Genomic DNA, 57,671 nt, shown 5'->3' on the forward strand with positions numbered 1-57,671 from the left:
TTAATTAACGTGTTTATTTTCAACGGATTAGTTACAAATTTAACGAAGTATTAATCTATCACAAAATCACAACATTAAAAGCAAAAGCATTTCACATCTTTTGCGAATAAAGGGTTTCGGAAGCAAAATTCCCGAAAAGATTAATGGTTCCTAATTAAAAAAAATCTATTTTTGTGTCTGCCAACACAACGAGTCACCAACCTAAACCAAGATGAAAAAACTTATTTCAAGTCTTCTAATGGTGTGTTTCACCCTCGTGAGCCAAGCCCGGGAAGAGCAGGTCATCGTAGGAGCGGAACAAACTTCCGAATACTTTCACATCCTGAAAAACAAGCGAATAGCCATCTTCTCGAACCACACGGGGATGGTCGGAGAGCGCCATCTGCTCGACGTCCTGCTCGACCACCAGATGGACGTCCGCGCCATCTTCTCCCCCGAACACGGCTTCCGCGGCACGGCCGATGCGGGCGAACACGTGGCCAGTTCGGCAGATCCCAGGACCGGGATCCCCATTCTGTCGCTTTACGACGGAAAGGACAAACGCCCGAGCGAAGAGTCGATGCGCAAATTCGACATTCTGGTCGTCGATATTCAGGATGTCGGCTTGCGCTTCTACACATATTACATCACCATGTGCCGCCTCATGGACGCCTGCGCCGAGTACAACCGCAAGGTGCTCATCCTCGACCGCCCCAATCCCAACGGACACTATGTCGACGGTCCGATTCTCGACATGAAATACAAGTCGGGGGTGGGTTGGCTGCCCATTCCCGTGGTCCACGGCATGACGCTGGGCGAGCTGGCGCTCATGGTCAACGGCGAACACTGGCTGCCCCAATCGCGCGTCTGCGATGTGACGGTCATTCCCTGCAGGAACTACACCCACCAGACCCACTACCGTCTGCCCGTCGCCCCGTCGCCCAACCTGCCCGACATGAAGTCGATCTATCTCTATCCGTCGACCTGCCTGTTCGAGGCCACCCCCGTGAGCCTGGGTCGCGGCACCGACAAACCGTTTCAGGTCTACGGCCACCCCAACATGAAGGGCTACGACTTCGAATTCACACCGCGCAGCGTGCCGGGCGCCAAGAATCCGCCCCAGCTCAACAAGACCTGCTACGGCCGCGACCTGAGCAGCCTGAGCGACGAGGAGATCTGGAGCAAGGGCCTCGACCTGAGCTATATCATCGACGCCTACCGCAATCTGAACATCGACGACCACTTTTTCCGCGGATTCTTCGAGCTGCTCATCGGCACCGACTACGTGCGCAAGATGATCCGGGAAGGGAAATCGGCCGATGAAATCAAGGCCCGCTGGGCCGACGATGTCGCACGATTCAAGGAGCAGCGCCGCCCCTATTTACTCTATGCGGAGTAGCAGACCGGAAGTTCGAGGCATGTTCCTCTCCGCACCGGCGTGCCGCCGTCCCGTGCACGAGCGTTTCGTTCCCGCGGTGGTGCCGTCTCCGGCCATCCGCTGCGGGCTCCAGACCCACAGCACAGCGGGGTTCGGGGCTACCCGATCCGTTTCGAGCGGCGGCTCGATGCCATCACCACGACACGGAGTCCGTGTCTGCCGATCCGCAAGCGACAACAACCGGAAAACGTCAGTCCTCATACCCCAAAGACCATGAACCGAACACTACATACAGCCGCCCTTGCAGCCCTGCTCTCGCTGGCAGCACCCGCATCGGCTCAAACCCTTCCCGACGAAGTCGTCCGCGACATCGAATCGCTGCTTTCGCGCGAGGCGCGCAAGGAGACGATCTTCGACGGGGTCAGGATCGACTCCGTAGCCGTTGGCGCACGGCAGATTTCGCTCTTCGCCAGTCAGGACTGCTCCTACATTCCCTTCCGGGAGGAGAATGTAGCCTCTCTATACCGCGAAATCCGCTCGCTGCTGCCGTCCCGCTACGACAAATACCGTCTGGAGGTCATCGCCGAGGGACAGCCCATCGAGGAGCTCGTCCCCCTGGCGCTGCGCTCCAGAGTCAATCGCCGCATCAGGACGTTCGAGACCTCGTGCCGCACTCCGCTGGTCACCCCCCTCGACAGAATCAACCGCCCCACACGCGGACTTCAGAACCGCCACATCGCCATGTGGCAGAGCCACGGCTGGTATTTCGAACAGAGCCTCAACCGCTGGGAATGGCAGCGTGCACGCATTCTCCAGACCGTGGAGGATCTCTACACACAGAGCTATGTACTGCCCTATCTGGTGCCGATGCTCGAAAATGCCGGAGCCAATATCCTCCTGCCGCGCGAGCGCGATTTCAACAGACATGAGGTCATCGTCGACAACGACGGCTGTCTCGACAATTCGCGCTACACCGAGCAAAACGGCGCGCAGAGCTGGAGCGAGGGGGCTTCGGAGGGCTTTGCCCACCTGCGCCGCACCTACCGGGAGTTTGAAAACCCCTTCCGCGAAGGTACCTTCCGCCAGGTGGAGACCCGGCGCGACAAGGAGGGCGCAACGGCAACCTGGACCCCCGCCATCCCGGCGGCAGGCGAATATGCCGTCTATGTATCCTACCACTCCCTGCCCCGAAGCACCGAGGACGCCCTCTACACCGTACATCACAAGGGAGGCGTCTCCCGCTTCAAGGTCAACCAGACGATGGGCGGCGGCACCTGGATCTATCTGGGAACGTTTCCCTTTGACGAGGGGCTCGACGCCGGGCAGTGCATCGTGCTGAGCAACCGCTCGTCGAAAAACGGACGCATCGTCACGGCCGACGGGGTGAAGATCGGCGGCGGCATGGGCAACATAGCCCGCAGCATCACGGCCGAATACCTCGCCCGGAACAGCAAGGATTCCCTCGCGGACTTCGCGGCCGAGGCCGCACGCCATGTGCCCCAAATCAGCCGCTACCCCCGTTTCTGCGAAGCGGCCCGCTACTGGATGCAGTGGGCCGGCGTTCCCGACTCGGTCTACTCGCCCCATTCGGGCGGCAACGACTACGCCGACGACTACAAGTCCCGCGGCCTATGGGTCAATTATCTGGCCGGAGGCTCGGAGGTGCTCCCCGACCGTCAGGGGCTTCATATCCCCGTCGATGCGGCCTTCGCCTTCCACTCCGACGCCGGCACTTCGCGCAACGACTCCATCGTCGGCACCCTGGGGATCTACATGAGCAGGTCGGAGGGACGCGACACCTATGCCAATGGCTCGTCGCGCTACATGGCGCGCCAGCTCACCGACCTCATTCTGTCGCATGTGGTCAACGACGTGCGACGCCTCTACGAACCCGAGTGGAACCGCCGCGGCATGTGGAACAAACCCTACTTCGAGGCGCGCACCCCACAAGTGCCCACCATGCTCCTGGAACTGCTCTCCCACCAGAACTTCGCCGACATGCGCTACGGTCTCGACCCGCGCTTCCGCTTCACGGTGAGCCGCGCCATCTACAAAGGCATGCTGCAGTTCATCGCCTCGCAGAACAGGGTGCCTTATGTGGTACAGCCCCTGCCCGTCGACCACATGAGCGCAACGCTCTCGGCCGAAGGTCGTGCCCTGGTCAGCTGGCGGCCCGTCGACGACCCCCTCGAACCCTCCGCCACACCCGACCGCTACATCGTATACACCCGGATCGGCGACGGAACCTTCGACAACGGACGTCTGGTGACCTCCCCCCGTTTCGAAACCGATATTCCCGCGGGCGAAGTGTGCAGTTTCCGGGTCACGGCCCTCAACGACGGGGGCGAGAGCTTCCCCTCCGAGATTCTGTCGGTGGGCATAGCCGCCAACGGCGTGAAAAAGCCCGTTCTGATTATCAACGGCTTCGACCGCATCGGTGCGCCGGCCGACTTTGTGGCCCCGGCTCCGGCCGACACCCTTCTGGCGGGATTTCTCGACGACAGGGACCACGGCGTGCCCTATGTGAAGGACGTAAGCTATGTAGGTAAGATGAAGGAGTTCCGCCGCAACATCGACTGGATGGACGACGATGCGGCCGGCTTCGGAGACAGCTATGGCGACTACGAAACGATGGTCATCGCCGGCAATACGTTCGACTATCCGGCGCTTCACGGCCGCGCAATGCTCCAAGCCGGATATTCGTTCGTATCTTGCAGCGACGAAGCCGTAGAAAGCGGTGCGGTCTGCATGAACGACTATCCCTCGGTGGACCTCATCCTCGGCAAGGAGTGTCAGACCAAGATGGGACGCGGCGGCATTCACCCCCTGCAGTTCAAGACCTTCAGTCCCGAGATGCAGGCCGCCATCGGCGACTACTGCCGCAAGGGCGGCAACGTGATGGTCTCGGGGGCCTATGTGGGCACCGACCTGTGGGACAATCCGCTCACACCCCGGATCAAGGAGGACTGCGCATTCGCCACCGACGTACTCAAATACTTCCGGCGCGTGGGTCAGGCCGCACGCCGCGGCGGCGTGCGGGCCGTGGTGTCGCGACTCCTGCCCGCGGACGGCTCGTTCGACTACTACGCGACCCTCAACGAGGAGAGCTACGTCGTCGAATCGCCCGACGCCATAGAGCCCGCCACCCCGGGAGCCGAAACCGTCATGCGCTACACCGAGAACAACCTCAGCGCCGCCGTGGCCTACAGGGGCGACTACAAGACCTTTGTGATGGGCTACCCCTTCGAGTCGATCCGTTCGGAGGAGCAACGCTCGCTGCTCATGAAACGGATCCTGGACTTCTTCAACGACAAAAACAACCGGACAACCACCCATTAACATTTAACGACGATGAATAAGATTGATTGCTTCATTCCCTTTTCGGACAAAGAACAGGCCGCGCAGACCGTCAAGGGTCTTTTCGACTCCCAACTGGTCAACCGCATCTTCCTGCTGACCGACACCGAAGGACAGCAACCCCTGGAGGGATGCCAACTGCTCCCCATCGGCGGCGCGCAGTCGTCACAGACCATAAGAGCCATTGCCGAGGCCTCCGAAGCCGAATTCATACTTCTCTACACCAAATACAGCACCCTCTCGCTGGGGCTCTTCGCCCTCGACCGCATGACGATGCTGGCCGAAGATTCCCGCGCAGGGATGGTCTATGCCGACCACTATCAGGTCCGAGAAGGTCTCCAGAGCAACGCTCCGGTCATCGACTATCAGTTCGGGTCGCTGCGCGACGACTTCGACTTCGGCTCGCTGCTGCTCTTCCGCCGCGACGCCTTCTGCGAGGCCGTCAGCCGCATGAAGGCCGACTATGAGTTTGCAGGACTCTACGACCTGCGTCTGAAGCTGAGCCAGAAGGAGAGCCTCATGCACATCAACGAATACCTCTATTCCGAGGTCGAGAACGACACCCGCAAGAGCGGCGAAAAGATTTTCGACTACGTAGATCCCCGCAACCGCGGCCGCCAGATAGAGATGGAGCAGGCCTGCACCGAGCATCTGAAGGAAATCGGCGGTTATCTCGAACCCCGTTTCGAGAAGATCGCCTTCGAGGAGGGGAACTTCGAGTATGAGGCCTCGGTCATCATCCCCGTGCGCAACCGGATCCGCACCATCCGCGATGCCATCGGTTCGGTGCTCTCGCAGAAGACAGACTTCAGGTTCAACCTCATCGTCATCGACAACCACTCGACCGACGGCACCACCGAGGCCATCGACGAATTCAAGGACGACGAGCGTCTGATCCACATCATCCCCCCGCGTCACGATCTGGGCATCGGCGGATGCTGGAACATGGGTGTCCACCACCCCAAGTGCGGCAAGTTCGCCGTGCAGCTCGACAGCGACGATGTCTACAGGGACGAGCACACCCTCGCCACGATGGTGCGCGCCTTCTACGAGCAGAACTGCGCCATGGTGGTCGGCACCTACATGATGACCGACTTCAACATGAACATGATTGCTCCGGGCATCATCGACCACAGGGAGTGGACGCCCGACAACGGACGCAACAACGCCCTGCGCATCAACGGACTGGGCGCTCCCCGGGCCTTCTACACCCCCATGCTGCGCAAGATCAAGGTCCCCAACACCAGCTACGGCGAGGACTATGCCCTGGGGCTCAACATCAGCCGCCGCTATCAGATCGGCCGCGTCTACGAGGTTGTCTACCTCTGCCGCCGCTGGGAGGACAACTCCGACGCCTCGCTCGACATCGTGAAGATGAACGCCCACAACCTCTACAAGGACCGCATCCGGACCTGGGAGCTGCAGGCCCGAATAGCCATGAATCACAAATAAACCGGCAGCATGAAGCAGCGCATTCAGGAACTCTTTGAGCAGCAGACGGGCGTTTGGGAAACGCTCCGGGACAACTATGCCGCCTTGGACCGCGTCCGGGTGAAGACCCTGCACATTGGCGAGGCGACCTACAAGGTGCAGTTCAATCCGGCACGCATCGTCTCGTCGGGCGCCAAGGTCGACAAACAGACCATCGCCGCCCGCCAATGCTTTCTCTGTGCAGCGAATCGCCCTGCGGAGCAGAGGGGAATACCCTTCAAGGAGCGCTACACGATTCTGATCAATCCGTTCCCCATTTTCCCCCGGCATCTGACCATTCCCGACAACAGCCACACCGCCCAGAGCATCGTCGGACGCATCGACGACATGCTCGACCTGGCGGCGGCACTTCCCGACTTCACGGTCTTCTACAACGGACCGCGCTGCGGCGCCTCGGCTCCCGACCACGCCCACTTCCAGGCCGGCAGCCGCAGGTTCATGCCCATCGAATCGCAGTGGCGCACGTTGACTGCCGCCGAGCCGGACAAGCTGCGCAAGGCGCGTCTCCACACATTGAAGGACCTGCCGCGCACGACCCTCGTCATCGAATCGGAGGAGAAGGCCGACGCCGCGGAACTCTTCGCCCTGGTCTACGACCAAATGGCCCTCCGCCACGGCGGGGAGGAGCCGATGATGAACCTCCTGGCCCTCCACGAAGAGAACAGGTGGGTGCTCTTCATCTTCCCCCGCGCGAAGCACCGCCCGTCGTGCTACACGGCCGAGGGCGAGGCGCGTCTGTTGAGCAGCCCGGCCTCGGTCGACATGGGCGGTGTGTTCATCACGCCGCTGGAGCACGACTTCGAGAAGATGGATTCGGAGGCTCTCCGCCAAATTTTAGGCGAGGTGTGCCTCCCGCACAGCGAGTTCGGGGAGCTGACAGAACGCATACGGAAAAAACTCTGCACCAGGTAACCAAAAAACATCCGAAAATGGAAGAACCCAAAGTACAGGTCGGCATCATGTTCGAACCGGAAATCGAATTCACGCTGCAGACCCCATACCGCATCGGCGGACAGACGATCACAGGCGACGGGAAAGTCTCCTGCCAAAACGGCAAAGTCATTTGGCAGGGTGCCGCCTACGATGAAATCACCTTTGAACCCCTCGACGAGTCGCACTCGGAGTTCGAACTCAAGGGGGTGACCATCGGCATCAACTTCCACTGGGAGCGCAAGGAGAACCAGCGTTTCGAAGGCGCACTGAAATTCATCGTCGAGAACGACCGACTCACGGCCGTGAATGTCATCCGCGTGGAGGACTACCTCACCAGCGTCATTTCGAGCGAGATGAGCGCCACCGCCTCGCCCGAGCTGCTGAAGGCCCATGCCGTCATCTCGCGCAGCTGGCTGCTGGCCCAGATCCGCAAGAACAAGCAGATCAAGGCACAGCAGACCGACTACTCGGCCTACACCATCACCGACACGGAACTGATCCGCTGGTACGACCGCGAGGACCACACCCGTTTCGATGTGTGCGCCGACGACCACTGCCAGCGCTATCAGGGCATCACCCGCGCCTCGACAGCCGCCGTGCGCGAGGCCATCGCCGCCACACGCGGCCAACTGCTCATGTACGACGGAGAAATCTGCGACGCGCGCTTCTCGAAGTGCTGCGGCGGGGCCTTCGAGGAATTCCGCTACTGCTGGGAGGAAAAGGAGATGCCCTATCTGGTGAAGCAGGCCGACAGCGCGAGCGAAGCTCCGCTGCCCGACCTCACCGTCGAGGAAGAGGCCCGGAAATGGATTCTCTCCTCGCCCGAAGCCTTCTGCAACACCTCCGACAGGCAGATTCTCTCGCAGGTGCTCAACAACTACGATCAGGAGACCTCCGACTTCTACCGCTGGAAGGTGTCCTACACGCAGGAGGAGCTTTCCGCGCTCATTCTCCGCCGTTCGGGCGTGGACTACGGACACATCAAAGACCTCGTTCCCGTGGCCCGCGGCACAAGCGGCCGCCTGTGGAAACTCAGGATTGCGGGCACAAAGAAAACCCTCACCATCGGCAAGGAGCTGGAGATCCGCCGCACCCTCTCGCCGTCGCACCTCTACAGCTCGGCGTTCGTGGTCGAGAAGGGCGAAAACAACGCCGACGGCGTCCCTTCGACATTCACCCTCATCGGTGCAGGCTGGGGCCACGGCGTGGGTCTCTGCCAGATCGGCGCTGCCGTGATGGGCGAAAAGGGGTACAGGTACGACGAAATCCTGAAGCACTATTTTGTGGGCGCCGTCCTCGAAAAAATATACCAATAGACCGCAACACCTACCGCAACAACCCATGAACAAAAACAAACAGACCAACCCCTGGGCATGGATCCCCACCCTCTACTTTGCCCAGGGTATTCCCTATTTTGCCGTCAACACCATCTCGGTGCTGATGTTTAAGAAGCTGGGGATGTCGAACACCGACATCGCCCTCTACACCGGCTGGCTGTACCTGCCGTGGGTCATCAAACCCTTCTGGAGCCCCTTCATCGACATCATCCGCACCAAACGCTGGTGGACGGTCCTCATGCAGACGATCATGGCCGTGGGACTCGCCATGGTGGCCTTCACCCTCCCCGCGCCCGGCGATGCGGAGATCGCCTCCGGAGCAGTCCAGGTGTCGGTCTTCACGGCCTGTCTGGCCGTCTTCTGGATCATCGGCTTCGCCTCGGCCACCCACGACATCGCCTCCGACGGCTACTACATGGTAGCCCTCAACAGCAACCAGCAGAGCCTTTTCGTGGGCATTCGCAGCACGGCCTACCGCCTGGCCTCCATCTTCGGACAGGGCGCCCTGGTGGTGCTGGCCGGCTGGCTGGAGAGCTCCACGGGCAACATACCCATGGCCTGGCGCTATACCTTCTACGCCATCTCGGCCCTGTTCGGAGCGCTGACCCTCTACCACATCTACATCCTGCCGCGCCCCGCCACCGACCACTCGGTGACCGAGGGCAAGAGCCATGTCAACATCCTGCAGGAGTTTTTCGGCACGTTCGGGTCCTTCTTCCGCAAGCCGCAAGTCCTGGTGGCCGTACTCTTCATCCTGCTGTTCCGCCTGCCCGAGGCCCAGCTCGTGAAGATGATTCAGCCCTTTCTGGTTGACCCCAAAGAGTTGGGTGGACTGGGACTCTCGACAGCCGAACTGGGTCTGGTCTACGGCACCATCGGGGTGGCGGGATTGACCATCGGCGGTATTCTGGGCGGAATCTGCGCCTCGCGCGGCGGTCTGAAAAAATGGCTGTGGCCCATGTCCCTGAGCATCTCGCTCACCTGTTTCACGTTCTGTTACCTGGCCATCTTCCAGCCCGAGAGCATCTACACTATCAGCACCTGCGTCTTCATCGAGCAGTTCGGCTACGGATTCGGCTTCACGGCCTTCATGCTCTACATGATGTACTTCGCCGAGGGCGAGCACAAGACCTCGCATTATGCCATCTGCACCGCCTTCATGGCTCTGGGCATGATGGTCCCGGGCATGGCGGCAGGTTGGATCCAGGAGCAGTTGGGCTATGTCAACTTCTTCTGGTGGGTCTTCGCCTGCAACATTGCCACATGGATTGTCACCGCAATGGTGAAGATCGACCCCTCCTACGGAAAAAAAGCCGCCTGAACCCAAAAAACAACACGACCATGAAGATGAAAAAGCTGTTTCTGCCCCTTCTGGCAACCACGATCGCCCTCTCCACCCAGGCCCAAATCACCGTCAAGACCGGTATTGAGGTGCTCAAGGAGCAGGGGTTCAAATGCCTTGAGGGCAAACGCGTGGGGCTGATCACCAACCCCACGGGAGTAGACAATTCGCTCAAATCGACCATCGACATCCTCCACGAAGCCAAAAATGTGAACCTCGTGGCACTCTTCGGCCCCGAACACGGCGTGCGTGGAGACGTCCACGCCGGCGACCATGTCACCGACATCCGCGACGCCTCGACACAACTCCCCGTGCGATCGCTCTACGGCAAGACCCGCAAAGCCACCCCCGAGATGCTGGAGGACATCGACGTGCTGGTCTACGACATTCAGGACATCGGCTGCCGTTCGTTCACCTACATCAGTACCATGGGTCTGGCCATGGAGGCCGCCGCCGAGAATGACAAGGAATTCATCGTCCTCGACCGTCCCAACCCCGTCGACGGGCTCAAAATCGAGGGCAACCTCACCGAAGAGGACTGCACCTCGTTCATCAGCCAGTTCAAAATCCCCTACCTCTACGGACTCACGTGCGGCGAACTGGCCCGGCTGCTCAACGAGGAGGGCATGTTGAAGAACAAGGTCAAATGCCGGCTCCATGTGGTGAAGATGGAGGGCTGGAGACGCGAAATGAACTACTCCGACACGGGTTTGCAGTGGATCCCCTCGTCGCCCCACATCCCCCATGCCCATTCGGTCTATTTCTACCCCATGAGTGGCATCGTGGGCGAACTGATGTACATGAACATCGGCGTGGGCTACACCATTCCCTTCCAGATGTTCGCCGCACCGTGGATCAAGGCTGCCGAATTTGCCGGGGCGATGAATGCGCTGGACCTCGAGGGGGTGGTCTTCCGCCCCATCTACGCCAAGCCGTTCTACAGCATCGGCAAGGGCGAACTGCTGCAGGGCGTGCAGGTCCACCTGCTTGACTACCGCAAGGCCTCCATCACCGAGATCCAGTTTCTCGTCATGCAGGAGATCGCGCGCCTCTACCCCGAGCATACCGTGCTGGCGCACGCCGACAAGGAGCGTTTCCGCTCGTTCGACCTCGCCTGCGGTTCGAAGCAGATCCGCGAACGCTTCTCGCGCCGCAACCGCTGGGAGGATGTGAAGGATTACTGGAACAAAGATGTCGCAGATTTCCGCCATCTATCCGAAAAGTATTACCTTTACCACTGATCCTCAAAAGAGAGCAACCACTCGACACCTGTTTCGATACGTTTAATCAGGGAAAAATGGCACCATCCAGCTACCGGGATTTCCTCCACGAAATAAGACAATTCATTCCTTCGGAAAGAATCTACACCGACGAATTACGCCGCCTGGCGTGGGGCACCGATGCCGGATTCTACCGGCTCATACCCCAAATCATCGTCCGCTCGGACAACGAGCAGGAGGTCGCCCGCCTGCTGCAGCTCGCCTCGGCACTCCGCCTGCCCGTCACCTTCCGTGCCGCCGGGACCAGCCTCTCGGGGCAGTCCATCAGCGACTCGATACTCATCGTCGCCGGCAAACACTGGGAGCGTTACTCCGTCAGCGAAGACCACAGCCGAATCACCCTCCAGCCGGGACTTGTCGGCCAGCGCGTGAACGAGATCCTCGCCCCCTACGGACGCAAGTTCGCCCCCGATCCGGCCTCCATACGCAGCGCCATGGTCGGCGGCATCGTGATGAACAACGCCTCGGGCATGAACTGCGGCACCCACGCCAACAGCGACCGCATGCTGCTCTCGGCACGCATCGTCCTTGCGGACGGCACCCTCGTCGACACGGGAGACGAAGCCTCGCGCGAGGCCTTCCGCCGGTCGCACCCCCGATTTTTGGAGCAGCTCATCTCCCTGCGCGACTCCCTGCGCGCCAATGACACACTCATGGCGCGCATCGCCAGGAAATACGCCATCAAGAATGTCACGGGACTCAACATCCTGCCCTTCGTGCGGTTCGACGACCCGTTCGACATCATGGCCCACCTGATGGTGGGCAGCGAGGGGACACTGGCCTTCCTTTCGGAGGTGACCATGAAGACCGAATACGACTACCCCTTCAAGGCCAGCGCCATGCTCTACTTCCGCACCATCGGCGAGGCCTGCGAGGCGGTGGTAAGGATGAAGCCCCTCGATGTGAAGAGCGCCGAGCTGCTCGACTACAAGTCGCTGAGTTCGGTCGGCGACCCCAACTACCTCACCTTCCTCTCGGAGGCGGGCGAGGAGCAGGCCCGCGGACTGACCGCCGTGCTGACCGAGGTCAAGGCCCGCACCCACGAGGAGCTGTCGGCCGACATCGAACGCGTGAGCCGTGCCCTCGAAGCGTTCGACACCTACCGCCCGGTACGCTTCACCGACCGCCCCGAGGAGTACTCCGAATTCTGGACGATCCGTTCGGGCATCTTCCCCTCGGTGGGCGGCACACGCAAGGCGGGCACGACGTGTCTGATCGAGGACGTGGCCTTTCAGATCGACGACCTGCCCCAGGCCACCGCCGACCTGCAGGAGCTCATTCGCCGTCACGGCTATGACGATGCCTGCATCTACGGCCATGCCCTCGAGGGCAACTACCATTTCATCATCAACCAGGCGTTCGACTCCCAGGCCGAGGTTTCGCGCTACGAACGGCTCATGGAGGATGTCAAACGCCTCGTCGTGGACAAATACGACGGCTCGCTGAAGGCCGAACACGGCACGGGGCGCAACATGGCTCCCTACGTGCGCTACGAATGGGGCGAAGAGGCCTACTCGGTGATGAAGGCCGTCAAGGAGCTGTTCGACCCCCACGGTCTGCTCAATCCGGGGGTTATCTTCAACGACGACCCCAAGTGTCACCTCCGGAACTTCAAGCCCCTGCCCCGGCTCTCGATCGGCGGCAAAGAGGGGGCGGAGGTGTGCGAAAAGACCGACCGCTGTATCGAATGCGGATTCTGCGAGGTGAACTGCCTGACCTGCGGATTCAGCATCTCGTCGCGCCAGCGCATCGTCATCAACCGCGAGTTGTCGCGTCTGCAGCAGACGGGCGAAGACCCCCAGCGCCTCGCCCTCCTGCGCCGGCAATACAAATATTGGGGCAATGAGACCTGCGCAGGCGACGGTCTGTGCTCCATGTCGTGCCCCATGGGCATCAACGTGGGCGACCTCACCCACATCATCCGCCGGGAGCAGCACCCACAGGGCAGTTTCGGCCACCGCATCGGCGACTTTGCCGCCCGGCACTTCGCAGGCATGAAGAGCGGTCTGCGCCCCGTACTGCATCTGGCAGCCGCCGGGCATGCGCTGCTCGGCACCACGGCCATGAGCAGGGTGTGCGGCGCCCTCCACTCCGTCCTCGGCCTCCCGCTCTGGACTCCGGCCATGCCCCACGCCTTCAAGATCACGGACAAGGCGCGCCGTCAGGTCAACGCAGGCCTGCAATACCATGACAAGGTGGTCTACTTTCCCAGCTGCATCAATCAGACGATGGGTCCGGCACACAAGGCCCCCTCGTCCCGGCCGCTGGTCGACAGCATGACTTCCCTGCTCCACAAGGCCGGCTACAACGTCATCTATCCGCCCCACATGGATCGGCTCTGCTGCGGCACGATATGGGAGAGCAAAGGCATGATCGACATTGCCGACCGCAAGACCGCGGAACTCGAAGAGGCGCTGTGGGAGGCGAGCGAACACGGCCGCTACCCCGTCCTCTGCGACCAAAGCCCCTGTCTGCACCGCATGCGCGGGAAAATCACGCGCATGAAGCTCTACGAACCGGCCGAATTCATCTGGCTGTTCCTGCGCAAGCGGCTCGACTTCCACCCCGTCGACCGTCCCGTGGCCGTACACATCACCTGCTCGATGCGCAAGATGGGCCTGGAAAAGGTCATCACCGACCTCGCCTCGCTGTGTTCGACCCGTGTGGTCGTCCCCGAGGGGGTGGGCTGCTGCGGATTTGCCGGCGACCGGGGATTCACCCACCCCGAGGTGAACGCCTACGCCCTGCGCAAACTCAGGCCCCAACTTCGGGAGGCCCACGTCACCTCCGGTTACAGCAACAGCCGCACCTGCGAAATAGGCCTCACCGCCAACTCCGGCGTACCCTACCAGTCGATCGTCTATCTGGCAGACGAGTGCACCACCGCCAAACGTCACTGAACAACAACCTTTTCAGACCGCTATGTCCAACCATCGAATTCTGGCTCTCGATATCCTGCGCGGCATCACCATTGCCGGCATGATTTTGGTCAACAACCCCGGCTCATGGGCGCACATCTACGCCCCGCTGAGCCACGCCCCCTGGAACGGGCTCACACCCACCGATCTGGTCTTCCCGTTCTTCATGTTCATCATGGGGATCTCGACCTACATCTCGCTGCGCAAGCTACACTTTGCCCTCACCCGCGACTCGGTCGTCAAGGTGCTCAAACGCTCCCTCTTCATCTTCCTCACGGGCATGGCCATCGGCTGGTTCTCGCGCTTCTGCTTCTACTGGCACGCGGCTCCCGAGGGGCTGTCGTTCTTCGAGAAGCTGCGGGAAGCGTCGTGGACCTTCGACCGCATCCGCATCCTGGGGGTCATGCAGCGCCTCGCCATCTGCTACTGTGTGGCCTCGTTCGTGGCCATGACCCTCAAGTTCCGTCAGATTGTGGGCCTCATCGTCCTGCTGCTGGTCGGTTACAGCGTCTTGCTGCTCACGGGCAACGGCTATGCCTACAGCGAGGAGAACATCCTCTCGATCGTCGACCGCGCCATCCTCACCCCGACCCACATGTACCGGGACAACGGCATCGATCCCGAAGGCCTGCTCAGCACACTGCCCTCCATCGCCCACGTACTGATCGGATTCTGTGTGGGCGGCGTGATGCTCGGCGACACGTCGCCGGCGAAGGGGACTGACCGCGCACGCGTACTCGACTCCCACATCATCAAACTCTTCCTCATCGGCACCGTCCTCACCTTCGCGGGCTTCCTGCTCGCCTACGGACTGCCCATCAACAAGAAGATTTGGTCGCCCACCTTCGTCCTGACCTCCTGCGGACTGGCTTCGAGCCTTCTGGCACTCCTGATATGGATCATCGACGTGAAGGGGTACAGACGCTGGAGCCGCTTCTTCGAGGCCTTCGGCGTCAACCCGCTCTACCTCTATGTCCAGGGCGGCGTATTGGCCATCCTCTTCGGCGCCATCCGCATTCCGTGGGACGGGGCTTCGGTGAACATCATCACCCTCATCTACGGCAAGACCCTGCTCCGGATACTGCCCCCCACGGCGGCATCGTGCGCCTATGCCCTGCTGTTCGTGGGCCTCAACTGGTGCGTCGCCTACCAGCTCTACAAACGCAGGATTTACATCAAATTCTAACCGGACAACTCACAAAAAAAACGACAGACATGATACTTATAGCCGACAGCGGCTCCACCAAGACAGACTGGTGCGTGGCCGAAAAGGGAGAAATTCTCCACCGCATAATCACCAGGGGCATGAATCCCTTTTTCCAGACCGAAGAGGAGATGAAGCAGGAGATTTGCCACACCCTGCTGCCCCAGCTCCCCGACGGAGGTTTCGACACGGTCTATTTCTACGGCGCGGGCTGCACCCCCGAAAAGGGGGAGCAGGTCCACAAGGCCGTCTCCACGATCCCCGGCATCCGCGGCGAGATTCTCGTGGCTTCGGATATGCTGGGGGCCGCACGCGGACTCTGCGGGCACCATGCCGGCATCGCCTGCATCCTGGGCACGGGGTCCAACTCGTGCCACTTCGACGGCGAGCGGATCACCGCCAACGTTTCCCCGCTGGGCTTCATCCTCGGCGACGAAGGCAGCGGCGCCGTGCTGGGCAAACTGCTCGTGGGCAGCCTGCTCAAGAATCAGATGACCGAGGGCCTCAAGGAGGAGTTCCTCCGCGAGTACGACCTCACGCCGGCCGAAATTATCGCCCGCGTCTACCGCCAGCCCTTCCCCAACCGCTTTCTGGCGTCGCTGTCGCCCTTCCTGGCCAGACACCTCGACGACAAGACGGTATATGCCCTGGTGCTCGAAAGTTTTGAGGCCTTCTTCCGCCGCAACATCATGCAGTACGACTACCGGAATTGCGAGGTGCACTTCATCGGTTCGGTGGCACACTACTATCGTGCACCCCTTGAGGAGGCCGCCCGGCGTATGGGCATACGCCTCGGACGCATCGTGCAGAGCCCCATGGAGGGACTGGTAGCCTACCACAACGCATAAAACCCAAACAGGAAAAAACCAAACAACAGCAAAGATATGGCATTCGTAAAAATCTCAGAACAGCCCTCATTGTACAACGACCTTGAAAAGAAATCGGTGCTGGAGATTCTCCAGGACATCAACAACGAGGACAAGAAAGTAGCGCTGGCCGTCGAGAAGGCCATTCCCCAGATTGAGAAACTCGTCACTCAAATTGTTCCGCGCATGAAGCAGGGCGGACGCATCTTCTACATGGGTGCCGGCACCAGCGGACGGCTGGGCGTGCTCGACGCATCGGAGATTCCGCCCACGTTCGGCATGCCCAACACACTGATTATAGGGCTTATTGCCGGCGGAGACGTGGCACTCCGCAACCCGGTGGAGAATGCCGAGGACGACACCCTGAAGGGCTGGCAGGAGCTCCTCGAGCGCAACATCAACGACAAGGACACCGTCATCGGGATCGCCGCTTCGGGCACCACTCCCTATGTCATCGGTGCACTGCATGAGGCACGCGCCCACGGCATCCTCACGGGATGCATCACCAGCAACCCCTCGTCGCCCATGGCCGCGGAGACCGATGTCCCCATCGAGATGATCGTCGGTCCGGAATATGTCACCGGCAGCTCGCGCATGAAGTCGGGCACGGGCCAGAAGATGATTCTCAACATGATCACCACCTCGGTGATGATCCAGCTGGGCCGCGTCAAGGGTAACAAAATGATCAACATGCAGTTGAGCAACAAGAAACTGGTAGACCGCGGCACACGGATGCTGGTCGAGGAGCTGGGTCTGGACTACGACGCAGCCAGGGCGCTGCTGCTCATGCACGGCAGTGTGAAGAAGGCCTCCGATGCCTACCGCGCAGGTCGCGAAGCATAGCAAAGGGTCGAAGCGATGAAAAGACGAATACTTCTGTTGTGTGCCCTCCTGGCCTGGGAGGGCATCCTGGCGCAGCAGCTCCCGCGCGTCGCCCCCGAGCAGGCGGGCCTCGATTCGCGCCAGTTGGTCCATGCCGACCGGGCCATCGAGCAGGCCATCGCCGAGCATGAGATTCCGGGGGCCGTGCTGGCTGTGGTCAAGGACGGCAAGATGGCCTACCTGAAGGCTTACGGCAACCGCCGCACGGAGCCTTATGCCGAGCCCATGACCACCTCCACGATCTTCGACATGGCCTCGTGCAGCAAGGCCATGAGCACCTCCGTCTGTGCCATGATTCTGGTAGAGAGGGGCCTGGTCCGGCTACAGGACCCTGTGAGCCGCTACATCGAGGGCTTCCGCGACTGGGAGAGCGAGGACGGCAAGTCGAAACGCACCATCCGGGTGCAGGATTTGATGACCCACTCGTCGGGACTTCCGGCCTACGCCTCCGTGCCGATGCTCGTGGAGAAATACGGAGCGCTCAACGCCGGGGGACTGATGGAATACATCGCCACCTGTCCGCGCGAGTTCGAACCCCGCACGGACTTCTGTTACAGCTGCCTGAACTACATCGCCCTGCAACACGTCATCGAACAGGCCTCGGGCGAATCGTTACGCACCTTCGCCCGCAAAAACCTCTTCGATGTGCTGGGCATGGACCATACCGACTACCTGCCCTGCCGTCAGGACCGCGACGGCAACTGGGTCAACACGTCCGATGCCCATTGGGCTCCCCTTGTCGAGGGCGACTGGCACTCGCTGATAGCCCCCACCGAGGAGCAGCCCAACGGACAGATTCTCTGCGGCCAGGTCCACGACCCTCTGGCACGCGTGATGAACGGCGGCGTGAGCGGCAACGCGTCGCTCTTCTCCTCGGCCGAGGACATCGCCCTGCTGTGTGCCGCCCTCCAGAATGGCGGTTCGTGGAACGGACGCCGCATCCTCAGCCCCATGGGAGTGAGGGCCATGCGCTCAATCCCCCGCGAGGTGAGCGGCCTGGGTCGCACCCTCGGCTGGGACTGCTGCACGGCCTACGCCTCCGCCAACGGCAGCCTGTTCGGGCTCCAGACCTACAGCCACACGGGATACACCGGCACCAGCATTGTCATCGACCCCGAGAGCAACCTCAGTGTCATTCTTCTCACCAACCAGGTGCATCCGCACGACGAGCACAGTGTGGTCCGTCTCCGCACGCTGGTGAGCAATGTCGTGGCCGCAAGCCTGACGGGTGATCCTGTGGAGGAGATGGCTCCCTACACCGAGCACTACTACAAGCGCATTGTCGCTTTCATGGACGAGCGGCCCGTCACACGGGACGACATCGTGATGCTGGGCAACAGCCTCACGGAGAACGGCGGCGACTGGTCGGCGCGTCTGGAGCGGGAGCACGTCGTCAACCGCGGCATCATCGGCGACGAAGCGATGGGCGTCTACGACCGCCTGCACCTCATCTTGCCGAGCCAGCCGGCCAAGATCTTCCTGATGATCGGGGTCAATGACCTCTCCCACGATCTGACGAGCGAGGAGATCGCCCGCCGTGTGGAGATGATCGTGGAACGCATCCGTCAGGAAAGCCCCGCAACGAAACTCCATGTGCAGAGCCTGCTGCCCTTCAACGAGAGCTTCCGCCGCTACAAGCGTCTGGACGGCAAGGAAGCGATGGTGGCCGAAATCAACACCCTGTTGAAGGCCGTCGCCAAGCGCCACAATGCCAAGTATATCGACCTCTACCCGCTGTTCTGCACCAAGGGCGGCCATACCCTGCCGGCGGAGTACACCACCGACGGGCTCCACCTCAACGAGGAAGGTTACAGGATCTGGGCGAAGGCCCTGCGAAAATATTTGTAGACCAAGCGACGCCCTCCGACCGAAAAAACGGCTGCCGAATTGCTCGGCGGCCGTTTTTTGGTGACTTGTCCCGCCAAAAATCAAGTCCGGATTCCGCGCTGGAAAAACCGCCTTTTCCCGCATGGCCCGGCAAATACTCCGAAAAAGTTCGCAATAATTGACGAATATATCTTTTTTATTCATAATTTTGGCCCTTGAAAAATCGGCAAATCGAACGAAAGCACGCACAGTCTACGCACTGTCGATATCCTCCAACGCCTTCCAACGCCTACCCGACACGAACATGACACGAACATATACTACTTATATACAGCAGAAAACGACTCGTCACGGCAGTCCGCGGCTTCATCCGCCGGGCCCTGTCCTTCCCGAGGTTTGTGCTGCTCGTCATGAGGGGCGAGGCCCTCAAACGGGATCATGTAGCGGCATTGCAGGTCCAATCTGGACCCTGTGCCCCATCTCCCGGAAATCCAAAAACCAATTTATCAATCATTTACATCTATGAAAAACTTATTCAAGGTTTTATTTCTCTCCTTCGTCGCAGCAATGAGCTTCGCGGCCTGCTCCGACAACGACAACTGCTCCGATTGCAACGGCGGCGACACCGACAAAACCCCGCTGGACGTCTATATCCTCAACGAGGGCAACATGTCCTCCGAAATGGGTTCGCTCCACCACATCGACGCACAGGGCCAGCTGCACGAGAATGTCTACGCCACGGCCAACGATGGCAAGACGCTGGGCAACGTAGCCCAGGACCTCTTTATCCACGACGGCAAGATTTACGTCATCTCGCAGAACGGCGACGCCGATGGCAACCACATCAACGTGATGGACGCAACGAATTTCAAGACCGTGGCCGACTACAAGCTGGGGAGTGACATCGACTGGCCTTCGCACATCGCCGTACTCGACGAGGAGCATATCTACGTGCGCGACAAGACGGGTATCTGGTGCTTCAACGCCAAGACCAACGAGGCCGTATTTGTGGAAGGCTCCGACGGCGCCATGAAACAGCCCATGACGGTCATCGGCAACAAGGTCTTCGCCGCACACAACGGCAACAACGGTCTGATGGTCATCGCCAAGGGTGCAACCAAGGCCGAGTTCCCCACCACGCTGTCGCAGATCAGCGGTCTGAGAAAGGCATGGGACGGCAACCTGTGGGTGTCGACCCAAGAACTCTTCGGCAGCGGCAAGTCGGCCCTCTACAAAGTCAACAACTCCGATTACAGCATCATGGCCGAGCACGAAATCAAGGAGGTGAACCTCGAAGGCGGCGCCCAGGGCGGAGCTTCGTCCACGTTCTACGCCTACAAGGACATGATCTACTTCTGCCTGTCCGGCAGCGGCTTCAAGAACGGACAGAAAATCTGGCGCCACAACTTCGCCACGAACGAGACCATATCGCTCGACTTTTCAAAGTTCATCGAAAAGGGCAACATCGTCTACAACGGATTTGCAGCCCACCCCGTCACGGGTGAATTGCTGCTGGGAAGCCTCAAGAACTACGGCCCCGACTACCTGATCAACTCGCTGCTCCTGCTCGAGGACAAGGGCACCGAACTGGAACTCAAGAAGCAACTGGGCGACAACCCCCTGCGTTTCCAGGCCGGCACCTTCTTCCGCGCACAGTTCGAATAGCCCCAGGCGGCGACAAATCCGCGCGACGGAACGACGCCAGCCCCTTCGCCGCACAACACGGAAATAAAACCACCGTAGAAATACCCGCACCCCGGCCTCCGAAGGCCGGGGTGCTTTTTTCTCTTCAATATAATTTTCGTTAATGGTTTGACAAGAAGCTGCGTTAAGCAGCTAACTTGGCTTGTTAGTCACTATATTTATTTTATAATCCACCCATATTTTTTTGCTATCCAGCTGCAAGCTAAATCAGATTTTGCCTGAACAGAAATACGGATAGAAGGCTTTTGCTCTACACCATTCGTTACAAAGCGCAATGGTTTTGTGTGCTTTTTAATAAAGTCTGTTAATTGCACAAATAAAGGATATCCAGACGGCTCATGTAGTTGTATATCCTCATATGTAAAGTATTTATTATCTTCACTGGTTACGGCAATGCTTTTAGGATATGATATTTGCAAACAAAGATCTATAGTTTTTATTTTTCTATTAAATTCGCTGTTATAGATGTCATAATCAAAAGGCACAAGACTGAAACTTGAAACTGGCTTTATTTTATTCCCTGTTAAGAAAGACATTGTATATGCTGGAACACGAATAGAATCATGGTCTGATATTTCAGTTGCCATAAGCGATTCATAAAACCGACAATATGCGTCATATACTTGTTCTATGGTATGCTTTGTCCGTTCGTAATTAGGTATTTCGAAACAGATATTATGTTCTTTACAAAGTTCTAACCATTCTTTCATACTTTCAGGAGAAAGAAGAAATCTTAATTTCCAAAATCCACATCTTATAGTTCCCATATTTTTTTATTTTATTGTGACTAATTTGTTTATAAATGCACCTTTAGGTGTAGGATATTTCGATAACCGACACCCGGCAGGTGTGTTTCCTAATCTTTAATAGCTGCACCCTATGAATCGTCCAACGAATCAAGCGGGTTTGGAATTTTAGCTTTATGTGCATTCGAGGTATGAAGATATATAGCTGTGGTCTTTATATCGTTGTGACCCAGAAGTTCTTGTATGGTATGTAAGTCTGTCCCTTGTTCCAGCAGGTGGGTCGCAAATGAATGGCGCAGCATATGTACATGTACCCTGTGCTTGATGCCTGCACGATGTGCGGCTTCTTTCAGCACTTTCACCAATGCACTTGCCGAATATTGCTCTCCGGGTGTTTCGCCCTCAAACAACCATTTTTGTGGACGATATTCCCGAAAGTAGTGCCGTAGTTCTTCCAGCAGTTTGGGAGAAAGTAGCGAATAGCGGCATTTCTTACCTTTGCCCATGATACGCACGGACATAGTTTCACTGTTGATGTCCTTGGGTGTGAGGTTCAGCAGTTCACTACGCCGCAATCCGGCTGAATAAACTAAGGAAATCATACAGTGATGCTTGATGTTGGGCAGTTGGTCGAGAATACGCTTTATTTCGTTCTTGCTCAGTACTTCCGGAATTGTCTTATACTCTTTGGCTCGTGTAATGCCACCGTAGTATTGCCGTTTTCCGCCTTTTACCTGCTCGTAATAGAACTTAATGGCGTTGATGCGCATATTCTGTTGTGATACAGAAATTTTCTTTTCGTTCACGAGGTAGAGAATGTACCTGTTGATGTCTGCCACTTTCAGGCGGTCGATGTTACGTCCTTTGTGGTATTCCATGAAATCGCTGAAATAGGCTCTATAAGTTTTCACGGTAGAAGGGCTGTACCGTTTCTGTTCCAGAAGTTCAAGATAACCTTCCGGTAACGTGTATTCCCTTGTGGGTTTGGGATGCCGCACGTACACCCGGCTGTAATCAATGTAAGCATAGGGAGAATAGCGGTCGTAAAAATCCGATAGTTTGAATGTTTCCGCCGCTATGCAGGCAGAATCATTGCCAGACATATTCACACCTACATCCTGTGCAAGCATCATGGGAATTTTCCCGTTGCCTGCATACTCTATCCGTATGTAGTCTGTATCGCCCTTTCGCTCTTTATGCAGTACGATACTTCCTCTCTGTTTATGAACATTGTTCATATTGTTGAAAGTTAAATCAATAAAACAAATATAGCAAAAAATACAAAAACAAACTGATTGATTGGTTTTTGTATATGTTAAATTTTCTAATAAGGGGGATATGTAGGTACGATTGGGGTTGAAACCCAGTTTCAGGCTTTTAGCAGTGAGTATATGAAATGTAGCTTCTTCTCCAGTTGCTTGATATTCAGTCCTTGAAAAAAGGACTGTTCAAAGGAGATGCCGAAAAATACCTGCCAGAACATTGATGCCGCTTCCTCCACATCCACATCCTGTCGTATTTCTCCGTTTTCTTTTGCTTCCCTTACAGCGGATTTCCATAACTGGTAGTTCTGCTCGAATATGGCAGCTATCTTCTTCTCCGCATTCGGATAATATAACCGCACCTGCATCAGTAAGTGATAGTAGTAGAAATTGAAGCTACACCCATAGGGGTTTTTATTATCATCAAGCAGACGTATAAGGTTGTTCATGGTATTTTCCACTCCGGCTATATACTGGTCAATAAATTCTGAAAAAGAATTTCCCGTAAACCGGAATTTGTTTTCAGACTGCTGGGTATGGAACACATATTTATCCACGACTGCCACGAATAAGTCCAGCTTGAACGGGAAATAATAAACAAGTCCGGCTTTTGACAGACCGCAGGCTTTGGCTATTTCCATCTGGCTTGCTTTCTCATAGTTCATTTTTGCGAATACCCGCAAAGCATTTTCCAAAACTTCTTCCCTGTTGGTAAACATACGCATCCATTTTCAATTTCCATCACGAAGATACGGATTTTCTGCTTTCAAACAGTTGTGTGCCAGGATTTTTTTAGCACAAGGTGCAAGTCCGTATTGATATACAGCTTGCGGCCGCCAAACCCACACGTCCAAAAGCCGTCCGGAGCACACACGCCCCTTTTTCGCACGCCCCGCCGACAGGGTGTGCATATTTTTCGTATCTTTGGACCATGAAAATCCAGAAAAAACAAGCCATCGGCGAAAACCTGCTCTACCTGATGGTCTGGGCCGCCATCATACTGGTCCCGGTCCTCAACTCGCAGATGATGTCCGAAATGCACGTCAATCTGGAAAACGTGCTGATCGCATGGCGGCAGATCGCCCCCTATCTGATCATCTTCCTCATCCACAACGCCATCCTCGCCCCACGCTACATGCTCCGGCGCAAATACGGGAAATACCTCGTGAGCAACCTGACGCTGATCATCAGTGTCTTCTGGCTGGTGCAGATCTACGAAGACCAGCTCACGGACCACCTCCTCAAACAAAACGATCCCGCGGCACTGGACGCCTACCGCAGGGCGTCGTTCTCCAACCTGGAGATGTACTGGAGCGTGGTGCTGGGATTCTTCATGACCGGGGCCAACACGGGTATCAAGCTCATATACCAGTCGATGCGCGACGAACAGCAGATGGAGATGCTCAAGCGTCAGAACCTGCAGGCCGAGATGGATTATCTGAAATACCAGATCAACCCGCACTTCTTCATGAACACGCTCAACAACATCCACGCGCTGATCGACATCGACACCGAATCGGCCAAAAACGCCGTGATCGAGCTTTCGAAGATGATGCGTTACGTGCTCTACGAGTCGGGGCGCGAAATCATTTCGCTCAACCGCGACATCCAGTTCCTGAAGAACTACATCGAACTGATGCGCATCCGCTATACCGATGCCGTGAATATCAGCGTGGTGTCGCCCGACAACCTGCCCGAACAACTGTCGATTCCGCCGCTGCTCCTGATCGTCTTCGTCGAAAACGCCTTCAAACACGGCGTAAGCTACAACCACCCGTCGTTCATCCGCCTGGAGATCGGATATGCCAACGGACAGGTGACCAGCACGATCACCAACAGCCGCCACGCGGTCCGGAGCGGCAAGCACCCGGCGGGCATCGGGCTGGAGAACGTCCGCAAACGCCTCGAGCTGATCTACGGCGCGAAAAACTACTCGCTGGAAATCCGCGAGGCAGAGGAAACCTATACCGTCAAACTCGTAATCCCGACGCTCAATGCTTAAATGTATCGCCATCGACGACGAGCCGCTGGCTCTGCGTCAGCTGACAAGCTACATCTCGAAAATCCCCTATCTGGAGCTCGTCGCAACATACAACAATGCTCTGGAGGCGCAGCAGATGCTCGCGGGGAAGCAGGTCGACCTGATTTTCGTCGACATCAACATGCCCGACCTGAACGGCGTGGATTTCGTCCGCGCGCTGATCGACCGCCCGATGGTGATTTTCACCACCGCCTATTCGGAATATGCCGTCGAGGGCTTCAAGCTCGACGCCGTGGACTACCTGCTCAAACCCTTCGGCTTTGCCGACTTCAGCCGTTCGGCCGCCAAGGCCAATTCGCTCTACGAACTCCGCCACAACCAGCGCCCGCCGCAGGAGGAGGAATCCGAAGCCCAGCCCAAAGACAAGGAGTATATCTCGGTGAAGGCCGACTACAAGGTTTCGCTGGTGAAGATCAGCGACATCGTCTATCTCGAAAGCGAAGGCGAATATGTGCGCATGCACCTCGCCGACGGAACGACCATCACCACGCTGTTCCGGCTCAAGAACATGGAGACGGCGCTTCCTTCGGAGTCGTTCATGCGCGTACACCGTTCCTACATCGTCAACCTGCGTTCGATCAAGGCCTACGTCAAAGGGCGCATCTTCCTCAACGACACGGAGTATGTGCCCATCGGCGAGAATTACAAGGAAGCCTTCCAGGGATATATCGACAAGAATTTCCGCAATTTGTAGCGCTCCTCGCCTGCCCCGCAGAGAACCGGGGCCACCCGCCGGAACGGTTCGGGAAGCCGCCGAGCCGGAAAGATCCGGGATCACCCGCCGGAACGGTCCGGGAAGCCCGCCGAGCCGGAAAGATCCGCAATCACTCGCCGGAAAGGTCCGGGAAGCCGCCGAGCTGCGCATAGGCCCCGTCGCGGTATTCGTAGCAGTAGTGCCGCAGGCCGTTGGTCAGCACCACGTAGCGCGCCCTGAGCACCGAATTGTAGCGCACGGCCTGTGCGAGTGTCCGCTCGTTGATCGCAACGCTCGGGGCCTTGCACTCGGCCAGCAGCAGCGGCTCGGCCCGGTCGCCCACGACCACCACGTCGGCCCGCTGTGGCTGCCCGTTGAGCGCCACGGCATACTCCTGGACGATGCGTTTGGGCTGCACGCCGCAGTCGGCCGTCAGGTAGGCGATCAGGTGCTGCCGGACCCACTCCTCGGGGGTCAGCACGAGGTAGATGCCCCGCAGCGAATCCCATACCTCCACGTCGTCGCCGCGGCGGCGCGCACGCAGCCGAATGGCAGGAAAATTGAGTTTGGGCAGCCCGGACATCGCAGTATCGAAAAATTTCCGTATCTTTACGGAGGACAAATATACGAACTTATGCGGACTATTCTTTCGACCATAGCGCTTTTTTCCCTCTGCGGACTCTGCGCACAGGAGTACACACCGACTTACGGCCGCGAACTGCCGCGCGGCGAGATCCTCGCCTATCCTTCGGCCGAAGCGGCCACGGCGGCCGACGGCGGCGACAACCGCTACTTCACGCGTCTGACGGAATGGAATCTCAAGGACAACGTTTTCGCAACTCCGTTCACCGTGCCCTTCGCATGGGCCAACCGTCAGGTGCTGTTCCATCTGGGATGGGCTTCGGGCGACTACGAGGTGCGCGTAAACGGCCATCCCGTGGCCGGCAATGCCGACGGCAACGCCCCGGCGGAGATCAACATCACCAAACAGGCCAAAGAGGGCCGCAACATGCTCGAAGTCATCCTCAGACAACCGTCGCCCGTCGCAGCGCTCGAAAGTTGGAAGGAGGCCCCGACACCCGCCATCGGCGGAGCCTGGCTGATGAGTCAGCCCACGCTGCGCGTGCGTGACATCGTAACCAAAACCCGCATGGGCGAAGACGGCAACGCCACGGCGGAGGTCGCCGTGGTGATGAAAAGCGAAGCCCTCAACCCGCGCACCTCGCGCCTCCACTACCAGCTGCTCACACCGACGGGCGAAAATGCCGCGGCGGGACACAAGGAGATCTCCCTCGGCATGCGCCGCGAAGACACGCTGCGCTTCCTGGCCCGCATCCCGGCCCACCTGCTGTGGAGCGCCGAGCTGCCCACACAGTACACGCTGCGGCTCAAAACCCAGCACGAAGGCCGCTACGTCGAATATCTGGAGCTCCGCCTGGGCTTCCGCTCGGTGGAGATGCGCGACGGACAAATGACGCTCAACGCGCACCCCGTGACGCTGCGCGTGCGTGAAGTCCCCGCAACGATCACCGAAAACGAAATCACGGCACTGCGCGAGCAGGGCTTCAACACACTGAAACTGCTGCCCGGCCCCGTTCCCGAGTCGCTGCTGGATTTTTGCGACATGCGGGGCCTTTACGTGATTGCACAGGCCCCGATCGACACCCGCCGCAGCGGAGAGTCGCGCCGCAAGGGCGGCAATCCGTCCAACGTCCCCGAATGGCAGTCGGCATACCTCGAACGCACGGAGAACAGCTACCACACCACAAAGCGCCATCCGTCGGTGGTGGCCTTCGCTTTGGCCACACACGCGGCCAACGGCATCAACCTCTACGAAAGCTATCTGAACATGAAGCGTTTCGGCGATTCGCGACCCTTCATCTACCCGGATGCCGGCGGCGAGTGGAACAGCGACAAACTGGTGGTGGAATAAGCCCGAAGAGCGAAAAAGAAGATTTTTTACAAATTTTTTCGACAAAATTTTTGGAGATATAAAAATTATGACTACCTTTGCACTCGCAATCGGATAATGATTGATGCCTCTTTAGCTCAGTTGGTAGAGCACGACACTCTTAATGTTGGGGTCCAGGGTTCGAGCCCCTGAGGGGGTACAAAAAATCTGCGAGATGCAGCAAAGTCCTGAAAATTTGATTTTCAGGACTTTTTCATTTATTCCCCTCACAAGTCACACGGCACAATAGCCCATTCTCCGTGTGTGAATCATTCGTAAATCCGTTCCGACGGCGTTGCAAGAGTCACGAAACAGACATTTATACTCTGATTTACACGGCATGGCGCATCCTGACCGATGCAAACACGGAGAACAAAACCGGAGAGGGGGGGGGTGAAGAAAACCCAAAGGAGTCCCCCAAAAACCAAGGATCCTTCGGGGAAGACGGCAAAAGCAAAGATCCTCCTTCACATACATCTGAAGCACGCCGGACCGTGCCGAACACATCTGTGGACGAAACATGCGGTCAAGACCGACAAAAAGGCCGGAATGGCATACCTCCGCCCGTGGAGCCGGCCCGGCCCCAAAGCTGCAAAGGATCGCCCCGTCGCATCCACGGCCGCCCCGAGAATTTGGAGTAGTCCCACCAAAATGACAAAAGCGGACCCAGGTTGCGGATCCGCTTTTTTCAGTTGTCTCGGCGACTTACTGCGCCAGTTCGTGCACCATGGCCAACACCTTATCGTAGTCGGGTTCGTGGGAGACCTCGGGCACATACTCTACATAGCGCACCACATCGTCGCGGTCCACAACCACCACACCGCGCGCCAGCAGACGCAGTCCGTCGAGCACGAAGCCATACTTCATGCCGAAATCCAGATCCTTATAATCCGAGAAAACATGCACGCGGTCGATACCCTCGGCAGCGCAGAAGCGTTTCTGCGCGAAGGGCAGGTCGACCGACAGCGACACGACGACCACATCGTCGCCCAGTTTCGACGCCTCGCGGTTGAAGCGAATGTTCTGCAACGAGCATACCGGGGTGTCTACCGACGGAAAGACGCTGTAAATGCGCACCTTGCCACGAAAAACATCCGACGAAACAGGCTGCAGTCCGGCGTCGGTGACCGTAAATTCGGGAGCTTTCTCCCCCACTTTGCAGCGATTGCCGACAAGCGCCACGGGCTTGCCAGCGAAAATTACCTTGTGATCCATAATTCGATAGTTTTAATCAGGTTGTTTAACACAATTTCAATGCCACCCACCCTGCAGGCCGGTTTTCGAAACGAAGTTTCGCCCAGCCCCCACAGGCGGATTTTTCGAAACGCAACACCCGCAGCCCTCACTGCCGGGTTTTCGGGAAGCAATTCCGCACGCCCCTTCCGCAGCCGGGAGTTCGCCCTCCGCCGCCGGGTTTTCGGGAAGCGTCATCCCCTTCCGCAGCCGGGGGTTCGCCCTCCGCCGCCCTCCCGCAGGCGATTATCGGCCGGCCTTGATGCGCGCGGCGGCCGCCGTAACTCCGGCATAGAGCGCCGGCAGGTCGACACCCGTTACACAGCGGTTCTCGACGACGATCCGTCCGTCCACGACCACCGTATCGACATCCGCAGCCTTGCTGCAGTAAACCAGATTCGACACCACGTCGTTGACGGGCTGCAAATGCGGTTTCTGCAAGTCCACGACGATCAGATCGGCCAGCGCACCCTCGCGGATGACGCCCAGCTCGCCGTCGGCATAGCCCATCGCCCGCGCGCCGTTTGCGGTCGCCAGACGCAGGGCCTCCCAGGCCGGAAGCGCCACGGGATCACCCGTTGCGGATTTTTGCAGGAAGGCCGCCGTACGCACCTCCTCGAACATGTCCAGATCGTTGTTCGAACAGGGCCCGTCCGTACCGACCGTCACCAGCACTCCCGCGGTGCGCATCCGCTCGACGGGCGCCACGCCGCTCGATATTTTCATATTACTCTGCGGATTGTGCGACACGGCGACTCCCCGCGCCGCGAGTGTCTCGATATCACTGTCGGTCACGTAGATGCAGTGCGCGCCGATGGTCTTCGGACCCAACAGTCCCAGGCTGTCGAGCAGTTCCACAGAGGTGCGTCCGTACCTCTCCCTCACGATGCGCACCTCGTCCTGCGTCTCCGAGATATGGGTCATCAGATGCAAGCCGTATTTGTCCGCCAACTGTTTGCCGCGCAGGAGGTTTTCGGGTGACACGGTATAGGGCGCATGGGGCGCTAGGGCGATCTGCACCCGGTCGCAGCCGGCAGCCCGCCGCACGGCCTCCTCCACCTGGGGCATCACCTCGTCGACGTTCGAATCGAAGTAGTTGCAGCCCAGCATGGTGCGGATACCCAGCTGTTGGACGGTCTCCACGCAGCGGTCTTCGTCGTAGTACATGTCGACGAACGACGTCACGCCGCCCAGCAGCATCTCGACCACACCGAGCGTCATACCCAGCACCACGTCGTCCGCAGTCTGCCGCGCCTCGAAGGGCCATATATAATCGTTGAGCCACTCCATCAGGGCGATATCGTCGGCATAGCTGCGCTGCAGGGTCATGGCCGCATGGCAGTGGGTGTTCACCAGCCCCGGCATCACGAGTTTGCCCCGGCAGTCGATCTCCCGGAGCCCAGGGTGCGCCTCACGAAACTTCGCGGCGGCCGTTTCCGACTCCGCAACCAGCACAATGCGGTTGCCGTCGACGCCCACCCAGCCCGTAAAGGTGCGGGGAGCGTTCCCGGTGGCCGTCATTGGCAGCACCGTCGCATTAGAAAACAGAATTGCCATAAAATGAATGGTATTTGTTTGTATTCACATTACTTTTTCGGTCTCGACCTCGGTGCGGGCATCCCCTCGATCGAGTTTCCCTGCACGGTGATCACGTCACGGCCATCGACCGAATTGGAGTAGACCCGGATCACCTTGTTGAAAGCCCCCGGCTCACTCTTGTGGGGTTCGTAGATGATGCGGATCACCCCCGAGTCGGCCGGCTCCACGGGACGCTTCGAAAACGACGCCTTGAGACACGAACACGAGGTGATGACCCGCAGCAGCACCAGCGGAGCCGTTCCGTCGTTGACGAAGCGGAATTCACGGACCAGGTCGCCGCCCTTGCGGGGCACATCGCCGAAATCGTGAGTCGCCGTCTCCAACCGGAGGTGCGCCCCCTTCTGGGGATTTTCGGCATAGCCCGCAGCGAAAACCAGGCAGGCCGAAAGGGTTAACAGGATCTGTCGCATAGCCAAAATTTGAATTTATCCAATCTCATCATACCTACGGGCGGCGGGAACCCGAAAAACGGACACCGCCCCGGCCGCCCCGACACGTACTTCTCAACTCCGCACGTCACTCCATGCGGAAAATATAGGTGATCGTGCCGCCCTGCACCGCGGCGCGGCTCTCGCTGAAGCGCGCCTTGCGGGCCGCGGCCTTCGCCGCCTCGATCAACTCGGCAGCGTCCGTGGTCGAACCCTTGGGCTCGAACGAGGCCCCCGTGACCTTGCCCGAAGCGTCGACCGTCACGCGGATCACGACCTTGCCGCCCTTCTCGCCCGGATACGACGGCTTGGGCAGGTTGCCCACCAGTCCGCGCCCCTTCAGCCCCTGGTCCAGCTGGTCCAGTCCGTCGGGATTCAGCCCCGGTCCCGTGCCGCTGGCCTTGTCCTCGCCCTCGGGAGCGCGGGGATTGCCCGCATTGTCGGGTTCGTCGGCCCCGCCCTTGTTCATCTTGAACAACGCCTTGGGATTGGGAGTCTGCGTCACCGGGTCCTTGCCCGCAACCTGCGCCGTCTGCTCCACGGGAGCCTCGACATCGTGCACGCGCGGCTCGTTGGCCACCTTCACGGGCGGCTTCGGCGGCTCGGGGACCAGCGGCTCGGTGAAGTCGACGAGAATCGTGTCGCCGGGCTTGTCCATCACCTGCGAGAAATCGAACGACACCAGCGCGAACGAGCCGAGCAGCAACACGCCGTAGACCGCCGTTGCGATCATCGCCCACCGTCGCGGGGATTTATTATCGGGATCGTAGTAATACATAAACGTAATTTCACCAACATTCGGAAATCTCCTTTGCCGCTCTGCGGCACATAAGCCCCCTCCGCGGAGGAGGGAGGTGTCTGGCGTGGGATCGGATCGGCAGACGCAGCCGACCGGCCGCGCAAGCACCCCAACGATCCGCAGACTCGCCCGACTATCGCGGCGAGGTTGCCAGGATTAACTTGTAGTTATTGTCCTTGGCGATGTTCATGACCTTCACCACCTCGTCCACCGCAACGCTCTTGTCGCAGTGGAGCGAAACGGTGGCATCCTTCTGCCCGTCGAGCCGCGCCTTGAGCGCCCGTTCCACGCCGCCGATCGAACCCACGTCCTGCAATTCGACGTAGTAACGATACTTGCCGTGGCCCGTATCCTGAACCGACACCGAGGTCATCGCCTTGTCCTTCAACTGGTTCGAGCTTTTCGGAAGCATCAGTTTCAGGGCATTGGGATTGATCAGCGTCGTGGCGATCAGGAGGAACAGCAGCAGCAGGAACATCAGGTCGGTCATCGACGAGGCCGAGAACGATTTATCGACTTTCGATCCGTGTTTGATAGCCATAACGCACTATTTTTGAACGGGTTGATTCAGAATATCCATAAATGCGATCGAGTTGGCCTCCATCTGGAAGACCAGCTTCTCGATGCGCGCCACGAGGTAGTTGTAGCCGAAGTAGGCCGGGATGCCGACGATAAGACCCATCACGGTCGTCACCATCGCCACATACATACCGCTCGACAGCAGCCCCAGGTCGACCGTGCCGCCGGCGGCGGACATGTCCATGAAGGTCTGCACCATACCCAAGACCGTTCCCAGGAAACCGATCATCGGTGCGCCGCCGGCGATCGTGGCCAGGAACGGAAGTCCGTTTTCGAGTTTCGAGACCTCGAGGTTGGCGACATTCTCGATGGCGGTCTGCACGTCGCTCATCGGGCGTCCGATGCGCTCGATGCCCTTCTCGATCATGCGCGCAATGGGCGTGTCGGTCTTCCTGCAGAGGTTCACGGCCGTCGAGATCTTGCCGTCGGAGATGTAATCGCGGATGCGGTTCATGAAGTTCATGTCCAGCACCGAAGCCTTGCGGATGGCCATGAAGCGCTCCACGAAGATGAAGATCGTCACGCCTCCCAGCGCCAGCAGCGGCCACATCAGCCAGCCGCCTTTGGTAAACAGGGTCCACAAGCCCATCCGGGTCTCCTCACTTACGGCCACCGCCTCGGCAGCCTGCAAAAATGTTGTCATAGTTTTTAATGCGTTTATTTAAAATTTGTTATCTGTCTCGTTGCTTCGTCCGTCCTCGCCCGCAGTCCAACGGTGCGCCCTCGGGCTCCGTTCTCCCGGGAGGGAGCCCCCGCAAAGCGGTCGCCCGGCCGGGATCAACCCCCTGTTTTTCCAGTGTTCCGCCGAAAATCGGGCGTTATTTTCATTCATCCTCTTCATTCTTAACGTATCCGAACGGCGAAAGCGTATCCGCCGGCTCCCGCTGCCGCTCTTTTTCCGCCTCTTGGGCCTCCTTTTCGGCCGCACGGGCCGTACGGCGGGCGATGCGCCGCGCCTTGCGCTTCTTATTGGTAAAGCGCTCCCTGATCCGCTGCCGCAGGTCGCGCAGGTTGTCGAAATCCTCCTTGAAGTAGACGCCGATGCCGGTCTCCTGCAAACCCTGGTTCTCGTCGAAACGGTCGATGGTCTGCGTGAAGGCCTTCAGCTTGAGCGTCCCGGCCCGGTCGATCAGGTAGGTGATGTAGGCCTCGCCCATGAAGTTGGACATCGAGTTGTTCACGGCCTGCTTGTTGTCGATCAGGTAGTTGCCCTCGACCTCGACGAACAGGCGGTTGTTGATCAGGCTCTTCGAGAGACCGAAATCGACCTCGTCGCTCGTCAGCTCCGACTTGGGCCGGTAGCGGATCACCACATTGTAGTCGGACGACGAAAGCCAGTTGCTGACCATGTTCGACACGAATTCGAGCCCCGTGGCCGCCGACACCGAGCTGCCGATGTTCGACGAAGCCTGCGACGAGTTCTCGGACATGAAACTGTTGAACAGCAGCAGGTAGAGGAACTGCGTGTCGACCGTCTCGGGGGTCGACAGGGCGTTGGCGATCAGGCTCTGCGTCTCGGGGTCGGAGCCGGGGACCCGCACGTCGAAGGTGATCGAGGGGTTCGAAAGCCGCTCGCCGAGGTGGATGACACACTCCACCGGAACCGAACGGTCGCCTCCCAGGTCGGCCGTGCCCTGCAGGAGGGGTTGCAGCGACGCCTTGATCTTGTACGCGGCATCGATGTCGAGCATCGCATTCATCGGCGACCCGGTCCACTGGATCGACGAGCCGCTCTCGATGGTGAAGCGTTTGTTGATGATCTGCTGGAGCGACAGCATGAAGCTGCCCTCCGCAATCGTATAGTCGCCATAGATCTCGAAAATATTGGCCTTGGGGTTGATCTGGAGGTTCAGCGCCCCCTCGCCGCGCCCCTTGACCGTATTGCCCGCCACTTCGAGTTCGACTTCGGCATCGGGTCTTACGTCGAGCGCGAGGGTGATCTTCATCTGGCTCCCGGCGTCGGATTTCTGACGCCGCTTGCGCTCGAAGGAGAGTCTCTTGCGCGCCACGTTGTCGAGCGTATCGGCCTTCTCGGGCCGCTCGAAGACCACGAAATCAGCGTTCGAAATGTTCGACTTGCTCGACAGCGGCATCACGAACGAGGTGTTTCCGTCGGTCGACGCCGTGATATCCATGTTCACGGCGCCCTTGTCGCCCGAGATGCGGGCCATGCCCGTGGCGAAGACCCTGCCGTAGAACATGTCGTTGTCGTCCGAGTCGGTGTCGAGCACCAGCATCTGCTGCGGGGCCACACGCACGTCGTAGGAGATGTTCGAAAGGTGCTGGAGACTCATGTCGAAGTCAAACCGGCCCCGATTGCCCCGGGGGTCGAAAATCGGGATATTCGAAGCCTTGAAGCGGTTGTTCTTCACCGTCAGCACGGCCTCGGGCATCGAGTAGGTCACCTGCGTGAAATCGACGGTGGTTTTCAGCTCCGAGACCCGGATTTCGCCCTCGAGATCGGCCTTGCGACCCTGGCCCCGCAACGAGAGGTCGGCCGAAGCCATGCCCTCGGTCGAGGAGACGACCCCCGCCAGAATCGGGTCCAGCAGCGCCATGTCGAGACTGTCAACATCCAGCCGGGCGAAATAGCGGTTGCGGTCGGGGGCGTAGAAGCCGCGGACAAGCGTGTCGTGCCTGATGCGGTCGGAGACCGTCACTCCGGCGCGGCTGCGGGCGAAGTCCCAGCGCGAGGACAGACGCATCGGCGGTGCGGAAATGTCGTTGACCTCCACGCTGTCGAGCAGGATGTCGGCCGAGATCTCGCCGCCGCGCAGCACCGACTTCATCGTCGCCGAACCGTTCGTGCGGCCCTCGATGTAATAGCCCATGCGCTCGGCGACCTGGACAAAGGGCGCCAGATCGAAATTGCGCAGCGAGAGCGTGACCGAATCCTCGCGGCTGCGCGAGGCGATGCCGTCGAGCAGGAGTTCCTGCTCGCGGTTCATCACGTAAAACTTGTCGATCACGACCTGTGCGGTGTCGAGCAGGATTTTGCGGGCGAAAATCTGCCACGTCTTGTCGCCGCGGGTGATGTGGGAGGGCAGGATCCGCAAGGCGACGACACGGCCGTTGGGTCCGTTCTCGTCGGCCACCGAAGCGCGGACCCCGACGAGCCCCGAGACGCGGCGCAGGGTGTCGTTGAAGCCCGCCGAGAGCTGCACGCGGTTCTGCCGCGCGCCGCCCGTCAGCGAAAGACGCGGAAGGTGCAGCATCCCGGCATAGAGATCCTCGGCCGAGGCGTAGACCGCCAGCGAGTCGCCGCGGTTCGAGGCGTTGACCGAGAGACGCGTGGCGAGCATGCGCCGGCGCTCGATGTATTCCGATGTGGCCTTGAGCGACAGCTGGTCGCTGGCCGGATTGAACAACAGCTGCAGCGACGACCCGTCGGCGATCTGAAGCCCGGGCGACACGGCGTCGGCCACGGGGTTGAAATTGCGGATGCTGACCGACAGCAGCGAGAAGTCGTTGGCCACGGCGGCCTTGCGCTCCGAAGGCGTCTCCTCCCACTGTTCGCCGCTGGGCATCGGCAGATACTTCCACGCACTCCGGCGCAGGTATTCGAAGACGGTGCGGTAGCTGGTTTTCGACCGGAACGTGACGTCGGCGAAGTCCGAGCGCAGCTCCACGAACTTGCTCCGCTCGGAGTTCTCGCCCGTGACGGTCATGCTGGCGGCCCCAATCTCCTTGTCGTTGTAGCGGTAGCGGGCATCGGAGACCTGGATGCGCCCGTTCAGATCGTCGAACGAACGTCCTCCGGCTTTGGCGACGATGCGGCCCGAGAGCTGCGACACCGAGTCGCGGCGGTTGACGTGCAGCCGGACCAGATCGGCATGCCGCAGGTCCATCGTGAAGTCGTAGCGCGGCACGGAGTCGTTCAGGTCGAGAGTGCCGAAGAAGTCGAAGTCGAGGTTGGGGTCGCGGGCCGTGATGCGCCCGTCGAACTGGCGGTTGCGCAGGCGGCCGTCAAGCCGCAGCGAGTCGTAGACATAGCCGTTGAATCCCAGCTGCGTGACGTTGCCCACGACATTGGCATCGGCCATTCCCTTGCCGACCACGCCGTCGACATAGGCCGTGAGGGTGGCGTTTCCCAGCAGATCGCGGCGGTCGAGCAGTTCGCCCAGACGCAGGTTGCGCGTCTCGACATCGCCCCGCACGCTGCTCAGACCGTCCTTCAGCGGATCCAGCTTCAGGTTGCAGGCTACGTCGCCCACCTCCGTCGCGGCCCCCAGCTGCATGTCGAACGACGAGAGCAGCCCCCGGAAACGGGCATTGAGGTCGATCTGCCCGGAATTGCCCAGCACGCCGACCAGCTTGTCCGAGAGTTTGCGGCCCGCGATGCCGAGGGCCAGTTCGTCCACGGCCCGTGCCGTGGAGCGCAGGCGGGGCACCGACAGGTCGAAGTACGTCTTCCCGATGTCGGGAAGCCCCTTCACCGAGGCGTCGGCCACGAGTGTCGTGCCCTCGCCGAGGCGCATGCTCCGGATCCGGCCCGTAAAATCGGACACCACGCCGGCGACCTCGACATTCACGTCGGAGAAAACCACATGCCAGTCGCGCAGCTTCGGGGCGAAGAAGGCGATGTCGTCGGTCGCAACCGTCGTATTGCGCATCGAGGCGTCGATGCGCACCTCGCCGATGAAATCCTTGTACTGTCCCCACGAGTCGCCCGCCAGCGAGACGAACGGGAAGTTGACGTTCGAATGGGGCGTGACGATCGAGGCGTTCTCGAATCCCAGACACCCCTGCGTCATGTAGAAACGCCCGGCCAAACGGTCCAGCACGAAGCCGCTGCGCTCGCGGGCCGAGAGATCCGCAATGGTGGTGTAAATGGCCTGCCCGTCGATCGTGAAGTCGTCCACGCGGGCCGAGATGTCGTAGAGGTGCATGTGCGAAAAGTCGATGCCGTGCTCCGGGTCGCGCCTGTCGAGCCGCTCGAGGCAGAAGTCCATGTTCTCGATCGAGGCTTTTTTCAGCGAGAGGCGGAAATTGCCCTTCCGGGTTTTGTCGGGGTTGGAAATGCGGTCGACGATCTGCTTGATGTTCATCTCCCCGTCGGGCGTCTGCCGCAGGTAGAGCCTCGCGTCAGCGATCTCGCCGCGGCTCAGCTCCAGCCCTCCGCCGAAGATGCCGAAACTCGTGACAAAGGCGTCGAGCTGCCCGACGTAAAGCAGCGTATCGCGCTGGTAGTCCTCGACATAGAATCCCCTGACCCGAATCTTCGAGAAGATGCCGATGTCCACCCGGTCGATCGAGACGGTGGTCTCCAGCTTGCGCGAAACGAAGCGCGCAGCCCTGTGCGCCGCATAGTTCTGCACGGCGGGGATGTCGAGCAGCAGCGAGAGCGCCACGGGAACAATTATCAGCAACAAAACCGCCGCCGAGAACACGTTTCCCAATATTTTTATACCTTTGCGCATCAGGACTTCCGATATAACCTGCAAATTTAGTGAAAATAGTTAAAAAACAATTATAATTCCGGATGGATATTACAATTCTCGGCATCGAATCCTCGTGCGACGACACCTCGGCCGCCGTGCTCCGCAACAACGTCCTGCTGTCGAACGTCATCGCCTCGCAGGCGGTCCACGTCAAATACGGCGGAGTGATTCCCGAACTGGCCTCGCGGGCCCACCAGCAGAACATCATCCCCGTCGTGGACACGGCGCTCAAGGACGCGGGCGTCACCGCCGGCCAGATCGACGCCATCGCCTTCACGCGCGGCCCGGGGCTGGTCGGATCGCTGCTCGTGGGCGTGTCGTTCACCAAGGGGCTTTCGATCGCCCGCAACATCCCGATGGTCGAGGTCAACCACCTGCAGGGGCACATCCTCTCGCACTTCATCAACCTGCCGGAGCGCGCACTGCCCCACCCGGACTTTCCGTTCCTGTGTCTGCTGGTGAGCGGCGGCCACACGCAGATCGTGCGCGTGGACTCCCCGCTCGAAATGGAGATCATCGGCACGACGATCGACGATGCCGCGGGCGAAGCCTTCGACAAGTGCGCCAAGGTGATGGGACTGCCCTACCCGGGCGGCCCGGTGATCGACCGCCTAGCCAAGGAGGGCGATCCGAAGGCCTTCCGCTTCGCGCATCCCCGCGTCGAGGGCTACGACTATTCGTTCTCGGGTCTGAAGACCTCGTTCCTCTACACGCTGCGCGACGCCGTGGCCGCAGATCCCGACTTCATCGAGACACACAAGGCCGACCTCTGCGCCTCGCTGCAGGGGACCATCGTCGAGATTCTGCTCGATAAACTCATCCGCGCCTCGAAGGAGACGGGCATCCGCGACATCGCCATCGCGGGCGGCGTCTCGGCCAACTCGGGCCTGCGCAACGGCATCACCGAAGCGGGGCGCCGCCGCGGCTGGCGGACCTTCCTTCCGGAGTTCAAGTTCACGACCGACAATGCGGCGATGATCGCCATGGCGGGCTACTACCGCTACCTGCGGGGCGAGTGCTCGTCGCTCGACGTCTCGCCCGTGGCGCGGCTCGAGGAGCTGTAAGCCCCCGCGCTTGGGGAGCCTCCGGAGCAGGCCCCGTTTGCAGGACCGCAGCGACCACAGCGGCCACAGAAACCGCGAAGCCACAGAAACCGCAGCAACCACAGTAACCGCAGCAACCACAGTAACCGCAGCGGCCACAATCCCCCCTCTCAACAACACAAGCCCCTTCCGACCAAAGGCCGGAAGGGGCTTGCCATCACAGACGCGGCGCCTATCTGGTGCCGAAGAGTTTTTCCTTGAGCGAGAATCCCTCGCATTTCGAGGCGAAGCTGTCGTACTCGGCGCGGAGCGATGCCATCAGCTCGCGGACCGGCTGGATCTTCTCGGCACGCCAGGCATTCGACCCGCAGAAGGCGTAGCCGTTGCGGAGCCTGCCCTTGAACGCGTTGTAGAGGGCCAGCATGATGCAGTAGGGGCTGTGGGTCACGTCACACGTCCTGATGCAGTCGAACGGGCACGTCTTGGGGACCTTCAGTCCCTCCTTCACCCGGTCGAGGAACGAGTTGCGGATGGCACGCCCCGGCATGCCGACGGGACTCTGGATGATCTCGATATCCTCCTCGCGCGCCTCGATGTAGCTCTGCTTGAAAGCCGGGTCGGCATCGCACTCGTCGGTGGTGACGAAGCGCGTTCCCATCTGCACGCCGTCGGCGCCCAGCGCCATGATGCGGTAGATGTCCTCGCCCGTGTAGATGCCGCCGCCGGCGATCACCGGAATGTGGCAGTCGTGCTCCGAGGCGAAGGCTCGGACCTCGGCCACGATCTCCGGGACGATGGCTTCGAGCGAATAGTGCTCGTCGTCGATCTGATCGGCCTTGTAACCCAGGTGGCCGCCCGCCTTGGGACCCTCGACCACAATGGCGTCGGGAATATAGCGATACTCCGCGAACCATTTCCGGCACAGCAGCTTCGCGGCACGCGCCGACGAAACGATCGGGGCCAGTTTGGTACGGGCGCCCTCGGTCAGGAACGACGGCAGGTTGAGCGGAAGCCCCGCCCCCGAGAAGATGATGTCGGCCTTCTCGGCAACGGCCGTCCGGACCATGTCGGCGAAATTCGACATGGCGACCATGACGTTGACGCCGATGATGCCCTTCGTCGCTTCGCGGGCCTTGCGGAGTTCCTCCTTCAGCCCCCAGATCGAGGCGGCGCGATAGTCCTTCGAATAGTTGTTATAGATCACCCCGAGACCGGCCGACGAGATGACGCCGACACCGCCCTGATTGGCCACGGCCGACGCCAGGCCCGCAAGGGAGACCCCTACGCCCATGCCACCCTGAACGATGGGCATGGAAGCACATAAATTTCCGATTTTCAATGATTTCATACTGTTTTATCAATAAGAATAGATCATGTAACGCGGGACAAGGTACGGAAAATCGGGGGCTTTGATGCCATGCACAGGCATATTTTTTCCCGCCGCCCCCGCAGGAAGGCTCACAGAAACCGGATGCCGCGGAGGCGTTTCTGCCCCCGGCCGGCGGCCTCGCGCTCGACGATGCCCGTCACCACATCCGCCGCGTCGTGCCACCGGTTGGCGCGGAACTTCCGGCGATAGGTCGTCAGGTGGGCATAGAGCTCGGGCCAGCGGAGGTTCCAGCCGCGCGGAAAGCGCACGAGGTGGAGCGCCGTAGCCGAATTGGAGAGGATGCGCGCCTCCTTGTTGGCACTTTGGTGAAACCACTCGATGCACACGCCCGGCGCAAGGGCCTGCACGGCCCGGGCGAAACCGCGGCCGCCGTTGTTGCTCTTGATCGCCGCCTGACGGGTGTCCGAGCGTATGAGCATCTCGCCCACCAGCGGCTCGGTCGTCTCCATCGGCCCGCGCGAATAGACCGCATCGGTAATGTAAATCACCCCGTCGGCATCGACCGCATAGGAGAGCGAACAGAGATAGTCGTCGCCCGTGTCGGCGGTGTCGGTGTAGTTGGCGCGGCGGACGATCTCGCGGGACAGGCTGTCGTACTCGGCGAAATTCAGCCCGTAGAGCAGTCCCTCGCGGACCGAGGGGCGCCCCTGGTACATCGCCTCGAACTGCAACGGGTCCAACCGCCGCTTGGCCTCCAGCAGCGCTGCGCCGTGCTGCCGCTCCCACAGCGCTTCGCCCGGCTGCCGGGGGTCGACCTCCGTGGGCGGCGAACTCTTCAGCGCCTCGAAATTGAGGTGCAGCCACCGGTCGGCAGGCAGCGTGTCGAGTTGCGCCCACCGGCGCAGTTCCTCGACCGGCTCGCGGGCCGCGAGGGTGCCGATCAGGTCCTCCTCGTGCCAGCGGGTGAAGACCACCAGCTCGCGCGAGGCGTTGTGCATGCGGGTCCGCACGACGGAGGTGTACCACTCCCAGCAGTTGGCACGGACGAGCGGAGAATTGGCCTCAAGCGCATCTTTATATAAATCGTCCAAAACAAAGCAGTCCACACGGTTACCCGTCAGCGCCCCTTCGCGGCCAACGGAGAGCAGCCCGCCCCGGCGGCCGATGATCTCGACCTCGTCGGCCGTGCGGATGTAGCCGGGCGGCTTTGTCCCCCGCTTGATGGAGGTATCCGGGAAAAAGGCCGCGTATTCCTGCGATTCGAGGATGCGCTGCACCCGGCGGTTGAACTTCGAGGCCAGCGTCCCCGAGTAGGAGGCGATGGCGATCCGCTGGTCGGGGTCGAGCCCCAGCACATAGGCCGGAAGCAGGGTCGTGGCCTCGACGCTCTTGCCGTGCTGGGGAGGCATGGTGACGATCAGCCGCCGGATGCGCCCCGTCGCAAAGGCCTCCGCAAGACGCGAGGCCACTTCAAGGTAAAGTTCCGATGAAACCGAATACACCATTGACAATTAATCGTTTTTTCGAAAAAGAATTTGCAAAAGAAAATAAATTACTTAACTTTGCAACACAAAGACATGTTCAAAATTTGAATTTTATACCGCAAAGTTCAAATATTTTATATAAATAATTCCGATAGCAAAACGATGAACGAACGGGTAAAACTGATACGCAAGCAACTCGGCATGACCCAAGAACAACTGGCACAGAGACTTGGAATCGGCAAAGCGGCACTCTCGATGATCGAGACCGGCAAGGCCGGGCTTTCGGCACGCAACCGCAACATATTGGTTCAGGAATTGAACGTAAACCCCGACTGGCTCGAAGCCGGCAAGGGCAACATGTTCAACGCCGAACCCGGCCTGACGGCCTACATGCACCGCACGGACAATTCGCTGCCGCTGCAAAGCGTACCCCTTTACTCGATCGAGGGCACGGCCGGTCTGGTCCCGCTCTTCACCGACCAGACGCAGAGCAAACCCGTCAACTTCATACACATCCCCAACCTGCCGAAATGCGACGGGGCGATCTATATCGTCGGCGACTCGATGTACCCGCTGCTCAAGAGCGGCGACATCGTGCTCTACAAGCAGTTGCGCGACATAAACGACGTCTTCTGGGGCGACATGTATCTGCTGTCGATCGACATCGACGGCGAAGAGTATGTGACGGTGAAATACATCCAGAAATCCGACCGCGAGGGCTACGTGAAGCTCGTGAGCCAGAACCAGCACCACGCTGACAAGGATGTGGAGATCTCGCGCATACGCGCCATAGCACTCGTGAAGGCAAGCATCAGGATGAATTCGATCCGTTAGCAGAGGCAATCGGGGCCGGCCGGAGGTGCGCAAAAACACAATCGGATCGGGAGGCGCAAATAAAATCCGGGGTTGGACAACCAATTCCGGATTTTTTCGTATCTTTGCGAAAACAAAATTGGTTCGCCAATTAGAACCGTGTCAGACCCCGGAGTGCGGCCCGCCGTCCCGGAACAGAGAGAATGCAACAATTACAAAGATGAAAACCAATTACGAAATCCGCTATGCGGCGCATCCCGAGGATGCAAAAAACTACGACACGGCGCGTCTGCGCCGCGATTTCCTGATCGAAAAGGTATTTACGGCCGACGAGGTCAACATGGTCTACTCGATGTACGACCGCATGGTCGTCGGTGGCGCCATGCCGGTGAACGAGACGCTCCGGCTCGAAGCCATCGACCCGCTGAAGGCTCCCTTCTTCCTGACCCGCCGCGAAATGGGCATCTACAACGTCGGAGGCCCCGGTGTGGTGAAGGTCGGCGACGTCGAATTCGAACTCGACTACAAGGAAGCCCTCTACCTAGGTTCGGGCGACCGCGAGGTGACCTTCGCAAGCAAGGACGCCCGGAAACCGGCCAAATTCTATTTCAACTCGCTGACAGCACACCGCAACTACCCCGACAAGAAGGTCACGAAAGCCGACGCCGTGGTGGCTCACATGGGTTCGCTCGAAGGATCGAACGACCGCAACATCAACAAGATGCTCGTGAACCAGGTGCTGCCGACCTGCCAGCTGCAGATGGGCATGACCGAGCTGCTGCCCGGAAGCGTATGGAACACCATGCCCGCACACGTGCACTCGCGCCGCATGGAGGCCTATTTCTATTTCGAAGTGCCCGAAGACCAGGCCGTGTGCCACTTCATGGGCGAGGTCGACGAGACGCGCCACATCTGGATGAAGGGCGATCAGGCCGTGCTTTCGCCCGAATGGTCGATCCACAGCGCTGCAGCCACGCACAACTACACCTTCATCTGGGGCATGGGAGGCGAAAACCTCGACTACGGCGATCAGGACTTTTCGAAGATCACCGATCTGAAATAGGGTCCCCCAAAGCCCCTCCGGGGCGCTGAGGTTGCTGAGGTTGCTGCGGGCTTTGCGGGCGCTGAGGGCTCTGCGGAAAGCCGAAGTGCGGCAGGAATAACGGCGGCAGAAGTGACGCCAGTGTACCCGCGGCAGAAGCGAGTCAGCCCCTGCGGCAGAAAAGAAGCCGGTAGGGATAGCGCCAGCGGCCCTTGTGGCTGGAGCGGCGGTATCCGCGACCGGAGGGATAGACAGTCGGAAGCGTGAGGAGCGGCGGCCGACAAACAAACAACAAAACCTAACAAATTTCTATAACAATGGTAAACTTTTCACTGGAAGGTAAGGTCGCGCTCGTGACGGGCGCCTCTTACGGCATCGGATTCGCTCTGGCAACGGCTTTCGCCCGCCAGGGTGCGAAAATCGTCTTCAACGACATCAAACAGGAGCTGGTGGACAAAGGTCTGGCCGCCTACAAGGCCGAGGGAATCGAGGCCAAGGGATACGTCTGCGACGTGACGAACGAGGAGCAGGTGAACGCCATGGTGGCGCAGATCGAGAAAGAGGTCGGCATCGTGGACATTCTCGTCAACAACGCCGGCATCATCAAGCGCATCCCGATGGTCGAGATGAGCGCCGCGGAGTTCCGTCAGGTGATCGACATAGACCTCAACGGTCCGTTCATCGTCTCGAAGGCCGTTATCCCCTCGATGATCAAGAAAGGCCACGGCAAGATCATCAACATCTGCTCGATGATGTCGGAGCTGGGCCGCGAGACCGTATCGGCCTATGCCGCAGCAAAAGGCGGCCTGAAGATGCTGACCCGCAACATCGCTTCGGAATATGGCGAATACAACATCCAGTGCAACGGCATCGGCCCGGGCTACATTGCAACGCCCCAGACCGCACCGCTGCGCGAGCGTCAGGCCGACGGATCGCGCCACCCGTTCGATTCGTTCATCGTGGCCAAGACCCCCGCGGCACGCTGGGGTACGCCCGAAGACCTGATGGGTCCCGCCGTGTTCCTCGCATCGGAGGCGTCGGATTTCGTCAACGGACACATCCTCTACGTCGACGGCGGTATTCTGGCCTACATCGGCAAGCAGCCGCAGTAGGCCCGGCACCCAGCCGGAATGAAACAGCCCCCGCTCCGATGGAGCGGGGGCTGTTTTCGTATCCGGAGTACGGCCGGCAGCACGGGTCAGGCCCGGAAGATCCCGGAAGACCCCCGGCATGCGGCAACCCCAGCGGGTCAGGCCCGGAAGATGCCGGAAGACCCCCGGTGTGCGGCAATTCCAGCGGGTCAGGCCCAGAGGGCCTCGAGGCGCTGAGCGACGACCTCGTCGGTGATGTAGTCGTCGTACTCCATATAACGGTCGATCATGCCGTTGGGCGTGAGTTCGATGATGCGGTTGGCGACCGTATTGACAAATTCGTGGTCGTGCGAACTCAACAGCACGTTGCCCTTGAAATTGATCAGCGAGTTGTTGAACGCCTGGATCGATTCGAGGTCGAGGTGGTTGGTCGGAGAGTCCAGCACAAGCGTATTGGGCTGCTGGATCATCATCTTCGCCACCATGCAGCGCACCTTCTCGCCGCCGGAGAGGACGCTGACCTTCTTGTAGATCTCCTCGCCGCCGAAGAGCATCTTGCCCAGATAGCCCCGCAAATAGAGTTCCGAGGTGTCGGACGAGAACTGCGCCAGCCAATCGACAATCGAGAGCTGGCTCTCGAACCAGGGGGCATTGTTGAGCGGCAGGTAGGCGTAATTGATCGTCGTACCCCACTCGACGACGCCCGAATCGGCCCGGTCTCCGCCCGTCAGGATGTCAAACAGCGCCGAAACAGCACGCGGATCACGCGCCAGGAAGGCGATCTTGTCACCCTTCTCGACCGTGAAGCTGACGTTGCTGAAAAGCCGCTCGCCGTTGACCGTCTTGCTCAGCTCGTCGACCCCGAGGATCTTCGTGCCCGCCTCGCGCGCAGGCTGGAAGATGATGCCCGGATATTTGCGCATCGAGGGCTTGATCTCCTCGATGTTCAGCCGCTCGAGCATCTTCCGGCGCGAAGTCGTCTGCTTGGACTTGGCCACGTTGGCGCTGAAGCGCTGGATGAACTCCAGAAGCTCCTTTCTCTTCTCCTCGGCCTTCTTGTTCTGGTTCTGCTGCTGGCGCAGGGCGAGCTGGCTCGATTCGTACCAGAAGCTGTAGTTGCCCGAGAAGAGGTTGATGTCGCTGTAATCGATGTCGACCGTATGCGTGCACACCGAGTCGAGGAAGTGGCGGTCGTGGGAGACGACCAACACCGTATTTTCGTAGTTCGACAGGTAGTTTTCCAACCACGCGATCGTCGTCCGGTCGAGGTCGTTGGTCGGCTCGTCGAGCAGCAGGTTGTCGGGTTTGCCGAACAGGGCCTGGGCCAGCAGCACGCGCACCTTCTCCTTGGCGCTCAAATCGCGCATCAGCTGGCCGTGCAACGCTTCGCGCACCCCGAGGCTGCTCAACAGGTTGGCGGCGTCGCTCTCGGCATTCCAGCCCTGCATCTCGGCGAAGCGCTCCTCCAGCTCACCGGCCCGGAGACCGTCCTCCTCCGAAAAGTCGGGCTTGGCGTAGAGCGCCTCCTTCTCCTTCATCGTCTCCCACAGCGGCTGATGCCCCATCAGGACCGTGTCGAGGACCGTAAATTCGTCATAGGCGAAGTGGTCCTGCCGAAGCACCGACAAGCGTTCGCCCGGGCCGAAGGCCACGCCGCCCCGCGACGGGCTCACCTCGCCGCTGAGCACCTTGAGGAACGTCGACTTCCCCGCACCGTTGGCTCCGATCACACCGTAGCAGTTGCCCGGAGTGAATTTGAGATTGATATCCTTGAAAAGAACCCGCTTTCCATACTGTACCTCCAAATTTGAAACTGTAATCATCCCTTAAATTCAATATTAGCGGTACAAAAGTAGCCCAAAAGAACGAGGAAACCGCATCGGAAGGCAAAAAATCGCCCGGACGACCGTCATCCCATCCGAAATCCGGCCTCCTTGGGAAGCGCTCCGCAAGGAGGCATGTCGCCAGAGCCTTCCCGACACCGGCACGATCGGAAGCGATCGGCCCTGAATCCCAATCCATTATAAACAAAACAAACAAAAAAGCGGCCTTCCCGTTACGGATCGTTAAAAAATCGGCCGAAAAAGTCCGATATGACAAATAATTTAATATATTTGCATAACAGACAGGATGCAGTTCGGCATGGGTTGCGAACAAATTCGCCGCTTTGCCCCAATCGGTCCCCATATATTTGTAAAATCGTTGTTAACCCATAATCTGAAACTAAAATCATGGAACAATCAAAAGTGCGGGAGTTGCAGGATGTCGTGATCCGCTTTTCGGGCGATTCGGGCGACGGCATGCAGCTCACGGGCACGCTCTTTTCCGACACTTCGGCGCTGCTGGGAAACGGTATCTCGACCTTCCCCGACTATCCTGCCGAAATCCGAGCCCCACAGGGAACCGTTGCCGGCGTATCAGGCTTCCAAGTCCATTTCGGAGACCACCGCGAGCTGAATCCCGGAGACTACTGCGATGTGCTGGTGGCGATGAACCCCGCGGCACTCAAGGCCAACAGGAAATGGCTCAAGCCGGGAGCGACGGTCATCCTCGACGGCGACTCGGTCACCGAAGAACACCTCAAGAAGGCCGGATTCGCAACCCTCGACCCGCTGGCCGAACTCAAGCTCGACGAATACAACGTCGTCGTTCCCGACATCACGTCGCTGACGCGCGAGGCTCTCAAGGAGACCGGACTGGACAACAAGGCGATCGTCAAGTGCAAGAACATGTTCGCGCTGGGCATCTGCTTCTGGCTGTTCGACCGTCCGGAGGACTATGCCCTCAGGTACCTCGACGGGAAATTCGCCAAGAAAAATCCCGCCGTGGCCCAGGCCAACAAACTGGCCATCGAGGCGGGGTATAACTACGCCGCAAACACCCACCAGTTTGCCAACCACTACACCGTGGCCCCAGCCCCCCGCGAAAAGGGAACCTACCGCTCGATAAACGGCAACGTCGCCACGGCATGGGGACTCTGCGCCGCGGCCGAAAAGGCCGGACTGCCGCTCTTCTGCGGTTCGTACCCGATCACCCCAGCCACGGTGATCCTCGAAGAGCTGGCCAAGCGCAAGGACCTCGGAGTAAAGACCATACAGGCCGAAGACGAAATCGCCGGCATCTGCACGGCCATCGGTGCGGCCTTCGCGGGAAATTTCGCCGTGACGACCACCTCGGGCCCCGGACTCTCGCTCAAGAGCGAGGCCCTGGGACTGGCCGTGATGACCGAACTGCCGCTGGTCGTGGTGGACGTACAGCGCGGAGGGCCCTCGACGGGTCTGCCGACGAAAACCGAGCAAAGCGACCTCCAGCAGGCCCTCTACGGCCGCAACGGCGAATGCCCGGTGATTGTCGTGGCGGCATCGTCACCCAGCGACTGCTTCCACTACGCCTTTGAAGCCGGACGTCTGGCCATGGAGCACATGACGCCCGTGATTCTGCTGTCCGACGGATTCATCGCCAACGGATCCGAGCCCTGGCGCATACCCCGGATGGAGGACTACCCCGCCATCCAGCCCCCGATCGTGGACAAGGCCCCCGAAGGGGGATTCATGCCCTACGTGCGTAACGAAAAGCTGGCCCGCGGCTGGGCCTTCCCCGGGAAAGTGGGACTGGAGCACCGCGTGGGCGGACTGGAGAAGGACAGCGTGAAGGGCTGCATCTCGCACGACCCGGCCAACCACCAGAAGATGACCGACACCCGTGCGGCAAAGGTGGCCAAAGTCGCCGAGGACATCCCCCCACAGAGCGTCTGGGGCGATGCGGAGGGCGACCTGCTGGTCGTCGGCTGGGGCGGCACGCACGGCCATCTGCAGAACGCCGTGGACGAAATGCGCAAGGAGGGCAAAAAGGTCTCGCTCTGCCATTTCAACTACATCAACCCCCTGCCGAAAGGTGTGCGCGAGATCTTCGCCAGCTTCCGCAAGATCGTTGTCTGCGAGCTGAACGAAGGGCAGTTTGCGGCCTATCTGCGCCAGAACTTCCAGGAGTTCTCCTACGAACAGTACAACAAGTGCGAAGGACTGCCCTTCACGGTTGCAGAACTTAAACAGAAATTCGAATCCTTACTCAAGTAACCATGGCAGACTACAAATACACCCCCGCGGATTTCAAGAGCGACCAGGAGGTACGCTGGTGCCCCGGCTGCGGCGACCACGCCATTCTGAGCGCCGTGCAGCGCGCTCTGCCCGAAATCGCCGACGCGCTCGACACGCCCCACAACCTGTTCACCTTCGTGTCGGGCATCGGATGCTCGTCGCGGTTCATCTACTACATGAAGACCTACGGATTTCACTCCGTACACGGGCGCGCCAACGCCGTGGCAACGGGCGTCAAGACGGCCAACCCGCGTCTCTCGGTGTGGGTAACCACCGGCGACGGCGACTCGCTGGCCATCGGCGGCAACCACTTCATCCACGCCATCCGCCGCAATGTAGACCTGAACGTCATCCTGTTCAACAACGAGATCTACGGCCTCACGAAGGGCCAGTACTCCCCCACCTCGAAACTGGGCAAGATCACCAAGACCTCGCCTTACGGAACGGTCGAGAAGCCGTTCAATCCCGGCGAGCTGGTCATCGGCGCCAAGGGCACGTTCTTCGCCCGCACGATCGACATGGAGGTAGCCCTCTCGAAAGAGTGCATGATCGCTGCGGCCAAGCATACGGGTATGTCGGTGATCGAGGCGCTGCAAAACTGCGTGATTTTCAACGACAAGACCCATGCCGCCTTTGCGGCTGACAAGGCCACGCGTGCCCAGCGCACGGTGACGCTGCGCCACGGGGAGAAGATGCTCTTCGGCACCAACAAGGAAAAAGGCCTTGTGTTCGAGAACATGAAGCTCAAGGTGGTGACCGTGGGTCAGGACGGCTACACGCTGGACGATGTGCTAACGCACGACGCCCACGAGCGCGACACCACGCTGCACTCGATGCTGGCGGCGATGAAATACCCCGACTACCCGGTGGCACTGGGTGTAATCCGCTCGGTCGAGGACGACGCGGTCTACGACCGCGCCGTGGAGAAGCAAGTCGAGGAGGTCAAAGCTGCGAGCAAAATTCACTGCGTCGACGACCTGCTCCACTCGGGAGCCACCTGGGAGGTGGAATAGACTGTTTTTCCACCGTCGAAACTCTTCGGGCGCTGAAAAATGAATTTCAGCGCCTCTTTTTTTTGCTCCGGATTTTGCAGAATAAAAAAATCCGATTATCTTTGCACCCACAACAAGGGGGATTAGCTCAGCTGGCTAGAGCGCTTGCATGGCATGCAAGAGGTCACGAGTTCGAATCTCGTATTCTCCACCAAGAAACAACGCAAAAGATTGCGAATCCCTGTAAATCACGAATTTACAGGGATTTTTGTTTTGGCCCAAATGCAGAAAAAGGCACCGAAAAGCAGGAGCTGAAAGCCATGCTCAACAAGGAGATCACCATCCCCCGGCTGGCGCAGGGCGCTACATCGTCTGTTTCTGTGGTCTGACGGGGCTGGCCTTTACGGACGTGCAACAGCTCAAACCCGAGCATCTGGTGGCGGACATCCACGGCAAGATCCGGATCCGCAAGGCGCGGCAGAAGACCAAGAATTTGTACGTTTCAGGCCTCTATTTCTTTGCAAATATTCCTGTTATTTTTACTGTTTTTCATTGGTCTCGCATTTATATCTTACAACAAACAAAATGGGGCTGTCTAACAAGTTTTAGACAGCCCCATCGATTATCGGGATGATGATGCAAAAGATCCCGTTGTTGCGCCCGTACCCTTATTGACGCATACGCCGAATCAGTTCGCCGGAACGAATCCCCGCTTGTCGAGGTATGCCTTCAGGCGTACGAGGTACTCCTCGTCGGGACCGTCGAAGAACGAGACGCCCGAAGCACCGTTGTCGTATGCCGCATCGAGCGCTTGTTCGAAGGCTTCGCCGCGGATGTCGGGGAACATCAGTCCGGCATAGATGGCTCCCCGTCCGTCGACCGCCTTGACACTTTCGGCGACCGAGCGGCCAATCCATTCGGGACCTTCGTAATAGAACCCATTGTAAATCATCGGGAAATAGGCATCCAGCGGCCAGTTATCCCAATCCTGGCGAACCATCCGGCGAGCCATCGAGGGACCGGGGAAGACTGCCGCGGAGAGGTATTTGCCTTTGCCCCGCACTTCGGCGGCGATGGTCTTGACTACGCGCGTGATGGCATCGAACCGGAAGTTGATCCACGATTGATCCTCCATCGGATAGGTCGTTTCGAGCGGATCGCGGCCTGTCTGCTCCTTGAACTTCCTACAGCAGAGATCGCAATAGCAATAGTCGTATTCGGGCAGTTCGCGGGTCTGTTCAATGCCGTAATTCTTCCACAGGCTGACGGGCAGGATGACATCCGGAAAACGTACATAGTCCAGATGCATGCCGTCGACATAGGGCAAATTCGCACAGCGGAGATAGTCCTCGGCCAGATATTCGGCCACTTCGGGATGCGACGGGCAGAGGAAGCGGTAGTAGTCGACATAAGCAGGCTTGTCGTAGCTCGATTCGCCCTTGCGGTTGACGGCGAACCATTCGGGATGGGTCTCCATCACTTCGCGACGATTCATCGTCCACTTCCAGTAGTGGGCCTCCAGTCCCTCCTCCTTACAGAGCCGGAAGACCTGTTCGTCGTAGCCTTCGAAAAGCACGCCACTGATACCGGCCTCGTGGATCCGGGTGAAATGATTGCGGTACTGGTCGGCACTCCAATCCTCTTTCAGGCGCATCCACATCCAGTTCTTCACCACACGAGGAGCCAGCGGCTCGATGCGGAAACAACCCTCCTGATCGAGCGTGTAACATGATTTGCTCTCCGGAACCGTCGCCGTGATGCGGAACGTCTTCGACGTCGCCTCCACTGCAAGCCGGCTGCCTTCGGGCAGAGCCGCCCGCTCGGCATCGGTAAGCAGGAAATCATCCACCGTACGGAGGAAATTGCCGGTCGCAGCCCGCCTGTCTAGCTGGGCGTAGAACATGGCCCACAGCAGTTTGTAGAGATCGGCGTCAAGCGTCATCGGTGCTGCGGCAATACGGCTTCCGACCGGGGCATCGACGAAGTGTACAAATCCCCAGCGATCGGGCATGTGCATGTCGACACGTCCCGTGGGGGACCACACCCAATTCTCTTCGGGCTGCCCCGGGTGGGGCCACTGCACGCGCGAGAAATTGATGCGCCAAACCTTGTAGTTCTTCGGATTGTCGAAATTGCGGGTCAATGCCTCGAACGGGATGGCCATCTCCACAAACCAGCGGCGGTCCCGGTCTTTCGAACGGTTCAGCGTCCCGTCGTGATGAACGGCCAGCCGAAGCCCCTGGCAATTCCAGGGAATGAAGAAATTGCCGCCCGAGCGGTAAGGCTTGTCGAGCATCAGATCGAAAATGACACCGCGGGCGTTGTTCTCGATCTCGAAATAGTGCTGTCCGTCGCCGTCGGGATCGAGGAAAACCTCGAAATCGTTGTCGTGATAGATGATCGTGTCGCGCTGCGTGAGTTTGGCCACGATGTCGTCTTCTTCGAGTTCGGCGCCGATGTAGAGATGGGCATCGTCCCAAAGCATCTTCACGACGGTCCGCTTGGCCGGCGCGGGCCAGGCTTCGCCGCGGATGTCGACGAAGGCTTCCGAACTGACGGCCCGCTGCCAGGAGATTTCATGCAGCCGTCCGTCGATGCGGATCGGCTCTTCCGTACGGAAGCAATTGTAACTGCGCGGTGCGGTGAGCACGTCGCCGTAACGTTCGAACAGCGGTTGGGCCGTCGTCGCGAGCGCGGCGACCGTCGCCAATAGCACAATGAGGAGTCTTTTCATATTCGGGTTTTATTCGTTAAAACTGATGATCTGGCCCGAGCCGCGGTAGAGCCGGACAGGTTCTTCGAGGTCAAGGGCCAGCACGGTGATCCGCTCGTCGAGCACCTCGTCCGGAACATCGATGTAATAGACGCCGGGGACCTCGCTCCACGAGATGTCGTTATACCGTTTCCACGTCAGCTCGCGGTCGGTGCCCACGACGCGCACGCGTTTGACCGGGCTCTTGAGGCCTTTCACCTCGACCGATTCGTTGGGTCGGTAGGGAAGGTAGACATAAAGCGTCTTCCCGTCGAGGCTCAGCGACGTATAACCCGCCACGTGGCCCGCAGGAATACCAGCCCGGGTGTCGTAGACGGCTTCGGCATGCTTGCCCGTCCAGCGGCCGAACTCTTTCAGGATGGCGATCTGCTCATCGGGGATCGTTCCGTCGGCCCGCGGGCCAATGTCGAGCAGCAGATTGCCGCCCAGGCTGATGCAATCGACCAGCATGCGCAGCAGGGTCATGGGGCTCTTGTAATAGATGTCGCGCGTGCGGAATCCCCACGAATTGTTCATCGTCATGCAGGTTTCCCACCACTTCGATTCGGGGCGCACCACCGGAACGCCCAATTCGGGAGTGGCATAATCGCCATATCCCTGGATACGCGAGTTGAGGATTACATTCGGATTGCTTTCGCGCAGCATGGCGACGAGTTCCGGTGCACGCCACTCTTCGGCCGAGTGTTCCCAGTCGCCGTCGAACCAGTAAAGGTCCGGTTTCCAGGTCTCGTTGAGCTCGCGCATCTGTGCGAAGTTGAAATCCAGGAAGTGTTGCCACCGCTCGGGCTCCTCGGCGATCCGGTAGCGGGCAGGGCCCTCGCGAAGCAGTACGGGATAGTCGTCACGCGGCCAGTCGATGAGCGAGTAGTAGAGTCCGAGCCGGAGCCCCTGCTTGCGGACCTCCTCGGCAAAGGGCGCGATCAGGTCGCGCCCGGCGGGCGACGACTTGACGGCGCTCACGTCGCCCGCTTTCGTGTCCCACAGGGCGAATCCGTCGTGGTGTTTGGTTGTGATGACGGTGTAGCGGGCTCCGCTCTCGCGGATCAGTTGCGCCCACAGCGCCGGATCGTATTTCTCGGCGGTGAAGGCGTGGCGCTGGTTCATGTAGTCTTCGAGCGAAATGGCTCCGTTGTGGAATGCCCAGCTTTCGGAGGTATCGCCCTTGGAGTAGATGCCCCAGTGAATGAAAATACCCAGTTTGGCACGTGAGAACCACTCCATGCGGGCGGTTTTCTGCTCGGGAGTCTCCGGCGGAAGGGCCCATGCCTGGCAGCACGATGCAAGCGTCACGGAGAGCAGTGCGGAGAAGATAATCGGTTTTAAATTCATGGATGGAATATTACGTCGGTATGCAAAGGTACGAAGTTTTATGAAAAAAGCCTGCGAGTCCGCTGATTCGCAGGCTTTGAAAAATGGGATCGCAGGTCAACTATTTGTTGCCGCCGATGGCCCACCACAGCGGGGTAACGACAACATCCTCACCTCCGAGCAGCTCCAGCGCTTTGGCATAACCGGTCGGATCGGCATTCGCCAGGCTCGACGGGTATTTCATACGCTGCGAGAAATAACCGGGCTTCTGTGCTCCCTGATAGGAGGTTTCAGGATTGAACTCAGGCATGGTATCAATCGTAGTCGACGAAGCCGGGATCTCGAAGAACGGCAGGCCGAGGCGACGGTGATCGGACCAACTTTCCAGCGGCAGCCACGGCATGTTGGCGATGTACTTCTGGGTGATGATCTTCGTAATCTTGTCGTTGAGCTTCTTGCCCGGATAGAGAATCTTCGAGGCATCGGGATACTTGTAGGTAATCTTATCTTTTTTGCCCGTATAACCGTTCACATATTCCATCTCGACATCGGTCGGCTCGGCCGTATGTGTAAACTTCACGGAAGTACCTACGCGGTTGTAGTTCTCACCCTCGATATAGGTTGCATAGTGTTTGCCCAAGCCGTTATACTCGAGACTGGCCTTAATACCGGCGTTGTAAGCATCTTCGTCCGACATCTTGGTCGTCCAACCGCGGACAGCGGCCTCGGCTAACAGGAAGTAGGTCTCCCACGGACCGAAGAATACACGATAGTTATCGCTGCTGCGATACTCGTCCGCCAGAAGGGGATGACATCCGTAGACGCCAAAACCGCCCTTCCCATTGTATACACCATTATAGTTGGCCGTCTTGTCATTCCAATAGCCTACGATCGGACCGTTCCAGCAGTAAGTAGCATCGATCTCCGTACCGGCAAGCGGAGTCAACTCTCCTTCTACCGCCGGGTCATACATGGATTCTTCCTGAGTGAATTTCGGATGATCCCAGTAGGGGAACGCCGTGTTATGGATGCGGTCCTTCCAGTCGCCCGGCAAACAGAAGTAAACGATCATGCGCGGATCGAGTTTGCTGGGCAGACCGTCGAAGAAGAAGCCCTGCGTCGGGTTGTCGGTCGTTGCCAGAGAGTGCTTCTCGAAGCGCTTGCCCAAATAGGTAGAAGCATCCTTGATGTGGGAACGATAGCGCCCGGAATCGGGCTTCGTATAGATGTGGTCTGCGCTGGCCATTACTTCGAGAATATCGGTACCGCCGAGGTTACAAGCCAGGTTGGCGATCGTCGCCGAATTGGACTGGTAGTTCCAGGTGCGGGTCATCACTCCCGAAAGGGCATCCCATCCCGGTCTCTCCTTTACGCGGAAAGTCTCGTCCACAGCGGTGATACCCTCACCGGCGGCTACGGCAGCCTCGAATTCGGCCTTAGCTTTGGCCGCATCGACTATCGAAAGACGCATGGCCAGACGCATCCAGAGCGAAATACCGTACTTCTTCCACTTGGCAGCGTCGTATCCGTAAGCCGGATCACACTTCTTCTCCGAATCGGTCGGAGTGATGGCCGTGTCGATGGCGGCAATCGCCTCGGCCAGTTCCTTATACATATAGTAGTAAACCTCCTTTACGCTGTTGAACTCGGGGTTGACGCCCTGGAATCCGGCGACAGGCATCGGGCCGAAGCTGTCGGCAAATTCGCTCATCAGATAGGCACGCCAAATGCGGGCGAAAGCCGTCATGTTCTTCAGGAAGTTGACGTCGCGCTCACCCAGCGAACCCGCAGCAATCTGGGTATCGCTCAAGGTAATGGCATCGGTACAGAGTTTCAGAGCCGTGTACATGTGGTTGTAGGAGGCATTGTTGTAGCCATCGTTGTAAGATCCCATTTCACAGCCCGAACCATCGTACTGGCGGGCATGTGCCGCCCAGTTGATGACAAACAGGCGCTCTGCCGTATCGGGATTCTGCTGCGAGTAGATGATCGAATTGTTCAGCGCAAAGTAGGCCGGGGTCACCGTGGCGTCGGTCGCATGGGGATTCGTATTGACCTCTTCGAAATCCGAGCAGGAGACCACCACGAGCGAGGCACCGCCGAACAACGCGAGTGCTGCATGTTTCAATATATTTTTCATGTCAAGTCTTTTTTCGTGTGTTTAGAAACCGAGCGAGATGTTGAATACATAGCTACGCGAGGTAGGAAGTGCTCCGTACTCGAAACCGGTTGCATTGGTCGAAGTCGCAAAGATGGATTCGGGGTCGACACCATCCATGGCACTGTAAATCATGCAGACGTTCGTTACCGAGAAGCCCACCTTGATCGACTGGAAAATCTTCGTACGGGCCAGCAGCCGCTTGGGCAGCGAGTAAGCGATGGCGATGTTACGCAGACGGACGTTGGTGGCGTCGTAGAGGTTGGCCTCGGAGATACCCAGGTTGCCGCTGCGGCTCGTGATGGCCGACCAGTAATCCTGCACGGTGATCTCCTTGGTATTCTCCACCAAATTGCCATTGTCGTTGACGACACCCTTCAGAACGAAATTTTCGCGCTTGCCGTCCTTCACGGTCTTGGCAGCCGTACCGGAGAGCTGCATCATCTGCTGCGTACCCGAGAAGATCTTACCGCCGATGCGGGCATCCACCTGGAACGAGAACGACAGGTCTTTCCACTGGAACTGGTTGGTCCAGCCCAGGGTCACTTTCGTCTGCTGCGAACCGAGGCGATACTTGGAAGAGGTACCCTGCGGCAGACCCGAAGCGTCGAGCAGAAGCTGTCCGTAGTAGGGGCTCTCCTTGTCTTCCACGCGCTGGTACTTCGTACCGTAGATTTCACCGTAGTCGCCACCGACCTCGGCAAATACCTGGAGGTTGTCGTAACCGCCCAACTGGTACTGCGAAACGCCGTCGGCCAGTTCGATGATCGTGTTCTTGTTATGGGCGATGTTAAAATTCGTCGACCAACTGAAATTCCGGGTCTGAACGGGACGGGCGTTGATCATCGCCTCGATACCCTCGTTCTGGATATTACCGGCGTTGACTTTCTTCGAATTGTAGCCCGAAAGCGAGTTCATCGGCAGGTTGATCAGCTGGTTCGTCGCGTTGGACTTGTAGTAAGCCACGTCGAGGCCCAAGCGGTTGTCGAAGAACTTCACTTCGAGACCGGCCTCCCACGATTTGATCAACTCGTTCTTCACATCGGCATTGAAGAGCGTGTCGCCCGACGAAGCGGTCGGATTGCCGTTGGGGTCGGTACCTACGCTGTACGTATTGTAGAGTTGATAGGGATCCATGTCGTTACCCACCTGAGCATACGATGCACGGACCTTGGCATAGGTGAACCAGTCGGGCATCTTCCCGTATTTGTTGACCATGTCGCTGATCACCCACGAGAGCGAAACCGACGGATAGAAGAACGAACGGTTGGCCTTCGAGAGGGTCGATGTCCAGTCGTTACGGAACGTAGCATCGAAGAAGACGAAACCGCCGTAGTTGATCTGGGCCGTACCGTAGAGCGAATTCATCTTGCGGTGCGAGAAGGATTCGTTGACCGAAGGTTTCGAAATACCGTTGTTCAGGTCGAACAGGTCGGGGATGTTGAGCGGGTTGATGCTCGACGAGATGCCGCGGCTCTTGCGCTCCATCATGTTGCCACCGAAGGTCAGGGCACCACCCCACTCGCCGAAGATGTTGTCTTTCTTGGCCGAGAAAAGGAACGAATAGTTGTTCTCGTAGAAACGGCTTTCGCCCAGCGAATAGGAACCGCGGCCCGAAGCGAGGTTGGCATTACCTCCGTAGGTCTTCGACTCGGTCTCGGTGAAATACATGTCGGTACCGGCACGGAGCTCGAGATCAAGCCAGTCGGTGAAGCGGTACTTGAGCGAGGCATTCATCAGGAAACGGTCGCGAGTATCCTCGTTCTGGTTGTAGCGGGCCAGCCAGTAGGGGTTGTTGCCGCCTTCGCTGTACCAGAACATGTTACCGTCTGCATCCACGGCATCTTCGAATTCGCGGATGTCAACCGAAATCGGCATCGTGTACATGCCCATCGAGACATTGGTGCCGTTACTGCCCGAAATCGGGCGGTTGTTGGCACGGGCACGGATGTACTGCACCTTGGCATCGAAGCTCCAACGGTCGTTCTTGCCGAAAATCGTCGTACCGCGCAGCATGAGGTTGGTGCGGCGCAATTCGGCACCGGGGGTCATGCTGTCGTCGTTCAGACGGGTCAACGACGAGTAGATCGACGTCTTGCCGTACTGCTGCGAGAAGGTGATGTTCCCCTGGAGGTTCACACCCGTATCGAGGTAGTTCTCCAGGTTGTCGTAGTAGTGCATGCGGCCCGTTTCGCCGTCCCAGCGCTCATACTCCTGGCCTTCGATGCGGGGCCCCCAGCTCGAACCCGACTCCTTGTTATAAATACCG

Annotated in this window: 40 protein-coding genes and 2 tRNA genes (1 of these 42 running past the window's edge); 24 read left to right on the plus strand and 18 right to left on the minus strand. The window is 59.1% G+C overall.

Annotation, left to right across the window (positions count from 1 at the left end; all coding sequences use genetic code 11):
• The first annotated feature begins 211 nt into the window (after positions 1-211).
• The 13 genes from QZ460_RS06010 to QZ460_RS06070 all read left to right on the plus strand — a co-directional run bounded on the left by QZ460_RS06010 (position 212) and on the right by QZ460_RS06070 (position 20,459).
• Positions 212-1,378, plus strand: a complete 1,167-nt coding sequence (locus QZ460_RS06010; RefSeq protein WP_290540674.1) for a DUF1343 domain-containing protein — start codon at positions 212-214, stop codon at positions 1,376-1,378.
• Between the two features lie 252 nt (positions 1,379-1,630).
• A complete protein-coding gene (locus QZ460_RS06015) occupies positions 1,631-4,696 on the plus strand; it encodes a xanthan lyase (protein WP_290540675.1) in 3,066 nt (1,021 codons plus the stop codon).
• Positions 4,697-4,708: 12 nt separating this feature from the next.
• The gene (locus tag QZ460_RS06020; protein WP_290540676.1) at positions 4,709-6,166 is read left to right on the plus strand and encodes a glycosyltransferase family 2 protein; all 1,458 of its coding nucleotides are present in this window, start codon (positions 4,709-4,711) and stop codon (positions 6,164-6,166) included.
• A gap of 9 nt (positions 6,167-6,175) precedes the next feature.
• Positions 6,176-7,117: a DUF4922 domain-containing protein gene (locus QZ460_RS06025; RefSeq protein WP_290540677.1), complete on the plus strand. Its 942-nt coding sequence runs from the start codon at positions 6,176-6,178 to the stop codon at positions 7,115-7,117.
• A 17-nt stretch (positions 7,118-7,134) separates the two neighbouring features.
• On the plus strand, positions 7,135-8,454 hold the full coding sequence (locus QZ460_RS06030; protein WP_290540678.1) for a SpoIID/LytB domain-containing protein: 1,320 nt from the start codon (positions 7,135-7,137) through the stop codon (positions 8,452-8,454).
• Between the two features lie 25 nt (positions 8,455-8,479).
• On the plus strand, positions 8,480-9,796 hold the full coding sequence (locus tag QZ460_RS06035) for an MFS transporter (RefSeq protein WP_290540679.1): 1,317 nt from the start codon (positions 8,480-8,482) through the stop codon (positions 9,794-9,796).
• A 26-nt stretch (positions 9,797-9,822) separates the two neighbouring features.
• A complete protein-coding gene (locus tag QZ460_RS06040; protein WP_290540754.1) occupies positions 9,823-11,058 on the plus strand; it encodes a DUF1343 domain-containing protein in 1,236 nt (411 codons plus the stop codon).
• Positions 11,059-11,114: 56 nt separating this feature from the next.
• Positions 11,115-13,997 (plus strand): FAD-binding and (Fe-S)-binding domain-containing protein, encoded by a 2,883-nt coding sequence (locus tag QZ460_RS06045; RefSeq protein WP_290540680.1) that lies wholly within the window; start codon positions 11,115-11,117, stop codon positions 13,995-13,997.
• 22 nt (positions 13,998-14,019) lie between these two features.
• Complete coding sequence (locus QZ460_RS06050) at positions 14,020-15,201, plus strand: heparan-alpha-glucosaminide N-acetyltransferase domain-containing protein (RefSeq protein ID WP_290540681.1); 1,182 nt, start codon at positions 14,020-14,022, stop codon at positions 15,199-15,201.
• A gap of 29 nt (positions 15,202-15,230) precedes the next feature.
• Positions 15,231-16,067, plus strand: a complete 837-nt coding sequence (locus QZ460_RS06055) for an ATPase (protein ID WP_290540682.1) — start codon at positions 15,231-15,233, stop codon at positions 16,065-16,067.
• Positions 16,068-16,103: 36 nt separating this feature from the next.
• A complete protein-coding gene (gene murQ, locus QZ460_RS06060) occupies positions 16,104-16,928 on the plus strand; it encodes an N-acetylmuramic acid 6-phosphate etherase (protein WP_290540683.1) in 825 nt (274 codons plus the stop codon).
• A gap of 15 nt (positions 16,929-16,943) precedes the next feature.
• Positions 16,944-18,815: a serine hydrolase gene (locus QZ460_RS06065; RefSeq protein ID WP_290540684.1), complete on the plus strand. Its 1,872-nt coding sequence runs from the start codon at positions 16,944-16,946 to the stop codon at positions 18,813-18,815.
• Positions 18,816-19,316: 501 nt separating this feature from the next.
• Complete coding sequence (locus QZ460_RS06070; RefSeq protein ID WP_290540685.1) at positions 19,317-20,459, plus strand: DUF5074 domain-containing protein; 1,143 nt, start codon at positions 19,317-19,319, stop codon at positions 20,457-20,459.
• Positions 20,460-20,656: 197 nt separating this feature from the next.
• On the opposite strand, the gene QZ460_RS06075 is transcribed toward QZ460_RS06070, so the two are convergent.
• The 3 genes from QZ460_RS06075 to QZ460_RS06085 form a co-directional block, all read right to left on the minus strand.
• On the minus strand, positions 20,657-21,265 hold the full coding sequence (locus QZ460_RS06075) for a hypothetical protein (RefSeq protein ID WP_290540686.1): 609 nt from the start codon (positions 21,263-21,265) through the stop codon (positions 20,657-20,659).
• A gap of 110 nt (positions 21,266-21,375) precedes the next feature.
• The gene (locus QZ460_RS06080) at positions 21,376-22,482 is read right to left on the minus strand and encodes a site-specific integrase (protein WP_290540687.1); all 1,107 of its coding nucleotides are present in this window, start codon (positions 22,480-22,482) and stop codon (positions 21,376-21,378) included.
• A gap of 131 nt (positions 22,483-22,613) precedes the next feature.
• Complete coding sequence (locus QZ460_RS06085) at positions 22,614-23,225, minus strand: TetR/AcrR family transcriptional regulator (protein WP_290540688.1); 612 nt, start codon at positions 23,223-23,225, stop codon at positions 22,614-22,616.
• A 212-nt stretch (positions 23,226-23,437) separates the two neighbouring features.
• On the opposite strand from QZ460_RS06085, the gene QZ460_RS06090 reads away from it, so the two are divergent.
• Positions 23,438-24,508 (plus strand): histidine kinase, encoded by a 1,071-nt coding sequence (locus QZ460_RS06090; protein WP_290540689.1) that lies wholly within the window; start codon positions 23,438-23,440, stop codon positions 24,506-24,508.
• The gene (locus tag QZ460_RS06095; RefSeq protein ID WP_290540690.1) at positions 24,501-25,241 is read left to right on the plus strand and encodes a LytTR family DNA-binding domain-containing protein; all 741 of its coding nucleotides are present in this window, start codon (positions 24,501-24,503) and stop codon (positions 25,239-25,241) included. The genes QZ460_RS06090 and QZ460_RS06095 overlap by 8 nt, the downstream gene beginning before the upstream one ends.
• A 130-nt stretch (positions 25,242-25,371) precedes the next feature.
• Here the strand turns inward: QZ460_RS06095 and QZ460_RS06100 are convergent, their stop codons facing one another.
• On the minus strand, positions 25,372-25,824 hold the full coding sequence (locus tag QZ460_RS06100; protein WP_290540691.1) for a type I restriction enzyme HsdR N-terminal domain-containing protein: 453 nt from the start codon (positions 25,822-25,824) through the stop codon (positions 25,372-25,374).
• 51 nt (positions 25,825-25,875) lie between these two features.
• Between QZ460_RS06100 and QZ460_RS06105 the strand changes: the two genes are divergently transcribed.
• Together QZ460_RS06105 and QZ460_RS06110 are read left to right on the plus strand one after the other, a co-directional pair.
• A complete protein-coding gene (locus tag QZ460_RS06105) occupies positions 25,876-27,174 on the plus strand; it encodes a glycoside hydrolase family 2 TIM barrel-domain containing protein (RefSeq protein ID WP_290540692.1) in 1,299 nt (432 codons plus the stop codon).
• A 105-nt stretch (positions 27,175-27,279) separates the two neighbouring features.
• Positions 27,280-27,352 (plus strand) — tRNA-Lys (locus QZ460_RS06110).
• 545 nt (positions 27,353-27,897) lie between these two features.
• Here the strand turns inward: QZ460_RS06110 and tpx are convergent.
• From tpx to QZ460_RS06145, 7 genes are all read right to left on the minus strand, one after another.
• Positions 27,898-28,407 carry a thiol peroxidase gene (gene tpx, locus QZ460_RS06115; RefSeq protein ID WP_290540693.1) on the minus strand — a complete coding sequence of 170 codons (510 nt, stop codon included), beginning with the start codon at positions 28,405-28,407 and terminating at the stop codon, positions 27,898-27,900.
• Between the two features lie 264 nt (positions 28,408-28,671).
• Positions 28,672-29,982, minus strand: a complete 1,311-nt coding sequence (locus tag QZ460_RS06120; RefSeq protein WP_290540694.1) for an amidohydrolase — start codon at positions 29,980-29,982, stop codon at positions 28,672-28,674.
• 29 nt (positions 29,983-30,011) lie between these two features.
• Entirely contained in the window at positions 30,012-30,434 is a 423-nt protein-coding gene (locus tag QZ460_RS06125) for a DUF1573 domain-containing protein (RefSeq protein WP_290540695.1), read from the minus strand.
• Between the two features lie 106 nt (positions 30,435-30,540).
• Entirely contained in the window at positions 30,541-31,230 is a 690-nt protein-coding gene (locus tag QZ460_RS06130; protein ID WP_290540696.1) for a TonB family protein, read from the minus strand.
• Positions 31,231-31,384: 154 nt separating this feature from the next.
• A complete protein-coding gene (locus QZ460_RS06135) occupies positions 31,385-31,792 on the minus strand; it encodes a biopolymer transporter ExbD (protein ID WP_290540697.1) in 408 nt (135 codons plus the stop codon).
• 6 nt (positions 31,793-31,798) lie between these two features.
• Complete coding sequence (locus tag QZ460_RS06140; RefSeq protein WP_290540698.1) at positions 31,799-32,473, minus strand: MotA/TolQ/ExbB proton channel family protein; 675 nt, start codon at positions 32,471-32,473, stop codon at positions 31,799-31,801.
• A gap of 181 nt (positions 32,474-32,654) precedes the next feature.
• Positions 32,655-37,250, minus strand: a complete 4,596-nt coding sequence (locus QZ460_RS06145; RefSeq protein WP_290540699.1) for a translocation/assembly module TamB domain-containing protein — start codon at positions 37,248-37,250, stop codon at positions 32,655-32,657.
• 62 nt (positions 37,251-37,312) lie between these two features.
• On the opposite strand from QZ460_RS06145, the gene tsaD reads away from it, so the two are divergent.
• Positions 37,313-38,335 carry a tRNA (adenosine(37)-N6)-threonylcarbamoyltransferase complex transferase subunit TsaD gene (gene tsaD / locus QZ460_RS06150; protein WP_290540700.1) on the plus strand — a complete coding sequence of 341 codons (1,023 nt, stop codon included), beginning with the start codon at positions 37,313-37,315 and terminating at the stop codon, positions 38,333-38,335.
• A 211-nt stretch (positions 38,336-38,546) separates the two neighbouring features.
• Here tsaD and QZ460_RS06155 read toward each other — a convergent pair whose 3' ends face one another.
• On the minus strand, positions 38,547-39,662 hold the full coding sequence (locus tag QZ460_RS06155; protein WP_290540701.1) for a nitronate monooxygenase: 1,116 nt from the start codon (positions 39,660-39,662) through the stop codon (positions 38,547-38,549).
• A gap of 110 nt (positions 39,663-39,772) precedes the next feature.
• Positions 39,773-41,149 (minus strand): phage terminase large subunit, encoded by a 1,377-nt coding sequence (gene terL, locus QZ460_RS06160; RefSeq protein ID WP_290540702.1) that lies wholly within the window; start codon positions 41,147-41,149, stop codon positions 39,773-39,775.
• A gap of 141 nt (positions 41,150-41,290) precedes the next feature.
• Between terL and QZ460_RS06165 the strand changes: the two genes are divergently transcribed.
• The 3 genes from QZ460_RS06165 to QZ460_RS06175 all read left to right on the plus strand — a co-directional run bounded on the left by QZ460_RS06165 (position 41,291) and on the right by QZ460_RS06175 (position 44,095).
• Positions 41,291-41,962 (plus strand): XRE family transcriptional regulator, encoded by a 672-nt coding sequence (locus QZ460_RS06165; protein WP_290540703.1) that lies wholly within the window; start codon positions 41,291-41,293, stop codon positions 41,960-41,962.
• A gap of 199 nt (positions 41,963-42,161) precedes the next feature.
• A complete protein-coding gene (gene kduI / locus QZ460_RS06170) occupies positions 42,162-43,004 on the plus strand; it encodes a 5-dehydro-4-deoxy-D-glucuronate isomerase (RefSeq protein ID WP_290540704.1) in 843 nt (280 codons plus the stop codon).
• Between the two features lie 296 nt (positions 43,005-43,300).
• Entirely contained in the window at positions 43,301-44,095 is a 795-nt protein-coding gene (locus QZ460_RS06175; protein ID WP_290540705.1) for a gluconate 5-dehydrogenase, read from the plus strand.
• Between the two features lie 188 nt (positions 44,096-44,283).
• Here QZ460_RS06175 and QZ460_RS06180 read toward each other — a convergent pair whose 3' ends face one another.
• Positions 44,284-45,897 (minus strand): ATP-binding cassette domain-containing protein, encoded by a 1,614-nt coding sequence (locus tag QZ460_RS06180; protein WP_290540706.1) that lies wholly within the window; start codon positions 45,895-45,897, stop codon positions 44,284-44,286.
• A gap of 408 nt (positions 45,898-46,305) precedes the next feature.
• Here QZ460_RS06180 and QZ460_RS06185 point away from each other — a divergent pair, with 408 nt between their 5' ends.
• The 3 genes from QZ460_RS06185 to QZ460_RS06195 all read left to right on the plus strand — a co-directional run bounded on the left by QZ460_RS06185 (position 46,306) and on the right by QZ460_RS06195 (position 49,377).
• Positions 46,306-48,150 (plus strand): 2-oxoacid:acceptor oxidoreductase subunit alpha, encoded by a 1,845-nt coding sequence (locus tag QZ460_RS06185; protein ID WP_290540707.1) that lies wholly within the window; start codon positions 46,306-46,308, stop codon positions 48,148-48,150.
• Positions 48,151-48,152: 2 nt separating this feature from the next.
• Positions 48,153-49,184 (plus strand): 2-oxoacid:ferredoxin oxidoreductase subunit beta, encoded by a 1,032-nt coding sequence (locus tag QZ460_RS06190; RefSeq protein ID WP_290540708.1) that lies wholly within the window; start codon positions 48,153-48,155, stop codon positions 49,182-49,184.
• A 116-nt stretch (positions 49,185-49,300) separates the two neighbouring features.
• Positions 49,301-49,377, plus strand: a tRNA-Ala gene (locus QZ460_RS06195).
• 474 nt (positions 49,378-49,851) lie between these two features.
• On the opposite strand, the gene QZ460_RS06200 is transcribed toward QZ460_RS06195, so the two are convergent.
• From QZ460_RS06200 to QZ460_RS06215, 4 genes are all read right to left on the minus strand, one after another.
• Complete coding sequence (locus QZ460_RS06200) at positions 49,852-51,897, minus strand: sugar-binding protein (RefSeq protein WP_290540709.1); 2,046 nt, start codon at positions 51,895-51,897, stop codon at positions 49,852-49,854.
• A 9-nt stretch (positions 51,898-51,906) separates the two neighbouring features.
• Positions 51,907-53,265: an alpha-L-fucosidase gene (locus QZ460_RS06205; protein ID WP_290540710.1), complete on the minus strand. Its 1,359-nt coding sequence runs from the start codon at positions 53,263-53,265 to the stop codon at positions 51,907-51,909.
• Positions 53,266-53,365: 100 nt separating this feature from the next.
• The gene (locus tag QZ460_RS06210; protein WP_290540711.1) at positions 53,366-55,384 is read right to left on the minus strand and encodes a SusD/RagB family nutrient-binding outer membrane lipoprotein; all 2,019 of its coding nucleotides are present in this window, start codon (positions 55,382-55,384) and stop codon (positions 53,366-53,368) included.
• Positions 55,385-55,405: 21 nt separating this feature from the next.
• Positions 55,406-57,671, minus strand: partial view of a SusC/RagA family TonB-linked outer membrane protein gene (locus QZ460_RS06215; RefSeq protein ID WP_290540712.1) — the 3' portion only. 827 nt of this gene lie beyond the right edge of the window; 2,266 of the gene's 3,093 nt are visible here — the last part of the coding sequence; its start codon lies off the right edge, out of view; the stop codon is at positions 55,406-55,408.

Source organism: Alistipes sp. (genome assembly GCF_020026455.1).
In the GTDB taxonomy this organism is placed as follows: Bacteria; Bacteroidota; Bacteroidia; order Bacteroidales; family Rikenellaceae; genus Alistipes.

Excerpts from the sequence above, each read along its gene's own strand:
- QZ460_RS06210 (WP_290540711.1), bottom strand. The coding sequence starts at position 55,384 with ATGAAAAATATATTGAAACATGCAGCACTCGCGTTGTTCGGCGGTGCC.
- QZ460_RS06125 (WP_290540695.1), bottom strand. The coding sequence starts at position 30,434 with ATGCGACAGATCCTGTTAACCCTTTCGGCCTGCCTGGTTTTCGCTGCG.
- terL (WP_290540702.1), bottom strand. The coding sequence starts at position 41,149 with ATGGTGTATTCGGTTTCATCGGAACTTTACCTTGAAGTGGCCTCGCGT.
- QZ460_RS06025 (WP_290540677.1), top strand. The coding sequence starts at position 6,176 with ATGAAGCAGCGCATTCAGGAACTCTTTGAGCAGCAGACGGGCGTTTGG.
- QZ460_RS06200 (WP_290540709.1), bottom strand. The coding sequence starts at position 51,897 with ATGAAAAGACTCCTCATTGTGCTATTGGCGACGGTCGCCGCGCTCGCG.
- QZ460_RS06090 (WP_290540689.1), top strand. The coding sequence starts at position 23,438 with ATGAAAATCCAGAAAAAACAAGCCATCGGCGAAAACCTGCTCTACCTG.
- tsaD (WP_290540700.1), top strand. The coding sequence starts at position 37,313 with ATGGATATTACAATTCTCGGCATCGAATCCTCGTGCGACGACACCTCG.
- QZ460_RS06030 (WP_290540678.1), top strand. The coding sequence starts at position 7,135 with ATGGAAGAACCCAAAGTACAGGTCGGCATCATGTTCGAACCGGAAATC.
- QZ460_RS06205 (WP_290540710.1), bottom strand. The coding sequence starts at position 53,265 with ATGAATTTAAAACCGATTATCTTCTCCGCACTGCTCTCCGTGACGCTT.
- QZ460_RS06135 (WP_290540697.1), bottom strand. The coding sequence starts at position 31,792 with ATGGCTATCAAACACGGATCGAAAGTCGATAAATCGTTCTCGGCCTCG.
- QZ460_RS06095 (WP_290540690.1), top strand. The coding sequence starts at position 24,501 with ATGCTTAAATGTATCGCCATCGACGACGAGCCGCTGGCTCTGCGTCAG.
- QZ460_RS06130 (WP_290540696.1), bottom strand. The coding sequence starts at position 31,230 with ATGTATTACTACGATCCCGATAATAAATCCCCGCGACGGTGGGCGATG.
- QZ460_RS06175 (WP_290540705.1), top strand. The coding sequence starts at position 43,301 with ATGGTAAACTTTTCACTGGAAGGTAAGGTCGCGCTCGTGACGGGCGCC.
- QZ460_RS06055 (WP_290540682.1), top strand. The coding sequence starts at position 15,231 with ATGATACTTATAGCCGACAGCGGCTCCACCAAGACAGACTGGTGCGTG.
- QZ460_RS06040 (WP_290540754.1), top strand. The coding sequence starts at position 9,823 with ATGAAAAAGCTGTTTCTGCCCCTTCTGGCAACCACGATCGCCCTCTCC.
- QZ460_RS06105 (WP_290540692.1), top strand. The coding sequence starts at position 25,876 with ATGCGGACTATTCTTTCGACCATAGCGCTTTTTTCCCTCTGCGGACTC.
- QZ460_RS06070 (WP_290540685.1), top strand. The coding sequence starts at position 19,317 with ATGAAAAACTTATTCAAGGTTTTATTTCTCTCCTTCGTCGCAGCAATG.
- QZ460_RS06065 (WP_290540684.1), top strand. The coding sequence starts at position 16,944 with ATGAAAAGACGAATACTTCTGTTGTGTGCCCTCCTGGCCTGGGAGGGC.
- QZ460_RS06045 (WP_290540680.1), top strand. The coding sequence starts at position 11,115 with ATGGCACCATCCAGCTACCGGGATTTCCTCCACGAAATAAGACAATTC.
- QZ460_RS06075 (WP_290540686.1), bottom strand. The coding sequence starts at position 21,265 with ATGGGAACTATAAGATGTGGATTTTGGAAATTAAGATTTCTTCTTTCT.
- QZ460_RS06145 (WP_290540699.1), bottom strand. The coding sequence starts at position 37,250 with ATGCGCAAAGGTATAAAAATATTGGGAAACGTGTTCTCGGCGGCGGTT.
- tpx (WP_290540693.1), bottom strand. The coding sequence starts at position 28,407 with ATGGATCACAAGGTAATTTTCGCTGGCAAGCCCGTGGCGCTTGTCGGC.
- QZ460_RS06035 (WP_290540679.1), top strand. The coding sequence starts at position 8,480 with ATGAACAAAAACAAACAGACCAACCCCTGGGCATGGATCCCCACCCTC.
- QZ460_RS06165 (WP_290540703.1), top strand. The coding sequence starts at position 41,291 with ATGAACGAACGGGTAAAACTGATACGCAAGCAACTCGGCATGACCCAA.
- QZ460_RS06190 (WP_290540708.1), top strand. The coding sequence starts at position 48,153 with ATGGCAGACTACAAATACACCCCCGCGGATTTCAAGAGCGACCAGGAG.
- QZ460_RS06010 (WP_290540674.1), top strand. The coding sequence starts at position 212 with ATGAAAAAACTTATTTCAAGTCTTCTAATGGTGTGTTTCACCCTCGTG.
- QZ460_RS06100 (WP_290540691.1), bottom strand. The coding sequence starts at position 25,824 with ATGTCCGGGCTGCCCAAACTCAATTTTCCTGCCATTCGGCTGCGTGCG.
- QZ460_RS06185 (WP_290540707.1), top strand. The coding sequence starts at position 46,306 with ATGGAACAATCAAAAGTGCGGGAGTTGCAGGATGTCGTGATCCGCTTT.
- QZ460_RS06050 (WP_290540681.1), top strand. The coding sequence starts at position 14,020 with ATGTCCAACCATCGAATTCTGGCTCTCGATATCCTGCGCGGCATCACC.
- murQ (WP_290540683.1), top strand. The coding sequence starts at position 16,104 with ATGGCATTCGTAAAAATCTCAGAACAGCCCTCATTGTACAACGACCTT.
- QZ460_RS06015 (WP_290540675.1), top strand. The coding sequence starts at position 1,631 with ATGAACCGAACACTACATACAGCCGCCCTTGCAGCCCTGCTCTCGCTG.
- QZ460_RS06120 (WP_290540694.1), bottom strand. The coding sequence starts at position 29,982 with ATGGCAATTCTGTTTTCTAATGCGACGGTGCTGCCAATGACGGCCACC.
- QZ460_RS06155 (WP_290540701.1), bottom strand. The coding sequence starts at position 39,662 with ATGAAATCATTGAAAATCGGAAATTTATGTGCTTCCATGCCCATCGTT.
- QZ460_RS06085 (WP_290540688.1), bottom strand. The coding sequence starts at position 23,225 with ATGTTTACCAACAGGGAAGAAGTTTTGGAAAATGCTTTGCGGGTATTC.
- QZ460_RS06080 (WP_290540687.1), bottom strand. The coding sequence starts at position 22,482 with ATGAACAATGTTCATAAACAGAGAGGAAGTATCGTACTGCATAAAGAG.
- kduI (WP_290540704.1), top strand. The coding sequence starts at position 42,162 with ATGAAAACCAATTACGAAATCCGCTATGCGGCGCATCCCGAGGATGCA.
- QZ460_RS06140 (WP_290540698.1), bottom strand. The coding sequence starts at position 32,473 with ATGACAACATTTTTGCAGGCTGCCGAGGCGGTGGCCGTAAGTGAGGAG.
- QZ460_RS06020 (WP_290540676.1), top strand. The coding sequence starts at position 4,709 with ATGAATAAGATTGATTGCTTCATTCCCTTTTCGGACAAAGAACAGGCC.
- QZ460_RS06180 (WP_290540706.1), bottom strand. The coding sequence starts at position 45,897 with ATGATTACAGTTTCAAATTTGGAGGTACAGTATGGAAAGCGGGTTCTT.